The organism is Nocardioides abyssi, from assembly GCF_030412915.1.
GTDB lineage: Bacteria > Actinomycetota > Actinomycetes > Propionibacteriales > Nocardioidaceae > Nocardioides > Nocardioides abyssi.
Map to the genome: position 1 here is coordinate 57,067 of NZ_JAUHJR010000005.1, position 57,671 is coordinate 114,737.

Sequence of the window (57,671 nt, forward strand, 5' to 3'; positions counted from 1 at the left end):
CCGAGCGTGTAGAAGAACAGCTGGAGACCGGTGATGGACCGCTTGAGGCCACCGCCCTCGCCTGCCACGTCGTCATCGACGGTCGAAGAGCTGTGGGCCACGACGGAGCCTCGAATCGAGAAGGGTGTGGTGTCCAGACCTCACTCCCTCGCGCCCGGGTTGTCAACGGCCCGTGCCCTGCGCGGGCTCGTCAACGGCTGTGGACGAGCGGTTGACGGACGCACCGAACCGGCGTTGTCTTGTTCATGCAGACGCAAACGGACGCAAACGCATGGTTCGACAGGACGGATCTCGGGATGGACGACCCCACGCGCGGCTCGCTCGGCCGCTGCCTCCTCGTCGAGGCGGCGGCGACCGCGGCCCTCGGCGGCCTGGCCGCGACGGCGCTGCCGGTCGCCGGCGACGTCGTCGCCGGCGGGCGCGCGGGCTTCGACCAGCTCCTGGTCTCCGCCTGCGGTGCCGTCGTCCTCGTCGCAGCCGTCTGGCTCTGGCTCGTGACGACCGTGGTGGTCGCCGAGGCGCTGAGCCGCCCCGGCCACACCCGCGCCCGTGCCGGTGCCGTCGAGAACGTCGGCCGGGGCGTGCCGCGGGTGCTGCGCACCGTGGTGCTCGCCGCCTGCGGCGTCGCGCTCGTCGCGCCCGTCGGCGCCGCCTCGGCCGGCGAGCCGCCGCACACCGTCCAGGCCCGGCACGGGCTGCCGGTGCCGGACCGGGCGACCTCCACCGCGGCGTGGGTCGCCGAGGCGGTGCGGTCGGCCACCGCGTCCGCTCCCAACCACGGCGCCGCCCCGGCGCGCGCGACCCGCACCCACGTCGTACGCACCGGCGACACCCTGTGGTCCCTTGCCGCGGCCGACCTCTCCCCCACCGCGGGCGCCGCCGACGTCACCCGTCGCTGGCACCGCCTCCACCAGCTCAACCGGGCCGTCATCGGGGACGACCCGGACCTCATCCACCCCGGCCAGCGGCTGCACCTGCCGCCGGTCGCGCACCGAGGAGACCCGTCATGACCCCATCGCCGACCCACGAGCGCCGCGAGAACGTCCTCACCTTCCCGCGCCCCGCCCTGCCCACCTCCGTCCAGGGCACGCTCGCCCTCGACCTCAGCCCGCGGCTCGACCCGCCGGCCGCCCACGGCCCGGAGAGCAGCGGCACGGCCGGCGTGGTCCCCGTCGACCTACGACGGCGCCGCGCGCTCGAGCAGTGGTCGCGGCGCTTCGCCCAGGCGGCGGTCGAGATCGTCGGCGGGGACCGTCCGATCACCCAGCTGCTGCGCTGGACCACGACCGAGGTGTACGCCGACCTCGAGCGCCGCGCCTGCCTCGTCGCCCGCGCCGGCGCCCACCGCCCCGGCCTCGGCCGGGTGCAGCCGGTCCGCCCGAAGGTGCTCAGCGTGCACAGCTGCTTCGTCAGCGCCGACGCCGTCGAGACCAGCATCCACGTGCGGTACGGCGCGCGGTCCCGCGCCGTCGCCGCCCGCTTCGAGGAGCGCCCCGCGAAGGACGGCCCGCTCCGCTGGGTCTGCACCGCCCTCGACTTTGCCTGAGCAGGACCGAGCGAGGAACGAGCTCGGTCCGTCGCGAAGGCAGGCCGAGCAAGGCCGCGACCGAGGAACGAGGTCGCGACGGCCGGGTCGAGACCCGGTGAGGGGCGCAGGGCCGCGACCACGGTCACCGGGTTTCGACGACGCTCGCCAGGGCTCCCTGCTCAACAAGCGGGTGGCGGGGGCGGGTCGGGAACGACGAACGCCGGCCCGGTCCCGAGGGACCGAGCCGGCGTGCGGGGCTGACTGAGGTCAGCCGTTGACGCGGGCGGCGTGGCCGGTGGGGCCACCCGGAGCGCCGTGGCACTGCTTGAACTTCTTGCCCGAGCCGCAGGGGCAGCGGTCGTTGCGACCGGTGCCGGAGAACTCGTCCTCCTCCTGCTCGACGCGGGTGGCCACCTCGGCCTCGCCGTCGACGGTGGGGGCGGAGTAGGCCAACTGCTGCGGCCGCGCGGGGGCGTCGAGGCCCTTCGCGCGGATGTGCGGCGCGTGCTCGGCGGGAGCGCCCTCGGCGACCTGGCCGACCGGGGACTGCAGTCCTTCGGCGACCGACAGCGTGGGCGCCGGCTCCTCCTCGACCTGGACCTCGAGGTTGAACAGGAAGCCGACGGCCTCCTCCTTGATGCCGTCCATCATCGCGGCGAACATGTCGAAGCCCTCGCGCTGGTACTCCACGAGCGGGTCGCGCTGGGAGTAGGCCCGCAGGTAGATGCCCTCGCGCAGGTAGTCCATCTCGTAGAGGTGCTCGCGCCACTTGCGGTCGAGGACCGAGAGGAGCACGCGCCGCTCGAGCTCGCGCATGACCTCCTCGCCGTTCTCCTGCTCGCGCCGGTCGTACGCCGCGTGGGCGTCCTCGCGGAGCAGCTTGACCAGGTCGTCGCGGTCGAGGGCGGCGGTCCCGCCCGCGTCGGCGACGAGCTTCTCGTGGTCGACCGAGACCGGCCACAGCTGGCCGAGGTCGGTCCACAGCTGCTCGAGGTCCCACTCCTCGGCGAAGTCGGCGAGCGACCCGGCGACGTACCCCTCGACGACGTCGTCGATGAAGGTGCGGATCTGGTCCTTCAGGTCCGCGCCCTCGAGGACCGCGCGGCGCTCGGTGTAGACCACCTTGCGCTGGCGGTCCATGACGTCGTCGTACTTCAGGACGTTCTTGCGGGACTCGAAGTTCTGCGACTCGACCTGGCCCTGGGCGTTGGCGATCGCGCTCGTGACCCGCTTGTTCTCGATCGGGACGTCGTCCGGGATCTTGAGGACCTGGAGCACCCGGTCGACCCAGTCGGACTTGAACAGCCGCATGAGCTCGTCCTGCAGCGACAGGTAGAAGCGGGACTCGCCCGGGTCGCCCTGACGCCCGGAACGACCCCGCAGCTGGTTGTCGATGCGGCGCGACTCGTGGCGCTCCGTGCCGATGACGTAGAGGCCGCCGATCTCCTTGACCTCGTCGTGCTCGGTGCCGACCTGGCGCTTGATGCGCTCGACGGTCTCGGGCCAGGCGGCGTCGTACTCCTCGGCCGTGTCGCCGGCGGGCTCGAGGCCGCGCTTGCGCAGCTCGGCGTCGGCGAGGAACTCCACCGAGCCACCGAGCATGATGTCGGTGCCTCGACCGGCCATGTTGGTGGCGACGGTGACCGAGCCCTTGTGACCGGCCATCGCGACGATCTTCGCCTCGTCGGCGTGCACCTTGGCGTTCAGCACGGTGTGCGGGATGCCGCGGCGCTTGAGCTTGGCGGACAGGTGCTCGGACTTCTCGACCGAGACGGTGCCGACGAGGATCGGCTGGCCCTTGCCGTGCCGGTCGGCGATGTCCTCCACGACCGCGTCGTACTTAGCCTCCTCGGTGCGGTAGACGAGGTCGGGCTGGTCGATGCGGGCCATCGGCTTGTTGGTCGGGATCGGGACCACGCCGAGCTTGTAGATCTTGTCGAACTCGCTGGCCTCGGTCATCGCCGTGCCGGTCATGCCGGAGAGCTTCTCGTAGAGGCGGAAGTAGTTCTGCAGCGTGACGGTCGCGAGCGTCTGGTACTCCTCGCGGACCTCGACGCCCTCCTTGGCCTCGATCGCCTGGTGCAGGCCGTCGTTGTAGCGGCGACCCGCGAGCATGCGGCCGGTGTGCTCGTCGACGATGAGCACCTCGCCGTCCTGCACGACGTACTCCTTGTCGCGGCGGAACAGCTCCTTGGCCTTCACGCAGTTGTTCATGAAGGAGATGAGCGGGGTGTTGACCGACTCGTAGAGGTTGTCGATCCCCAGGTGGTCCTCCACCTTGGTGATGCCCGGCTCGAGCACCGAGATGGTCCGCTTCTTCTCGTCGACCTCGTAGTCGAAGTCCTTCTCCAGCTTGCGCGCGATCTTGGCGAACTCGCCGTACCACTTGACCTCGTCCTGGGTCGGACCGCTGATGATCAGCGGGGTCCGCGCCTCGTCGATGAGGATCGAGTCGACCTCGTCGACGACGGCGAAGTTGTGGCCGCGCTGGACGCAGTCCTCCAGGGCGGAGGACATGTTGTCGCGCAGGTAGTCGAAGCCGAGCTCGTTGTTGGTGCCGTAGGTGATGTCGCAGCCGTAGGCCTCGCGCCGCTCCGCCGGGCGCATCTCCGGCAGGATCACGCCGGTCGTCAGCCCGAGGAAGGCGTGGATCCGGCCCATCATCTCGGCCTGGTACTTGGCCAGGTAGTCGTTGACGGTGACGACGTGGACGCCCTTGCCGGACAGCGCGTTGAGGTACGACGGGAGGGTCGCGACCAGCGTCTTGCCCTCACCGGTCTTCATCTCGGCGATGTTGCCCAGGTGCAGCGCCGCGCCACCCATGACCTGGACGTCGTAGTGACGCTGGCCGATCACGCGCTTGGCCGCCTCGCGGACGGTGGCGAACGCCTCCGGCATGAGGTCGTCGAGCGACTCACCGTTCTCGTGGCGCTGCTTCAGCTCGCCGGTCATCGCCTGCAGCTGCTCGTCGGTCATCGCGACAAAGTCGTCCTCGATGGCGTTGACGGCCTTGGCGATGGTCTCCAGCTGGCGCAGGATCTTGCCCTCGCCGATGCGGAGGAGCTTGTCGAGGATCACGGGCACGGGGGTACAACTCCTAAGCGGTGGGAAGCCGAGCGGTCGGCGCCGCAACTCTACCCACGGGGTCGAGCCGTCCCTAACCGGAACGCAGCAACCGGGCGAGCACCTCGGCGAGGTCGCCCCGCGGCTCCACGACGACGGGGTCGTCGGCGTCCAGGCCCAGCCAGCCGGCCAGCCGGCGGAGCTCGACCACCAGCTCCGGCGCCGTCTCCGGCGGCGCGTCGGGCTCGGCGTACGCGCCCTTGACGAGGAGCCGGCCGGTGGCCCGGTCGGCCTTGAGGTCGACCCGCCCCACCAGCCGGTCCCCCAGCAGGAACGGCAGCACGTAGTAGCCGTGCACCCGCTTGTGGGCCGGCACGTAGATCTCGATGCGGTAGCGGAACCCGAAGATCCGCTCGGTGCGCTCGCGCTCCCACACGACCGGGTCGAAGGGGCTCAGCAGCGCCCGGGCGTCGACGCGGCGGGGGCGGCGAGCGTCGCGGTGGAGGTACGCCGGGCGGTCCCACCCCTCGACCCGGGCCCGCAGCAGCTCGCCGGCCTCCACCAGCTCCGCGACGGCGCGCCGGGTCTCCTCGACGCCCATCCGGTAGTAGTCGCGCAGGCACGGCGCCGTCGCCACCCCGTGGGACCGGGCCGCCCGCCGCACCAGCTCGCGCGCGGCCTCGTCCGGCGTGGGCGTCGGCGCGGCGAGCACCTCGGCCGGCAGCACCCGCTCGGGCAGGTCGTAGACCGGCTCGAACGACGGCGTCCGCGCCGCGATCGCCAGCTCCCCGGTCATGAACAGCTGGTCGAGCGCCTTGCGGGCGGCCGACCAGTTCCATCCCCAGTGCTCCTTGCTGCGCGGGGCGTCGTCGCCGAGCACCGGCTCGAGCGCCCGCGCGGTGCTGGCACCCCGGGCCCGCACCTCCGCGAGCACCTGGGCCACCAGGTCCTCGGGCACGTCGCGCCACCACTTGCCCCGCAGCGCGCGGTACTCCTCCATCCGGTGCTGCATGTGCGGCCACAGCTCGACGGGCATGAAGGCCTGCACGTGCGCCCAGTACTCCACCACCCGCCGCGGACGCCGCTCGGCCGCCCGCTGCAACAGCCCCACGTCGTAGGGCCCCATCCGCGAGTACAACGGCATCCGGTGCGCCCGCTCCAGCACGTTGACCGAGTCGACCTGCAGCACCCCGGTCCGCTCCAGCGTCCGGCTGAACGTCCGCATCGTCGGGACCGTGTGGCGCGGGTCGAGGAACCCCTGGGCCGCCAGCGCCACGCGGCGCGCCTGCGCGCGGGACAGCTGCTCGGTCACCTGCCCGAGGCTAGAGGGGCGCACCGACGGACGGGAGACGGCGCGTCCTCGACTCCCCCGGCCGCCGCCGCGCCGGAGGCCGGCCGCGGACCCGGTACGCCGCGCGGGTCGGGGCCGGAGGCGGACGACGGGCGGGCAGGCCCGGTCGTGGATGGGTCTGGCGGGGCCGGAGCGAGGAACGAGCGGAGGCCCTGGTTGACCGGGCCTGCCCGTCCGGCGGGAGCCGCAGGCCCCGACCCCCACACCCGGCGTACCCCATCGCGGATCGGCCGCACCAGGCGCGGGGCCGACCGGGGCGGCCCTCGGCGCTGGAGGCAGAGCCGGGGGTGGGGGCCCGGTCGTGGTTGGGTCTGGCGGGCCGGAGCGAGGCACGAGCGCAGGCCTGGTAGACCGGGCCCCCGCCCCCGGCGGGAGCCGGAAGCGCCCCCGGCCGCCCCGGGCGGCACCGCGCACCCGCGCAGCCAGACCGCAGAGCGACGCGGGAGCCAACACCTTGCCCGCCGCAGGCGGAACCGCGTCCCCGAGGCCGCAGTCGACTCACGGGGTATCGTCGACGCTCGGTTTCGAGACAGGCGCTGCGCGCCTTCCTCAACCCACCGGCTGGCGCTCGCTGCTCGACCAGCGGTGGCGGCGCTCGCTGCTCGACCAGCGGTGGCGGGGTCTCGAGACGGTTCCTGGCGGAACCTCCTCAACCAACCGGAGGGACCGGCCGGGCGGGGGTGGGGCTAGGGCAGGTCGAGGAGCTTCTCGCGGACGGCGTACATGACCGCCTCCATGCGGGAGTGGAGCTGGAGCTTCTCGAGGATGTTGCGCACGTGGTTCTTGACGGTGTTCTCGGAGATGAACAGCTGCTTGGCGATCTCGCGGTTGTTCATGCCCTTGGCCACGAGCCGCAGCACCTCCAGCTCGCGCTCGGTGAGCCGCAGGCCGGGGACGTGCTCACGCTCGGGACGCGACATCTGCTTGAACTCGTCGATCAGCTTGACCGCCATCGAGGGGCTGATCAGCGACTGGCCGTCGGCGACGACGCGGACGGCCTGGGCGACCTCCTCGATGGAGGAGTCCTTGAGCAGGTAGCCGGAGGCGCCGGACTTGACCGCCTCGTAGAGGTCGGCCTCCTCGTCGGAGACCGTCAGCATGATGATCTTCGCCGACGGGACGGCCTCCTTGATGGCGCGGCAGGCCTCGATACCGGTGCGCTTGGGCATCCGGATGTCGAGGAGGACCACGTCGGGGGCGGTGGTCGCGGCGAAGGTGGTGCCCTCGACGCCGTCGCCCGCCTCGCCGACGACCTCGATGCCCTCCTCGACGGTGAGCAGCATCGTCAGCCCCCGTCGGAAGAGCTCCTGGTCGTCGACCACCAGCACCCGGATCGGCTCGGCAGCCCCGGGAGCTGCGGCCGTGCTCTGTTCCGCCACCGGGGCATCATGGCACGCGCGGGCGGGGCTGCGGCCCCGTTCGGGGGGTGCGGTCCTGGCCCGGACGGACCCGGACACGCCGACGGGGTGACCCGTTCGGGCCACCCCGTCGTACGCCGTGCGGGTGCGGCCGGTGGGCCGCTGCCGCGGTGCTCGTGCGGTGCTACTCCTGCGGTTCTACTCCTGCGGTGCTACTCCTGCGGTGCTACTCCTGCGGGCCGAGGTCCAGGGAGAGCACGCCGTAGTCGTAGCCGCGACGCCGGTAGACCACCGAGGGCCGCTCGCTCTCCTTGTCGACGAACAGGTAGAAGTCGTGCCCGACCAGCTCCATCTCGTAGAGGGCCTGGTCGAGCGTCATGGGGCTGGCGGGGTGGGTCTTCTCCCGCACGACCAGCGGTCCGTCGCCCATGACGGCGATCGGGCCGACCTGGCGCTCGAGGGTCTCGTCGGCCTCGGGGACCTCGGGGGTGGTGGTGATCGCCTCGATGTCGGCGAGCGCCTGCCCGACCGAGACGGGCGTCTTCTGGCCGCGGTGCACCCGCCGGCGGTCGGCCGCCCGACGCATCTGGGCGGCCATCTTGTCCAGCGCCAGGTCGAGGGCACCCATCTTGTCGTCCGCTGCCGCCTCGGCGCGGACGACGGGGCCCTTGGAGAAGGCGGTCAGCTCGACGCGGACGGCCTTGTCCTGCTGGCGGCGGTTGGGCTCGCAGTCCACCTCCACGTGCACCCGCATGATGCGGTGATCGTGCTTCTCGAGTCGGGACAGCTTCTCCGCAGCATGCTCGCGGAACCGCTCGGACAGCTCGCAGTGGCGACCTGTGACGACAACTTCCATGTCTACCTCCTGGTGACAGTTGGTTGCTTCAGCCCTCTCGCGCGGCCTCCTGTGGGCAGCGCGACATGCACGCCTGGTGCGCCGGGGGCGCACCGTGCGTGGCACGAGTGGGAGGAGTCCGTCCGGCCGACCTGGTCTTCGACCCCACAACCGCCTGCTGGGGCTTCCGCAGCTTCTCCGCCACTACCGGCCCTCTCCCGCCGTCGGCCACATCTGGTGGCCGGGGCGAGGCAGGTCTTACTACTAAGCCGCACCGTGATCGACGGACCCGGGCGGACCCGGGTCGCGTCTTACGTGGACCGTTTCGCCTGCGACTGGCATCGGCTAGCCGACCGGTCCGGGCCCTCGTCGGGACCCGCACCGAGACGGTGCAACCACGGACCCGGACGGACTCCATACAGAGACGTTAGTCGGTGACCCACGACACCGGTAGTGGGGCCACCACCCATCTCCTCAGCCGCCCGCCGACACGCCCGCGTGGGCCACCGGGAACCGGCGGCGCGTCGCTGCGACGGCGGCCACCGCGGCCACGTGCAGGCCGACCGCCTGCAGCGCCCGCTGCGCCTCGCGGGCCGTCGCGCCGGTGGTGAGCACGTCGTCGCAGACCACGACCGAGGCGTGCGTGCGGCGCCGGCGCAGCCGCCGCAGACCGGCGTCCGGGCAGGTCATCGAGCCGGCGAGGTTGGCGGCCCGGGCGGTCGCGCCGAGGCCCGCCTGGTCGACCACCCCGGGCCGGGTCCGCAGCAGCCGCACGGCCACGGCGTCGACCCCGGTGGCGCGCAGGCGGGCGGCGGCGCCCGCGGTCACGGCGTACGTCGGGTCGTGGCCGCGGGCGCGGACGGTCGAGGGTCGCGACGGGACCGGCACGAGCACGACGGGGCCGGACGGCACCTGCGCCTCGGCCGCGGCGCCGGCGGCCGCCGCGAGCAGCCCGGCGAGCGGGCGGGCCAGCCCGAGCAGCCGCCGCTCCTTCAGGCCGAGAACCAGGCTGCGCACCACGCCGTCGTACGCCGCCGCCGCCCACGGCGCGACGAGGCCGGCCGGCACCGGGGTCGGCCACGCGGGCCGCGCGTCGGTGGGCAGGCCGGCGCGGCACTCCTCGCACAGCACCCGGCCGGGCCGCTCGCACCCGGCGCACCGGCCGCCGAGCAGCAGGTCGGCCGCGGCGTCGAGCACCACCCGAGCCTGACCGGCCCCGCGGCGCCGGGCAACCGGGCCGGCCGGGCCCTGTGGAGGAGCCGTCAGCCGACGTACCGGACCGGGCCCTCCCCCTCGGACAGCTCGACGACCTCGCGGGTGGAGGAGGTGTCGACCAGACCGGTGCGGGTGACCGCCCAGAGCGTGTCGCCGACGACCGGGGTGCCGGTGAGCGCGACGTACCGCCCGCGCAGCGTGCTCGCCGAGACCTGCGCCCCGGCGGGCGCGCCGTCGACCGAGAGCGTGCGGACCTCGAAGAGCTCGTCGGCGACCCGGTGCAGCACGGCGACCGACGTCGGGGTGCGCCAGGCGAGGTCGCGGATGCGGACCTCCTCGCCGCCCTCCCAGGTGAGCCGCTGCGAGGCGGAGGCCGAGAGCAGCCGGTTCTGCGCGTAGCGGACCCGGCTGACGCGCACCTGGTCGCCGGTCGAGGTGCGCACGACCGCGACGACGCGGGAGCCGTCGCGGGAGACGAGGAACGAGCGCACGTCCGAGCCGCTGATGCCGGGCACGCGGAGCTCCACCGGGTCCTCGTCGCCGACCTGGGTCGAGACGCGGGCGCCGGTGGCTGTGCGGTCGACGAGCCACAGCCGTCCGCTGGCGTCCCAGGCCGGCGGCAGCAGGTCGGTCGCGCCGCTGACCACGGGGGTGGTGGTGGCCTGCTCGCCGCCGCGGACCGGCGCGCGCAGGACCGTCGTGCCGCTCTCGGTCACCGCGGCGACGGTGGTGGAGGCGACGTCGACGGCGAAGGAACGGATGCCGAGGTCCTCGGCGCCGAAGGGCCCGTCGGTGGCCTGCAGCGAGTCGGGGGCGCCCGCGACGAGCACCCCGTCGCGCAGCGCGTAGAGCCAGCCCGACGCCTGGTAGCCGGCCGGGTCGTAGCGCGCGCCCTCGGCGACGCCGAACTCGGTGATGCCCCCCGGCAGCTGCAGGGGCCGGCCGTCGATGGACACCCGGAACTGCTCGATCGTCGGCACCTGCCGCAGCGTCCACGCCAGCTGGGCGACGACGAGCCGCACCGCCTCGTCGGTCGGCGCGGGCGCGGAGCCGGAGGCGTCGATGGCGATGTCGACGACGTCGCCGACCGGCACCGAGAGCTCCACGGTCGACCCCGCAGGCAGGAACGTCGTCGCCACCCTCGACAGCTGGGGCCCGGGCCCGCCGAGCAGCGCGGAGACCAGGTTGCTGACCAGCTGGTCCCCGCGCGGCACGAAGGCCGGCTCGGGCACCAGCACCCGCGCGTTGGGGTCGAAGTAGTAGAGCGTCACCCGCTGGTAGCGCTGCTCGAACCACGACTGCGGCACGACGAGCGCGTCGGGGGCGGACGCGATCCGGTTCTGCCCGTCGACCAGCTCGACGGGGAACGTCAGGGTCTCGTCGTACGCCGGCAGCGGCCCGCGCCAGCGCCCGGTGCCGTCGAGCCGCTCGGCGCCGACGAGGGTGACCGTGACCCGCGAGCTGCCGCGCGGGGCGAGGAAGTCGTCGTAGGTGATGATCCCGTCCTTGGGGCTCCACGACTCGCGGAACTCCGGCGTGAGGTACTGCCGGGCCACCGACGTGGTGATCGGGAAGGCCGTCATCGCGTCGAGGAACCGGTCGACGACCTCGGCCGACGAGGCGCCGTCCGGCGGGGGCGGCGGGTCGAAGTAGTACTGCCCCGCCGCCTCGCCGGAGCCGACGCCGCTGCCGGTCTCCACGACCGGCCCGTCGTCGGGCAGCGAGACGCAGCCGGTCAGGCCGGCCAGCACCAGGAGGGCGAGCAGCGCCGCCGCGCGCCGCCTCACGGGGTCGCCTCCGCCAGGCGCTCGCGGGCGTCGGTCGGCACCAGCGGCAGCGGGCTGTGGCGCAAGGGCGACCCGGCGCGGCGCGGCAGGGTCACGCGGAACTGCGCCCCCTCGTCGACGCGGCCCCACGCCTGGAGCCAGCCGCCGTGCAGGTGGGTGTCCTCCAGCGAGATCGACAGGCCCAGGCCGGTGCCGCCGCTGGTGCGGGCCCGGGCCGGGTCGGCGCGCCAGAACCGGTTGAACACCAGCGCCGACTCCCCCGGCGCCAGCCCGATGCCGTAGTCGCGCACGGCCACGGCGGCGGAGTGGTCGTCGCCCGCGACGTGGACGACGACACGGGACCGGCCGCGCTCCGGCGGTCCGGCGTGGTCGATCGCGTTGGTGACGAGGTTGCGCACGATGCGCTCCACGCGGCGTACGTCGGCCTCCGCGAGGCACGGGTGCGGCGGGGCGCTGACGGTGAGGGTCACCCCGCGTTGCTCGGCGAGCGCCCGGTTGCGGTCGACGACCCTGTGGGCCACGTCGACGAGGTTGACGTCGTCGAGGTCGAGGACGGCAGCACCGGCGTCGAAGCGGCTGATCTCGAGCAGGTCCACGAGCAGCGTCTCGAACCGGTCCAGCTCGGTCTGCAGCAGCTCGGCGGCGCGGGCGGTGACCGGGTCGAAGTCGCCGCGCGCGTCGTGGAGCACGTCGCCGGCCATCCGCACGGTGGTCAGCGGGGTGCGCAGCTCGTGGGAGACGTCGGAGACGAAGCGGCGCTGCACGCGGCTCAGCTCCTCGAGCTGGCGGATCTGGCGCTGGAGGTTGCTGGCCATCTGGTTGAACGACAGCGCCAGGCGCGCCAGGTCGTCCTCGCCGGAGACACGCATCCGCTCCTGGAGGCGGCCGGCGGCGAGCCGCTCCGCCACGCGACGGGCCATCCGGATCGGGGTGACGACCTGGCGGGTGACCAGCCAGGTCAGCCCCGCGACCAGCACGAGCAGGAGGCCGCCGGCGGTGAGCAGCGCGCGGGTGACCAGCGCGAGCGTGTCCTGCTCCTCCTCCAGCGGGAAGAGGAAGTACATCGTCCAGGCCCGCCCGTCCGAGGGCAGCCGCACCTGCGAGCCCACGACGATGCCCGGGGCCGAGGAGGTGACCTGCCCGCGCTCGTCGACGGTGCGGATCGCGGAGTAGGTCCAGGCGGTGTCGGCGCTGGTCGCGAAGTGGTCGAGCAGCGACTGCGGCACGCTCGAGGTGTCCAGGCCCGGGGTGTAGATGCTCCCGGCGCCCGCCAGCCCGTCCTCGTTGCTGCCCGGCCCGCCCAGCACCACGTCGAAGCCGCGGGTCTCGCCGCGCGCGATGATCGGGGTGGCCAGCTCGGAGGCCTGGGTGCTGGCGTCGGTCTCGGTGCCCGGCACCGCGACCAGCCGCTCGACGGCCTCTGCGGACTCGTTGTCGGCCTCGGCGACGACCGCGTCAACGCGGTTCTCCAGCAGGCCGTCTCGGGTCTGCTGGAGCAGGAACCAGCCGACGCCGCTGACGACGACCGCGGAGAGCACCAGCGTCGAGGCCACGACGCGGGCCTGGATCGAGCGGCGCCAGAACGTCAGGCCGCGCCGGACGGTGGCAGCGAGGCTGCGCCGGGCCGACGGGCCGCGCTCAGGCGTTGCCGGCCTTGTACCCGACGCCACGGACGGTCACCACGATCTCGGGGTTCTCGGGGTCGTGCTCGACCTTGGAGCGCAGCCGCTGGACGTGCACGTTGACCAGCCGGGTGTCGGCCGCGTGGCGGTAGCCCCAGACCTGCTCGAGCAGCACCTCGCGGCTGAAGACCTGCCAGGGCTTGCGCGCGAGCGCGACCAGCAGGTCGAACTCGAGCGGCGTGAGGCTGATCGGCCGGCCGGCCCGGCTCACGGAGTGGCCGGCCACGTCGATGGACAGGTCGCCGATGGTGAGCGTCTCGGCCTGCGAGGTGGAGTCCAGGCGGCGTACCCGGGCGCGGATGCGGGCGATGAGCTCCTTGGGCTTGAACGGCTTGACCACGTAGTCGTCGGCGCCGGACTCCAGGCCGACGACGACGTCGACCGTGTCGCCCTTCGCGGTCAGCATCACGATCGGCACGCCGGACTCGCCGCGGATCTCCTTGCACACGTCGATGCCGTCCTTGCCCGGCAGCATCAGGTCGAGCAGGACGAGGTCGGGGCGGTAGTCGCGGAACGCCGCCAGCGCCTGGTCGCCGCGGGTGACCATCCGGCTGTCGAAGCCCTCCTGGCGCAGGACGATCGTGAGCATCTCCGCGAGGGAGGCGTCGTCGTCGACGACGAGGATCCGCCCCTTCGCGTCGAGCGGGTTCACGGTGCCGGCCTGGCTCATGGGGTCAATCCTGCCAGCCGGACGCAGCAGCCCCCGACTCCTCGGAGCCGGGGGCTGCTGCGGTGTGGCGCGCGGAACGCGCCGACGAGGTCGATCAGTAGCGGTACTGGTCGGACTTGTAGGGCCCCGCGACGTCGACGCCGAGGTACGACGCCTGCGAGTCCGAGAGGGTCGTCAGCCTCACGCCGAGCGCGTCGAGGTGGAGGCGGGCGACCTCCTCGTCGAGGTGCTTGGGCAGCACGTAGACGCCGACCGGGTACTCCTCGGGCTTGGTGAACAGCTCGATCTGGGCCAGCACCTGGTTGGTGAAGGAGTTCGACATGACGAACGACGGGTGGCCGGTCGCGTTGCCGAGGTTCATCAGGCGGCCCTCGGAGAGCACGATGATCGCGTTGCCCTCGCCCTCGGGGAAGGTCCAGACGTCGACCTGCGGCTTGACGTTCTTGCGGACGACGCCGGGGAAGGTCTCCAGGCCGGCCATGTCGATCTCGTTGTCGAAGTGGCCGATGTTGCCGAGGATCGCGTTCTGCTTCATCCGGCGCATCTGGTCGACGGTGACGACGTCCTTGTTGCCGGTCGCGGTGATGATGATGTCGGCGGTCTCGACGACGTCGTCCAGGGTCGAGACCTGGTAGCCGTCCATGGCCGCCTGCAGCGCGCAGATCGGATCGATCTCGGTGACGATGACGCGGGCGCCCTGGCCGCGCAGCGACTCCGCGCAGCCCTTGCCGACGTCGCCGTAGCCGCAGACGACCGCGACCTTGCCGCCCATGAGGACGTCGGTGGCGCGGTTGATGCCGTCGATGAGCGAGTGACGGCAGCCGTACTTGTTGTCGAACTTCGACTTGGTGACCGAGTCGTTGACGTTGATCGCCGGGAAGAGCAGCGAGCCCTCGCGCATCATGTCGTAGAGGCGGAGCACACCGGTGGTGGTCTCCTCGGTGACGCCCTTGAGCTCGGCGGCGATCGAGGTCCAGCGGTCCTGGCTCTCGGCGAGGGACTTGTTGAGGACCTCGAAGATGATCCGCTGCTCGGTGCTGGTGGCGGTGGCCGGGTCGGGCGCCTCGCCCTTCTTCTCCGCCTCGACACCGAGGTGGACCAGCAGGGTCGCGTCGCCGCCGTCGTCGAGGATCATGTTGGCGAAGCGCTTCTCGCCGTCCACGTCGGGCCACTGCAGGATCTGCTGGGTGCACCACCAGTACTCCTCCAGCGACTCGCCCTTCCAGGCGAAGACCGGGACGCCCTGGGGGTCCTCCGGCGTGCCGTTGGGGCCGACCGCGATCGCGGCGGCGGCGTGGTCCTGGGTGGAGAAGATGTTGCAGGAGGCCCAACGGACCTCGGCGCCGAGCGCGACGAGCGTCTCGATGAGGACGGCCGTCTGGATCGTCATGTGCAGCGAGCCCGCGATCCGAGCACCCGCGAGCGGCTGCTCGGCGGCGTACCGCTCACGCATGGCCATCAGGCCGGGCATCTCGTGCTCGGCGAGCTCGATCTCGGTGCGGCCGAAATCGGCCAGGCTCAGGTCGGCGACCTTGTGGTCCATGGGTGCTCCTGGGAGTGCGGCGGACATCTCCTCGAGCGTAGGACGCGCGCCCGAACGAGCAGGAATCCTCGACGCGCCTTCACCATTCTTGGTCATCCTCCGCCGGCCCGTTGGTCGAGCAGCGAGCCCTGGTGAGCGTCGACGAGACCCCTGCACCCGACCTTCGGCCTGCGGGCCGTGGGTGGTCGCGGTGGGAGCAGCTATGAGGACGGGTACGCCGTGGCTCGCGGCTGCTTCCCGACTCACGGCAGCCTCGTCTCGGCTGGTTGAGGAGGGCCGCCAGGCCCGTCTCGAAACCCGCCGAGAACTCGTTCTCGGCTGGTTGAGGAGGGCCGCCAGGCCCGTCTCGAAACCCGCCGAGAACTCGTTGAAGTTGTTGTCCGCATAGTGGCTTGACCTGGGGAAACAGCCCTGTCACTGTCGGTGGTCGCTGCTTGAGTAGACCCATGGCCAAGGACTCCCGACCCACCGCGCACCCGGTGTGCCGCGCGGTCGCGAAGTCCCGGAGGAAGGCCCGCTCGGCCTGCAGCTCCCAGCTCTGGCAGATGTCCGACACCGAGGTCTCGACCGCGCTGCTGGAGGCCACGCGGCTGCGCACCCAGGCCGAGGCGCTGGAGCTCAAGCTCGCCGCCGAGGCCGACCGCCGCGCGGTCGGCGACAAGGTCGGTGCCACCGACACCGCGTCCTGGTGGTCCCACGAGACCCGGCAGGACCGGCCGGCCGCCAAGCGGCGGATGCGGCTCGCGGAGTCGCTCGACCGCCACGCCCCCACCGCAGCTGCGCTCGCGGAGGGTGCGATCAGTGTCGACCACGCGAGGGTCATCACCGACTGCGTCGACAAGCTGTCCGACGACCTCGAGGACCCGACCATCCCGGAGCGGGCCGAGAAGCACCTGCTCAACGAGGCCCTCGACGTCACTCCGAAGACGCTCGCGATCCTCGCGAAGCACGTCCTCACGGTCGTCGCCCCCGAGATCGGCGAGGAACGCGACGCCCGCGCCCTCCAGCGCGAAGAGCGTGAAGCCCGCGCCAACGCCTGGCTCACCATGTGCCCCGACGGCAAGGGATCGGTGCGCGGGAAGTTCTCCATCCCGACCCTGCACGGCGAGATGCTCAAGAAGATGCTGCTCGCCTTCGCCGCACCCAAGCACCAAGCCGCGACCAGGGGCGATGAGACGGCAGAAGCAGGGGATCGCCGTCCTTCGCCGGAGCGGATGGGCGACGCGTTCTGCGAGCTCCTCGAACGCCTGCCCGCCGACAAGCTCCTCCAGCTCGGCGGTCTCAACGCCTCCGTCGTCGTGATCATCGACTACACCGCACTCACGAGCGACATCGGCCGCGCCACCCTCGAGTCCGGCGAACCCATCTCCGCATCCCAAGCCCGGCGCATGGCCTGCGAAGCCGGACTCCTCCCCGCCGTCCTCGGCAGGAAGTCAGAGCTCCTCGACCTCGGCCGCACCGCCCGCCTCTTCTCCGGCGCCCAGCGCCGCGGGCTCGCGATCACCCAGCAGACCTGCACCGCCACCGGCTGTGACTGGCCGGCCCACCTCTGCCACGCCCACCACGACGACAGCTGGCTCCACGGCGGGAAGACCGACATCAGAAACGCGAGACTGCTGTGCCCCCGGCATCACGCCCGCGTCCACGACCCACGCTTCGCGACCACCCACCATCCCGACGGCGCCGTATCGTTCCACATGCGGACATAGCCGCTGGTTGAGCAGCGAAGGCGTGCTGCGCCTGAGCGTCGACGAAACCCCCGCACCCGCTCAGGGCAGCGACCACCCCCATCGGGACGACCGCCCCGAGGTCCTGCGCACCTCACCGGGTCTCGTCGACGCTCGCCAGGGCTCGCTGCTCGACCAACGGCGGTTCCCGGCGCGCGCCTCCGCTGGTTGAGCAGCGAAGGCCCGCTGAGGGCCTGAGCGTCGACGAAACCCCCGCACCTGCGCAGGGCGGCGACCACCACAGGCCCTGCCCACCTCACCGGGACTCGACGACGCTCGCCAGGGCTCGCTGCTCGACCAACGGAGGACCGCCCGCGCTCGCTGCTCGACCAGCGGAGGGCTCGACCGGCCGGAGTGTCAGTGGGCGGCGGCGGGCTCGTCCTTCTTGCCGAACGGCAGGACGTGCATGACCGCGACGACGATCGCGCCGAGGACCAGGCCGAAGACGGCGGAGCAGGCGGTGTTGACGATCCATCCGAGGACGCCGCCGAGGGAGCCGGTGGCGTCGTGGGCGGCCTCCTCCAGGTGGTGGACGAGCTCGTACGGCGCGTGCCAGCCCAGCTCGTCGAGGCCGACCAGCTCGATGTGGCCGCCGACCCACAGCATGGCGACGGTGCCGACGACGGAGATGACCGTGAGCAGCTTCGGCATGCCGGCGACGAGGCCGCGGCCGACCTTCTGGGCGAACGTCGAGGAGCGGCGGGCCAGGTGGAGGCCGAAGTCGTCCATCTTCACGATGAGCGCGACGACGCCGTACACGGCGACCGTGATGGCGATCGCCACGACGACGAGGATGGCGGCGCGGGCCCAGAAGCCCTCGTCGGCGACCTCGTTCAGCGAGATCACCATGATCTCGGCCGAGAGGATCAGGTCGGTGCGGATCGCACCGGAGACCATCGTCTTCTCCGCCTCCGGCCCCGACTCCGCGACGGGGGCGGCGTGGCTGTCGTGGCCGCTCAGCTTGCCCCAGATCTTCTCCGCGCCCTCGAAGCACAGGTAGGCGCCGCCGAGCATCAGGATCGGGGTCAGCAGGAACTCGGCGAACTGGCTGAGCAGCAGCGCCACCGGCAGGATGATCAGCAGCTTGTTGCGGATGGAGCCGATCGCGATCCGCTTGATCATCGGCAGCTCGCGGTCGGCGGCGACGCCGTGGACGTACTGCGGGGTGACCGCGGTGTCGTCGACGACCACGCCGGCCGCCTTGGTCGTCGCCCGCCCCGCGGCGGCACCCACGTCGTCGATGGAGGCCGCGGCCAGGCGCGCGAGGGCCGCGACGTCGTCGAGCAGTCCGAACAGTCCAGCGCTCACGCGATGTTCCCTCCTGAGGGTGTCGGACGTCCCGACGTGGGCGGAACCCTAGCGGCCCGGCACGACCCGGTCGCCGTCCCGGGCGGCCCGGTCCTCGGCGGCCCGGTCCTCGGCGGCTTCCTGCACGGCGTCGGCGAGCACGTCGGCCTCGACGGTGGCGTCGCGCAGCTCGTGGGCGTGCTCGACGCGCCGCTCGGCGAAGCCGACCGGGTCGACGAGGTGCTGGAGCCGCGAGGCGACCGGCCGCCAGGCCAGGAACAGGCTGAGCCCGACGGCCGCGAGGGTGGTCAGCACGATCGAGAGGGCGTAGTGGCCCTCCGCCCACGACGGGAACCCGGCGTACTCAGCGCCCTTCACGAAGAAGCCGTGGAAGAGGTAGACGACCAGCGTCGCCGCACCCATCCGGGTGAACCAGCCACCGATCCGCGGCACCAGCGCGAGGAACGCCCACGCGCCGACCGTGCCCATGACCAGCAGGCACGCGCGGGTGACGAAGGCCTGGGTGTCACTGACGTCGAGCTCGTCGTAGCGGGCGCGGTAGTAGAGCCACTCGGTCGCCGCCCACTCGTCGGTGCGGGAGGTCAGCAGCCAGATGCCGACGAACACCCCGACCGCGACGACCTGCACCCGCGGGGCGCGCAGCCGCTCGAGCCGCTCGGGGGTGGCCTTGAGGCCCATGACGAAGAACGGCAGCAGGCCCAGCACCCGGGCCATGTCGAGCGTGTCGCCGGCGTAGAGACCGGCCAGCACGCTGATGACCACCGCGACCCCGAGCCCGCCCCAGAGGTTCTTGAAGACCGGGGTCAGGAGCCGCCAGAAGAACAGCGCGGCGAGGTACCACATCGGCCAGTGCGGGTCCTGCCAGAGGTCCTCGAGCTCCTCCCCGCCGACGAGGATGCGGAAGGCGGCGATGGCGGCCTCGAAGACGACGTACGGCACCGCGACGGTGCGCACCAGCTGCCACATCCGCGCCTTGGAGTAGGTGAAGGAGCGCGAGAGGTAGCCGGTGACGAAGACGAACGCCGGCACGTGCCAGGCGTAGAGGAAGTCGTATCCGTGGCCGACGAAGGCGGTGTCGGGCAGCAGCACCCACGCGTGACCGAGCACGACGAGGGTGACCAGCGCCATCTTGGCGTTGTCGAACCACGGATCCCGCTTCACCCGGGTCTGGTGCCCGGCCCCGGAGCGGGCTACACCTGAGCTGGCGCCCCGACCGGGCTGCACCTGGGGCGTCAGTCGTCGACGAGGCCGAGGCGGAGGTACTCCGCGGCCCAGGTGCCCTGCAGCAGCAGCGAGGCGTAGCGGGCGACCTCGCTGGGCGCCTCGGTCGTCAGCGTCTCAACGCGTACGCCGCGTGCGGCGGCCGTGTCCTCGAGCCGACGGCGGTGGTCGCCGAGCACGGGGTCCTCGTTGCCGTCGTCGAGCACGAGCAGCGTCGGGCGGAGCTCGCCGCCGCCGTCGGCGAAGGGGTCGTCGAAGACGTCACGCGGACGGGTCGCCTCGATGACCGGCAGCACCTGATCGACGTCCCCGGCGATCGCGGTGCGGCCGCTGGCGCGACGGATCGACTCCGCCACGCGGCGAGCGGCGCGGGCGGCGAGCACCGAGCCGCCCCAGACGAGCGGGTTGGCGTCGGCCAGCGCGATGGCGAGCATCTTGGCGGGGTTGATCGACAGGTCGCGGTAGGGCGAGCAGCCGATCGCGACGTCGTCGAGCGCGGAGGCGACGCCCTCGGGGTCGGCGCTCGGGCCGAGCCGGACCAGGTCGAGGAACGACAGCACGACCACTGCGGTGGCCAGGGGGTCCTGCGTGGCGACCGGGAAGATCGTGCTCCAGCGGCCGGCGGCGTGGTCGGCGACCATCGAGCCCGGCGGGCAGGCGACGACCACCTGGCAGCCGCGGCGGACCGCCTCGGCGACCGCGGACGCGGTGCCGCTGTCGGCGCCGTCGGGCGCGAGGACCACGACGAGGTCGAGCGAGCCGGCCCAACCGGGCAGCACCGGTCCGGGCCAGGCGACGAACGGCACCGGGCACCACGGCTCGAGCACCGCGCGGAGCAGGCGCGAGTCGGGGCCGGCGGCGATGATCGCGCGCGGGCGGGCCTGGTCCTGGAGCCGGCCGACGGCCTCGTGGATCGCCTCCGACGCGTCGCTGCACTCGCGGCGCACCCGCGAGCCGGACTCGGCCAGGGTGCGGAACCGCAGGTCGGCCGCGCCGATCGCGGTCTCGTCGTCGAGGCGGGACTCGTCGAACCAGGTCACGGGATCAGGGCTTCCGGGCCTCGTCGACGAGCAGGACGGGGATGTCGTCGCGCACGGGGTAGGCGTAGGCGCACTCCCCGCGGCACACGAGCTCCCCGCCCTCGGGCGACGGTGCGGGGACGAGGTCCCCGTGGCAGTTCGGGCAGACGATGATGTCCAGCAGCCCCTGGTCGATGTTCACGAGCCCTCCTGGCGGATGGTGGCGAGGACCTCGTCGCGGATCGCGGCCATGGTGGCCTCGTCCCGGCCCTCGGCGTTGAGGCGGAGCAGCGGCTCGGTGTTCGAGGGCCGCACGTTGAAGGTCCAGTCGGCGTGGCTGACCGTCAGCCCGTCGAGCCCGTCGGTGGTGACGCCGTCGCGGGCGGCGTACTGCTGCTCGATGCGGGCGATCGCCGCCTGCTGGTCCGCGACCGTGGAGTTGATCTCGCCGCTGACCGGGTAGCGCTCGTACTCGGCGAGCAGCTGCGAGAGCGTCGTGTCGGTCTCGGCGAGCGCGGCGAGGGCGTGCAGCGCGGCGAGCATGCCGGAGTCGGCGCGCCAGAAGTCGCGGAAGTAGAAGTGCCCGCTGTGCTCGCCGCCGAAGATCGCGTCGGTCTCGGCCATCGTGGCCTTGATGTAGGAGTGGCCGACGCGGGTGCGCACCGGCGTGCCGCCGAGCTCGGTGACCAGCTCGGGGACCGCGCGGCTGGTGATCAGGTTGTGGATGATCGTCGCTCCCGGCTCCTTGGCCAGCTCACGGGCGGCGATGAGCGCGGTCAGCGTCGAGGGCGAGACGTTGCGGCCGGTCTCGTCGACGAGGAAGCAGCGGTCGGCGTCGCCGTCGAAGGCCAGGCCGACGTCCGCGCCGGTCTCGAGCACCCTGGCCTGCAGGTCGCGGAGGTTCTCGGCCTCGATCGGGTTGGCCTCGTGGTTGGGGAAGGTGCCGTCGAGCTCGAAGTACATCGGCACCAGCTCGACCCGGTCCCCCAGGCGGTCGAAGACGGCCGGCGCGGTGTGGCCGGCCATGCCGTTGCCGGCGTCGACGACGACCTTCAGCCGCCGGCCCTCGACGGGCGCGAGCGAGAGCAGGTGGTCGGCGTACGCCGCCAGCACGTCCTGCTCGGTCACCGACCCGGTCCGCTCGGCGTCCTGCGTCGACCCGCTCACGACCAGGTCGCGGATCTCGGCCAGCCCGGTCTCCATGCCGATCGGCTGGGCGTGGGAGCGGCACATCTTGATGCCGTTGTACTGCGCCGGGTTGTGGCTCGCGGTGAACATCGCGCCCGGCATCTCGAGGTGGCCAGAGGCGAAGTAGAGCTGGTCGGTCGAGGCCAGCCCGATCATCACCACGTCGGCGCCGGCCGCGGTCGCTCCCTCGGCGAACGCCCGCGCCATCCCGGGGCTGCTGGGCCGCATGTCGTGGCCCACCACGACGCTGGTCGCGCCGACGACCTGCACGTAGGCACGGCCGGTCGCGCGCGCCAGCTCGTCGTCGAGCTGGTCGGGCACGGTGCCGCGGACGTCGTACGCCTTGAAGATCGCGGCGATGTTCGCGGGGTCGAGGGTGTCGGCCATGGCCAGACCCTAACGAGGTGGGCCGAGGGGGTCAGTCGGTGGTCAGCACGCGCAGGTGACCGCGGCGGCCGCGCTCGCGCGCGTTCTCCTCCGCAGGGGGCAGCCGCACCACGTGCTGCACCGGGCGGGCGGCCTCGCGGACCGCGTCGGCGAGGGCCAGCAGGTCGTCGGTGGACGGCCCCGCGGCGGACGGGTCCGGCGCCAGGCGGAGCACCTCCCAGCCGCGCGGGGCGGAGAGCCGCTCGCTGTGGGCCTCGCAGAGGTCGTAGGCGTGCGGCTCGGCGTAGGTGGCCAGCGGACCGAGGACGGCGGTCTGGTCGGCGTAGACGTAGGTGAGCGTGCTGGTCGCAGGACGGCCGCACGCGGTGCGCGAACAGCGACGGGCGGGACTCACGAGCAGACCGTACCCCTCGGCACCGACCACCCGGCTTAGGCTCGCGGCGTGACCGACCGCGCCCCCGACCGCGCCCCCGACGGCTCCCGCGGCCCCCGCAGGCGCGACCGGCGCGGCCGCGGGATGCGCGGGCCCGGCGTGCTCCCCCGCACCCCCGGCCGCCCGGAGACCCGGACGCGGCGCGAGCGCTTCGACGACCTCGTGCTCGCGGTCGTCGAGGAGGTCGACGCACGGTGGGCCGACCGCCTCGGCACGGTGGAGTACGCCGTCGAGGACACCCCGCACCTGCCCGACGACTGGGACCCCACCACCGTGCCGCTCGGCTCGGCGGTGCGCGGCAGCGACGGCGAGCCGTCCCGCGTCGTGCTCTTCCGCCGCCCGATCGAGCACCGCGCCGAGACCCGTTCCGAGCTCGACGCGCTCGTGCTGACCGTCGTCGTCGAGCAGGTCGCCGACCTGCTCAACGTCGACCCGTCCGTCATCGACCCGCGCTACGACACCGACGACGACTGACGGCTCCTGCTAGGGCAGGCCGGGGCGGACGTGGGGGACGAGCGAGGAGCGCACCAGCTCCCGGAGCCGCACGACGCCGGAGCCGCCGGTCGCGGCGACGACCGAGGCGACCACGGGCGTGCGCTGCGGGGTGACCGTGAGGTGCACGGCCCGGGCGGGCAGGCCGACCGCGACGCCGCGGTCGGGCGAGACCTCGACCCGCTTGGTGGCCAGCTCGGTGCCGGAGGCGTCGCGTGCGACGACCTCGACGACGCCCGTGGAGGTGGCACCGGCGACCACGAGCCGCTTGCGGCCGGGCGGGACGACCGCGACCGTGGCGTCCTCGAAGCCGGCGGTCGGCACGGCGTGGGCGAGGTCCCCGCCCACGAAGGAGCGCAGGGTCGCGGTGACCGGGCCGGTGGCGTCGACGACGACGCCGAGCGCACCGTCGGCGACGAGCGGGCCGAGCGTGGCGCCGAGCTCGACGCGGGCGACCGACTGCGGCGGGACCCGGACGTCCTCGAGGCCCTCGGGGGCGAAGACCGACCGCTCGTCGAGCACGCGAACGCCCGCCCGCACCTCGGAGTCGCCGTCGTTGGCGATCACCAGCGTGCGGCGGCCGGGCCCGGTGGGCAGGCCGAGCAGGGTCGCGGAGGTGGCGGGGGCGGCCTGCGGAGGCAGGTGGTCCTCCGCGGCGTCGCCGGCGCCGAGCTCGTCGACCCGGTCGAGCACGTCGGAGAAGACCCGGCCCCGCTGGGTGGTGACGTGCAGCGAGAGCTCGTCGCGGCGCGGCACGAGCTCGGCGAGGTCGAGCCGGACGCGGCTGCGCCCGGGGACGGCCACCCCGCGCAGGGCGGGGGCCTCGACGACCCCGGCGCGCCCGGTGACGACGACGTCGGCGACCGCCGCGCCGTTGTCCGGGTTGACCAGCTCCAGGACCGAGGAGTGGCCCGCGCCGGCACCGACGCCGGTGAACCACTGCTCGGGCGCGGGTGCGGCGCACTCGGCGACGCGCAGCGGGCGGTCGGCGTACCGCCCGGCGACCAGGCCGGGCGCCAGCTCGTCCTGGGCGCCGACGACGACGGGGCGGCCGCGCAGGCCGGCCACCTCGGCCACCCGGTCGGGGGCGACCTCGACCTCGGACTCCTCGTTGCCGAGCCCGGCGACGACCGTGCCCGACCCACCGGAGGCCGGGGTGACGCGGGCGGGCGCCTCGGCCGCGGGGCACACGACCGACGCGGCCCCGAGGGTGGTCTCCACGGGTGAGCGGTCCGGGACGCCGGGGGTCTCGGTGCGCGTGAGCAGCACCGCCCCGCCGGTGAGCAGCGGCAGCAGCACCGCCAGCACGACGGTGACGTCGAGGGCGCGGGAGGGCCGGGCGCGGGCGGCCCGGCGGGAGGTGGTGCTCATCGACGCCTCCGCTCGAGGGCGCGCTGGGTGGTGGGCGCGCACAGCACGAGCACCCAGACGAGCCCGATGCCCTGGACGAGGAGGAGCACGACCCGCAGCCACGAGCGCGGACCGTCGAGCGCGTCGTCGGCGACCGGCCGGTCGACCTGCCAGGCGCGCGTGGCGGGGTCGGCGGCGCTGGCCTGGACGAGCCCGCCGGTGGCGTCGAGCATCGCGGCGACCGCGCCGTCGGCGGGGGCGGGGAGCACGACGTACTCGATCCCCCGGTCGCCGAGCTCGGTCACCAGCGCCGGTGTCGGCCGCGAGGCGAGCTGCTGCACGTCGCGGGTGAGCGCGTCGTCCTCGGGGGCGAGCGCGAGCACCTCGTCCTCCCCCAGGGTCACGCCGTCGCCGCGACGGACCACCCAGGTCAGGCCGTCCTCGACCGAGCCGCGGACGACGAGGATGCCGTGGTCGTCGCCGCGGGTGGCGGCCTGGACCATGTACGCCGGGATGCCGGACCGCGGGTCCTCGTCCAGCGAGGCGTCGGCGCCCGCGAGCGACCAGGCCAGCCCGCCGAGCGGCACCACGGCCGCGACGACGGTGACGGCCGCGGCCACCCGGCGGGGCGCACCCTGGCCGCCGAGGACCGCCGCGACGACGAACGCGCCCTGGAGCACCACCACGAGGAACCCGAGCGCCGGCCCGGTCTCGACGGTGGCCAGCGAGAGGGTGACCGTGCCGAGGAGCGCGGCCACGACGGCAGCGACGAGGGCGACGATCCAGGCCACGAGCACCGGGACCCGGGTGGCGCGCGGCACCAGCGCCAGGACGGCCAGCGCGGCCACGACCACCCCCAGCCACCAGGGCGCGCCGAGGTCGCCCAGCCGGCCGGCGACCAGGTCGAGCGGGGCGACGGTCGGCACCGGCAGGCGGCCCGGCTCGAGCAGCAGCCCCTCGGCGGCCCGCTCCAGCAGGCTCGGCAGCCACCAGGGCGCCAGGAGCAGCAGCGGCACGGCCAGCGCCACCAGCGGCGGCGCCCAGACCGAGCGGTCGCGCAGGCCGGAGCGGACGACGGCGTACGACGCGGCGAGCACGACCAGCCCGAGCAGGGCGGCGAACGGCCAGGCGACGGGGGCGAAGGCGGTGGTCAGCGCGAGCAGGACGCCGGTGCGCCAGGCGGCGCGCCAGCGGCGGTCCGGCTCGGGGTCGGCGAAGCCGAGGGCGGCGTGCGCGAGCCACGGGAGGACGGCGACGGTGACGACCGGGCCGAGGCGGCCGTCGCCCCAGGCGCCGCTGGTGAGCGCCACGAGCGACCAGGTCGTCGAGCCCCACAGCAGCAGCCAGCGCGGGGCGCCCTGCGGCGAGACGAACCGGCCGACCACGCGCAGCAGCCGCCACGAGCCCCACAGCGCGACCGGGGCCGCGAGCACGAGCAGGGCGCTGACCGCGCCGGTGGTGCCGAGGACGGTGCCGACCAGCGCCAGCGGGAGCAGGTGCGGCGGCGCGGGAACGCCCGTGCCCTGGCCGAGCGGGTGCCAGTGCTCGACGTGCAGCCGCCACCAGTCGCCGACCCCGGCGGGCACCGGCGAGAGGCCGCCGCCCGCGACGGCGCCGTACGCCTCACGGGCCGCGACGAGCAGTGCGACGAGGACCACCGCGAGGGCGACCGCGACGGGGTTGGTGAGGAAGCGCGCGACGACGCCGGTGTCGGCGTACTCCTCGTCGTCGTCGAGCTCGCGCCGGCGCGCGGCCATCGACGACGGGTCGTGCTCGGCCTTGGCCGCCCGGCGGCGCTCGGCGACGTCGGCGGCCTGGTGGGTGGCCGCCGCGGCGAGGTCGCTGACGAAGTCCAGCCCGTGGCGGTAGGGCAGCCACGGCGGCGCGAGCAGCCGGCGCACGTCGGCGGGCTCGCGGACCTGCCGCTCCTGGCGCTCGCGGCGGGCGGCGTGGACCTCGCGGGGGCTGGAGTAGACCGAGACCAGAGCGGCGAGCTCGTCGAGTGCCTCGCCGACCGAGCGGACCAGCAGGAAGCCGATGACGCGCAGCACGGTCCCGAGCGCGAGCCGGACCAGCTGGAAGGGCAGCGACCGGGCGCGGGAGTTGGCGAGCAGCGTGTAGAGCGCGGCGCGGCGCTCCTGGTAGTGGGTGTGCCGGCCGGTCAGCGGCGTGCGACGTGCGCCGCGGTGGGCCGCCTCGGCGTGGAAGACGATGGCCTGCGGCACCACGATCGTGCGGTGTCCGGCCGCGGCGGCGCGCCAGCCGAAGTCGACGTCGTTGCCGAAGATCGGCAGCTGCCGGTCGAACCCGTCGAGCTCCTCGAGCACGTGGCGGCGCACGAGCATGCCGGCGGTGTTGACCGCGAGCACGGTGCGGACGGCGTCGTGCTGGCCCTGGTCGTACTCACCGCGCTCCAGGCCGGTCTCGCGCCGGCCGGTGCCGGAGATCGTGACGCCGAGCTCGAGCAGGCGGCGCAGCGAGGGCCACTCGCGCAGCTTGGGGCCGAGCACGGCCGCGTCCGGCTGCTCCGCGGCCGCGGCGAGCAGCTCCTCGAGCGCGCGGGGGTCGGGGTTGCTGTCGTCGTGGAGGAGCCAGGCCCAGTCGCCGTCCCGGTCCACGTGGGAGTCGGGGTGGACGTCGAGGTGGGCGTCGGGGTGGGCGGCTGCGGCCTTCTCCAGGCCGAGCGCGACGGCGGCGGGGTACGACGTGGCGCCGGTGACCCGCTCGACGCCACCGACCAGCAGGTCGCCGAGCGCGGACTCCACCAGGTCGGCGCTGCCGTCCTTGCTGCCGGTGTCGACGGCGACGACCGCGTCGACGGGGCGGGTCTGGGCACGCAGCCCGTCCAGGACCGCGGGGAGCCAGCGGGCGCCGTCGTGGCTGACGAGCAGCGCGACGACACGACCCGGGGCGGACACGTCGGAAGACCCTACGGGGCCTGCCGGGGACGCTCCGAAATGAGAAGGACCCCGGCCGCTGACGACCGAGGTTCCCCTCTCCTGCTGCCCCTGCTCAGACTGCGCGCTTCTTCAGCTTGCGGCGCTCCCTCTCGGAGAGACCACCCCAGATGCCGAACCGCTCGTCGTTCATGAGTGCGGACTCCAGACACTCGGTCCGCACCTCGCAGGTGAGGCAGACCTTCTTGGCCTCCCTCGTCGATCCACCCTTCTCGGGGAAGAACGCCTCGGGGTCGGTCTGGGCGCACAACGCACGCTCCTGCCAACCCGCTTCCTCGGCGTCCCCGTCGAGGAGAAAAAGTTCTCTCACGGCACTCGCCCTTTCGACCCGGTGATGCTGACGTGCCCGACACGTACGACACTATGGGAATTACATGCCTGTCGTACCCACTTGGTCAAGCCCGCATCTGATATGGGTCCTGCGGACCCGTCGCCGGGAGCCGTGGGCCCGCAGGCGATGATGGCCGCATGATCAGGGACATCACCGTCCTGGCCGGTGGCACCGGCGGGGCCCGCTTCCTCCAGGGGCTGCTGCACGGCATCTCCGCCGGCACCCTTCCCGGGGTGGCCCAGGACGCCGTCGTCACCGTCGTGGCCAACACCGCCGACGACATCTGGGTTCACGGCCTCAAGGTCTGCCCCGACCTCGACACCGTGATGTACACCCTCGGCGACGGCATCGACCCGGTCCGCCGGTGGGGCCGGCGCGACGAGACGTGGAGCGTGCGGACCGAGCTGGCGGAGTACGGCGTGGAGCCGACCTGGTTCGGCCTCGGCGACCGCGACGTGGCCACCCACCTGGTCCGCACGCAGATGCTCGAGGCGGGCTACCCGCTCTCGGCGGTCACCACCGCGCTGTGCCGCCGCTGGCTCGAGCCGACGTACGGCGACCGCGTCCGGCTGCTGCCGATGACCGACGACCGGGTCGAGACCCACGTCGCGGTCACCGACGAGGAGAGCCCCAGCGGCCGCCGCGTCGTGCACTTCCAGGAGTACTGGGTGCGGCTGCGCGCGTCGGTCCCTGCCGAGACGGTCGTGTTCGTCGGACTGGACCAGGCCACCCCCGGCCCGGGCGTGCTCGACGCGATCACGGGCGCCGACCTGGTCCTGCTCCCGCCCTCGAACCCGGTCGTCTCCGTCGGCACCATCCTCGGCGTCCCGGACGTCCGCGACGTGCTGCGCGTGACCAAGGCGCCGGTGGTCGGGGTCTCCCCCATCGTCGGCGGCAGCCACGTCCACGGCATGGCCGAGCAGATGCTCACCTCGATCGGCGTCGAGGTCGGCGCGGCCGCGGTCGGGCTGCACTACGGCGCCCGCTCGGCCGGAGGGGTCCTCGACGGCTGGCTGGTCGACGAGGGCGACGCCGACCAGGTGGCCCGGGTCCGCGACGGCGGGATCGCCTGCCGCGCCGTGCCGCTGATGATGACCGACCACGACGCCACCGCGGCGATGGCCGCGGCCGCGATCGAGCTGGTCACCGGCCCGGCGGCGGTCTGAGCGCGTGATCAGCGTCTGGGCGCCCGACGGCGTCGGTGAGGTGCGCGCGGGCGACGACCTGGCGGCGCTGGTGCTGCCGCTGGTCGAGCTCGCCGACGGCGACGTCCTCGTCGTCACCAGCAAGGTGGTGAGCAAGGCCGAGGGCCGGGTCGTGAGCGGCACGACGCGCGAGGAGGCGCTCGCGGGCGAGACCGCCCGGGTGGTCGCCAGACGCGGGCCCACGACGATCGTGCGGACCCACCACGGGCTGACGATGGCTGCGGCCGGCATCGACAACAGCAACGTCGAGCTGGGTTCGGTCGTGCTGCTGCCGGTCGACCCGGACGCCTCCGCCCGCCGGCTGCGCGCCACCGTGCTCGAGCGCACCGGTCGCAACGTCGGCGTCGTCGTCACCGACACCGCCGGCCGCGCCTGGCGCGAGGGCCAGACCGACATCGCGATCGGCGCCGCCGGACTCGTCGTGGCCGAGACGTTTGCCGGTCGCGTCGACGCCCACGGCAACCCGCTGGTCGTCACCGCCCCGGCCGTCGCCGACGAGGTCGCCGGCGTCGCCGAGCTGGCGTCCGGCAAGCTCGGCGCCCGCCCGTTCGCGATCGTCCGCGGCCGCGCCGACCTGGTCCTCGCCCCCGGCGACGACGGCCCCGGTGCGCGGGCGCTGGTGCGGCCCGAGGGCGGCGACCTGTTCGGGTACGGCGCGCGCGAGGCCGTCGTCCGCGCCGTGCTCGGCGACCCGGCCGACCAGGCACCGTTCGGCACGCCGGTCCCGCCCGAGGACCTGGCCGACGTGCTGCGGCTGCTCCCGGGCGTCGAGGTGGCCGCCCGGGTGGACGGTCTCGTCGTGCGGGGCGGTCGCCCCGACGCGGTCGCCACGCTGGCGTTCGCCCACGGCTGGCGGGTCGCCGACGCGGCCGGCGCGGCGGCGTACGAACAGACGGGTGGGGCGGGTTCGGCCGTCGAGGCACGGCTGCGCCCGGCCACGACCTAGACTCGGCCGCGCATCCCTGACCGTCGTACCCACCGCGAGGAAATCCGAACCGTGGCCAAGCCCGCCAAGAACGACCGCCAGGCGGTCATCGACTCGATCCGCAAGAAGCAGAAGGGCGCCGACAAGCGCCGGGGCTTCGCGATCGTCGGTGTCTGCTCGCTGGTGGCCCTGCTCCTCATCGGCGCGGCTGCCTACCAGCCGATCAAGGACTGGTGGGACCTCCGCAAGTTCAACGACATCGACATCGCCTCGATCGGTGCGCCGGCATCGGCGTGCCAGAAGATCACCACGCGCGAGGCCACCGGCAACCAGGAGCACGTCCCGACCGGCACCACGGTCGACTACGAGGACTCGCCGCCGGCCTTCGGCGCCCACTGGAACGAGGCCAACGTCGCCCCCGACCCGATGGAGCGCAAGCTCTACTCGGTCGAGGACCGGCCCGCCGTCGAGGCGCTCGTGCACAACCTCGAGCACGGCTACACCGTCCTCTGGTACGACGAGACCGCGGCCAAGGACGACGACATGATGGACGACATCCGCGGCATCGCCACGAAGTTCAAGGGCACCTCGAACCTGCGCCTGAAGTTCAAGGCCGTCCCGTGGACCGAGGAGGACGGCGAGCCGTTCCCCGACGGCCAGCACATCGCCTACACCCACTGGTCGATCGGCGGAGCCGGCAACGACGTCTCCGACACCTCCACCCAGGTGGGCGTCTGGCAGTACTGCGCCGAGCCCTCCGGCGAGGCGCTCGAGGACTTCATGATCGAGTACCCCTACATGGACTCCCCCGAGCCGAACGCCATGTGACCTGCTGGTCACCCTCGTTCACACCGAACGGGCCGGTCCCTCCCTCGTGGGGGGCCGGCCCGTTTTCGCGTCTTCGGGGGTGGTGGGAACGTCCCAGGTCACTTGGGATCCTCCGCGCCCCGTGCGCCTCTCCAGTCACAGCAGTCACAGGCGTCGGCGTACCACCTATAGGTGGTACGCCGGACGTTCTGGGCCGATGCGGACGTCCAAGAGGTCAGGCGTACCACCAATTGGTGGTACGCCTGGAACCTCATCAGTCACACCAGCCCCAGCGACCCCAGGCAGCAGGTGGGACGCGAGGTGGCGCGGATGCTCAGGTCAGAGCTTGGACATCTTCGCGAAGGGCGAGGGGACGCGGACGCTGCGGTCGCCGAAGTCGACGGTGACGCAGACCCGGTCGACGTGGGTGACGCGGCCGAGGCCGTGGGAGTCGTGCGAGACGCGGTCGTCGACGACGTACTCCTCGATCACCTGCTCGGGCTCCGGCTTGAAGGGACTGCTGGCGAGATGGCGTGGCCGCGCCCGGTGCGAGGATGACATTGCTCCCAGTATGCGCCTGCGGTGGCCGTCGCGCCGCTTCCCTGCCGATTCGGCCGGCAGGGCCAGGCACGCGCACGACGCGCGAGGGGCGCCTCAGGTGAGGTCGGTGCGGCCGTCGTCGGTGAGCCCGGTGACGACCGCCTTGACGTCCTGCGCACGCGAGCGGGTGGTGACCAGGAGAGCGTCGGGGGTGTCGACGACGACGACGTCCTCGAGCCCGACGACGGCGACGACGCGCTCCGAGCGCGGCACGACCAGGCCGGTGGCGTCGACGGCGCGCACGAGCGACTCGTCGCCGAGCACCGTCAGCGAACCGGCCCCGCCGCGCAGCTCGTCGAGCAGCGTGGCGAGCGAGTCGAAGTCGCCGATGTCGTCCCAGCCGAAGGTCGACGGCACGGTGACGACCCGGCCGGCGTCGGCGGCGGGCTCGGCCACGGCGTGGTCCAGGGCGATCTTCGGCAGGTCCGGCCACAGCTCGTCGAGCCGCTCCGGCTCGGCCGCGATCGCGCGCAGCGCGGCGGCGAAGTCCGGGTGCCACGTGGCGAGCAGGTCGAGCAGGACGCCGGGCCGTACGACGAACATGCCGGCATTCCAGCGGTAGCGGCCGGTCGCGAGGTACGCCGTCGCCACATCCGTCGACGGCTTCTCTACGAACTCGCGGACCGACGCGACCCCCGGGTGGCCCGGCAGCTCGTCCCCCAGGTGCACGTACCCGAAGGCGGACGACGCGAAGGTCGGCTCGATCCCGAGGGTCACCAGCCACCCCTCCCGGGCGACGCGGACCGCGGTGCGCACGCAGTCGCGGAACGCCTCGGGGTCGGCGATGACGTGGTCGGCGGCGAAGGATCCCATGACCGCGTCGGGGTCGCGCCGCTCGAGGATCGCCGCGGCCAGGCCGATCGCGGCCATCGAGTCGCGCGCCGACGGCTCGGCGAGGATCGCGTCCTCCCCCAGCGCCGCCAGCTGGTCGGCGACCGCGTCGCGGTGCGGCCGGCCGGTGACGACGAGGAAGCGGTCCTCGGCCAGCGGCGCGAGCCGCTCGTGGGTCTCCTGGAGCAGCGAGCGGCCGCTGCCGGTGAGGTCGCGCAGGAACTTCGGCGAGGTCCGCCGCGACAGCGGCCACAGCCGCGTGCCGGCCCCGCCGGCGGGAATGACGGCCCAGAAGCCCTCCAGCGCGGACGTGGTCGCGGAGGTGTTCGCGGAGGTGGTCGCGGACGGGTCGGCAGCAGCGGAGCTCATGGGCCCGAAGCCTAGGGCCGGGCCCGTGTCTAGGGTGACGAGCGTGACGACCTTCCCCACCGTCCTGGCCGACCTGCTGCACCGCGAGCCCGGGCGCCCGCTGGTGACGTTCTACGACGACGCGACCGGCGAGCGCGTGGAGCTGTCGGTGACGACGTACGCCAACTGGGTCGCCAAGGCCTCCTCGCTGCTCGTCGAGGAGCACGACCTCGAGCGCGGCGACACGGTCCGCGTCGACCTGCCGGCCCACTGGCTCGGCCCGGTCTTCCTCGGCGCGGCCTGGAACGCCGGCCTGACGGTCACGCTCGACGATGACACCAGCACCGAGCCGGACGCGATCGTCTGCGGCCCGGACGGGCTCGACCGCTGGGCGGGCCACGCCGACGACGTACCGGTCCTGGCCTGCTCGCTGCTCCCCCTCGGCGTCCGCTTCGCCGACCCGTTGCCGGCCGGCGTCCACGACGTCGGCGTCGAGGTCTGGTCGCAGCCGGACTCGTTCATCCCGTGGGACCCGCCGCAGGAGGACGACGTCGCCGTCCGCGTCGGCGGCAGCGCCACCACCCAGGCCGCGCTGTGGAGCGCGGCCGCCGCCGGGAGTCTCCTCACCGACGGCGGCCGGCTCCTCTCGGAGGCGAACCCGGCTTCCCCACCAGGCCTCGCCACCTTCACCGAGCCGCTCGCACGGAGCGGCTCGCTGGTCCTGGTCGTCCGCGCCGGACGGGAGCGGCTCGAGGCGACGTACGCCGCCGAGCGCGCCACCGCCCGCTTCCCCGCGTGACGACCGGGGCCATGTCTCACCCGACCAGGTCGTAGACCCCCGCTCCCTCGCCGATCAGGCGCCGCGCGCCGAGGCCAGAGGTCGTGCCGGGCAGCAGCCACAGCTTCCCGTCGGCCTTGCTGCGGGCGATGACGTCGGCGTGACCGGTGAGCTGGACGTCGCTGACGCCGACCAGCCAGTCGTACGCCGACACGTCGGTGCCGAGCGCGCGGGGGGTCGTCAGCCCGCCCGGGCCGTTGCCCGGGTAGAGCGACAGCCGGTCGCCCACGCGGAACAGCGTGTCGGGCGCGCCGTCGGCGTCCCAGCGGCCCACCGGCACCTGCTGGGTGGCGGCCACCCGCGAGCGGATGACGTACGACGCCGCGAGGCCGTCCAGCCCACGACCGGGGTAGACGCGCAGCGCGCCGCCGACGGGCTGGCCGACCAGGTCGGGCCAGCCGTCGCCGGTGAGGTCGCCGGCGGCCGCCAGCAGCTGCACGTCGCGGAAGCCCTTGGCCAGCTGCGTGGCCTTGCCGAACCGGCCGGTGCCGTCGCCGCGGCGCAGCGACAGGGCGCCGGTCGACCGGTTGCGGGTGACCATGTCGCCCGCACCGTCGCGGTCCCAGTCGCCGACGCTGAGCAGCACGTCGGCGTTGCGCAGGTTGACACCGGTCGGGACGGGGGCGGTGGTGTCGAAGGTGCCGACGTTCTCCACCACGACGAGCGCGTCGCCGCGCCGCGCGACCAGGTCGGGCGTGGCGTCGCCGACGAGGTCGCCGCCGGAGGTGACGGCCGTCAGCGCGCCGGTGCGCTTGACCGGGCCGATGGCCGAGCCGAACGTGCCATCGCCGCGGCCGGGCCGCACGAAGCCGTTGCCGTTGTCGGCGCGCTGGACGAAGAGGTCCGCGCGGCCGTCGCGGTCGTAGTCGCCACCGCCGGTGATCGAGCCGAACTGCTTCCAGCTACCGGCGATCGCCTGCCGGGTCGCCGGGTCGAGGCCGGCCGAGCCGCGGTGCAGCCAGAGCTTGCCGGCGGTGTCGCGCGCCAGCAGGTCGGCGCGGCCGTCGCCGTCGAGGTCACCGGGGCCGACGAGCACGTCATAGCCCTCCCAGCCCGCGGTGCCGGCCTGGCGCGTGAAGCCACCGGCCCCGTTGCCGCGGTAGACGTCGAGCCGACCGGTCGCGGCCCGCGCCACCAGGTCGTTGCGGCCGTCGCCGTCGAGGTCGCCCACGGCGGTGAGCAGGTCGTGGTCGGCGGTGGCTGCGGTCGCCGGGCCGGTCGCCGCGAAGCCGCCCGAGCCGTCCGCCGCACGGACCTGCGCGGAGCCGTCCGCGCGGCGTACGACGAGGTCGGGGCGGCCGTCACCGGTCAGGTCGGGCGAGACGACGGCGGTCCCGGACGCGTCGGCGGCGCCCCAGCCGGCGGCGACCGGCCGGGCGGCGCGGAAGGCGGTCAGGCCGCCCGTCGGGACGATGTAGCCCTTGCCGTCGGTGGCGTTGCGGACCAGCAGGTCCGGGTGCGGCGTCCCGACGAGGTCCGACTCGCGCTCGCGGCCCGACCAGCCCTCCTGGGCGCCGGCGGCGAGGTCGCGGATCTGCGGCACCTTCGCGTAGAGGTGGCGGCCCGGGCACGCCGTCGAGCCAGCGTCGCGGTGCCCGTTGATGGCGCGGAAGGACTTCTTGCCCACGACCTGCGACGGCGAGGAGGCGTCGACGCCGTGCAGCGAGAGCTTCCACGCGAAGAGCGCGCCGTAGGCCTGCACCATCGCGCTGCTGGGCTGGGCGACGTCGAAGTTGCCGATCGCCGACATCGCGAAGGAGTTCTCGTTGTAGCCGAGCGTGTGCGCGCCGACCACCGGCCGGTCGATCCCGCCGGCGCGGCCCTCCCAGATCCGGCCGAACCGGTCGACGAGGAAGTTGTAGCCCACGTCGGACCAGCCGCGGGACTGCGTGTGGTAGGCGTAGATGCTGCGCAGGATGCCCGGCACCTGCGCCCGCGTGTAGTCGTTGGCGTTGACCGTGTGGTGCACGAAGCCGGCGTGGACCTCGTAGTAGGACGGCGCGCTCTTGCCGCGCAGCTTCTCGTTGGCGCCCCACTGCGCGCGGGAGTAGATCACCGGACGCGGCGTGTACGTCGCCGCCCGCAGCGCCAGCCCGTCCGTGCCCGACTCGGCGTCCCCGGCCCCGCTGGTCAGCTCGTCCGCCGGCTCGTCGGTGGCGCCCCCACCGGTCGCGTGCAGCGCCGGCTTCTCCCGCGCCACCACGCCCGCGTGCCCCGGGTCGACCACGGCGAGCCGCAGGTCGTCGGGCACGCCGGCCTTGGAGCGGACCCGCACCTGCACCCGGTCGACCTCGCCGACGAGCAGCTCGTCGGTGCCGGGCCGCGCCCGCCGCGCCTCGGCGCTGTCGGGGTCGGGGCCGTGCTCGTCGTGGTAGGCCAGCTCGGCCCACCCGGTCCACGCGCCGTCGGTCTCGGTGCGGACCTCGAAAGAGATCGCGTCGTCGTCGATCGCCTCGCCGTGCTGCCAGGTGACCCCGACGGCGCCGTAGCCGGTCACCGGCTGCGGCTCGGCGACGACCTCCGCGGCGCCCCCGGCCACCCGCGTCCGGGCCTGCAGCGCCCGCTTGGCGACGCGGCCGTCGGCGGGCGCCGTCAGCGCGTACTCGGTCACCACCGGGTCGACGACCTCCGCCGGCACGACCGAGGTGTTGACCGTCTCCGCGGCGTACGCCGACAGCCGGCCGGTGACGGACACGCCGTTGCTCTGGCCCAGCCCGAGGCCGTACGCCGGCGCGCCGCCGGGCGCCTCGTGCACCACGTCGAGGGTGAGCACCCGGGCCGCCGGCGTGAGCACGGCGAGCACCGCTCCGAGCGCCAGCACCTGCTGGCACCCGGTGACGAAACGGTCCTTCGACCTGGACATGGCGACCTGTTCTTCGTGCGGGGGAAGTTCACACAGGGCGCAACTTTCACACGCGTCACAGGCCGGTCGGAAGAGTTCGTGAGTAACTACAACGCTGTAATTTCCACTCGACACGCCGACGTTCTTCAGATTTGTCAAGTCAGAGGATGCTCTGCTCCGGCGCTCCAGAGACCCCCGACACGCCGGCTCGAGCACGTCTTTCCGACTCCCCCGGCCGCCGCCGCGCCGGAGGGCGAGCCACGGAGCCGGGTACGCCGGCGCGGTCGGGGCCGGAGGCGGACGACGGGCGGGCAGGCCCGGTCGTGGTTGGGTCTGGCGGGCCGGAGCGAGGCGCGAGCGCAGGCCTGGTGGACCGGGCCTGCCCGTCCGGCGGGAGCCGCAGGCACCGACCCCACCACGGCGTACCTGCACCCAGCGGTCATGGCCGCAGAGCGACGCGAGAGCCAACAACCAGCCCGCCGCAGGCGGAACCGTGAGCCGACAGGCAGCCTCTCGGCTCACGGGGTCTCATCGACGCTCGGTTTCGAGACAGGCGCTGCGCGCCTTCCTCAACCCACCGGCCAGGGCTCGCTGCTCGACCAACGGGGCGGCGGGTTTCGAGACAGGCGCTGCGCGCCTTCCTCAACCAGCCGGCGGGTGGGGCGCCGGGTTGCGAGGCAGGCGCCAGCGCCTTCCTCAACCAGCCGGGAGTGGGTCAGACGTCCGAGCCGAGCTCGTCGTCCTCCTGGTCCTCGGGCTTGATGTTGTCCTCGTCGTACTTCACGTAGCGGATGCCCTCGTCGACGGGGCCGTCGAAGCCGACCCGGCCCTTCTCGAGCACGATCACCCGGTCGCACATCTTGCGCACCGACCCGGCGGCGTGGCTGACGTAGACGAGCGTCCGGCCGGAGTCGCGGATCTCCTGCATCTTCTCCATGCACTTGCGCTTGAAGGGCCGGTCCCCCACCGCGAGCACCTCGTCGGCGAGGAAGATGTCGGAGTCGACGTGGATCGCCACCGCGAAGCCGAGGCGGGCGAACATGCCGGAGGAGTAGTTGCCGACCGGCGTCTCGAGGAAGCGCCCGATGTCGGCGAACTCCACGATCGAGTCGAACTTCCGCTGGGTCTCCGCCTCGGTCATGCCGAGGATGGCGGCGTTGAGGTAGACGTTCTCCCGGCCGGTCAGCTGCGGGTGGAACCCGGCGCCGGTGGCGATGAGCCCGGCGATCCGGCCGCGGGTGAGCACGGTGCCGGTGTCGGGCTTCATCACGCCGTTGATGAGCTTCAGCAGGGTCGACTTGCCGGAGCCGTTGAGCCCCATCAGCCCGATCGACTCTCCCTGCTCGACGGTGAAGGTGACGTCGTCGAGGGCGGAGAAGGTGTCACTGATGTCGCGCCCCTTCACCATCGCGACCGCCATCTGCTTGGCGGTGCGGTGGTAGCGCAGCGTGAAGTCCTTGCTGACGTGGTCGACCACGATCGAGGTGTCGGCGCCGTACGCCGCGGGGTCGGTCACGACAGCCGCTCCGGGATCTTGTTCTCCAGCCGCGTGAAGACCAGCTGGGCGACACCGAGCAGTACGATCGAGCCGAGCAGCGCGCCGACGCCGTAGACCAGCAGGTCGTCGGGGATCTGCTCGGCGATCGTCGCGTCGGGGTCGTCGGTCGAGCCGACCCAGAAGGCGCGCTGGACGAGCAGCACGGCGTCGGCGATCGGGTTGAACAGGTAGAGCTCGGCGAAGCGACCGAAGCGCTGGTCGACCAGCGTGTAGGGGTAGATCATCGGCACGCCGAAGCGCACGAAGTTGGTGAGGATCGTGACCGCGCTGGCGAAGTCCCGGAAGAAGACGTTGGCCGCGCTGAACATCAGCGCCAGCGCCGTGCCGAGGACGGCGATGATCGCGAGCGCCAGCGCGAAGGCGAGCATCCCGAGCGGGTCGGGCACCCACCCGCAGAAGAGGCAGACCACGGTGAGGATCACCAGCTGCGGGCCCACGTGGTAGAGCGAGACCAGCATCGAGGCGACCGGGAACATCTCCTTGGGCATCGCCATCTTCCGCACCAGCGCCTTGTTCCGCACGATCGAGCGGGTGCCGGCGTTGAAGGTCTCGGTGAAGAAGTGGACGACGATCAGCCCGCAGAAGACGTGCACGGCGTACTTGTCGACGGTGCCGCGGCCGATGATGTAGCCGAAGACGAACCAGAAGATGAACAGCTGGCTCAGCGGGTTGATGTAGGACCAGATGAACCCGAGGAACGAGCCCTGGTAGCGCGCGCTGATCTCGCGGCGCACCAGCAGCTTGAGCAGGTACCGGCGCCCCAGGACGTCGAGCAGGCCCGCGGCCGGCGCGGGCGGCGCGAGGGGCGCGTCGACCAGCCGGTGCCGGCCGGCCTCAGTCATCGGTCCCCGACTGCTCGGCCGACCGCTGCCCCGACTGCTGGCCCGGCTGGCCCGGCTGGTCCGGCTGGTCGAGCCACGGCTCGAACGTCCGCTCCCACGCCTCGGGCGAGGTGATCTCGTCGAGGGCGGCGCGGTAGTCGGCGGCCAGGCGCGGCCACTCGCGGCGGTAGCGCTCGTGGATCTCGATGGTCCGCTTGACCAGGTCGCGGAACTTCTCGGGGTCGCGGCGGTAGAAGGCGGCCGACGTGCCGTCGTTCATCGAGACGATCGCGGAGTCCAGGGTGCCGAGGCGGTACCACTTGGCGTCCATGGCGCGGATCTCGGCCTCGGGGTGCTCCTGGGCGAGGGGCCGCGGCTTCTTCAGCTGCCGCAGCGGCTGCAGCCCGGCGCTCACCAGGGTCGAGATGCGGCTGGGGATCTCGGAGGTGTCGCGACCCTTCTTCGGCGGCTTGCTGCGCCGCACCGAGGGGAAGGCGTCGGGATCGACCTGGAGCTGGGCGTCGGTGAACTGCTTGCGCAGCGCGTTCACCTCCGGCAGCCGGGTCGGCAGCATGTCGTGCAGCCCGCGGGGGCCGGCGAGCACGTCCTCCATCGCGAGCAGGCGCAGCTCGGCGGTGGAGTACTGCATGGAGACCAGGTGGGCGATCTGGTGGTTGAGGCTCTCCCGGATCATCCGGCCGCCCTTGGGGTAGGCCGAGTGCAGCAGCGCCGCGACGAGGCGGTTGCGGTGGTGGAAGTAGGCCTGCCAGTCCAGCGCGTCGTTCTTGTCGGTCCACGGCACGTGCCAGACCGCGGCACCCGGGAAGGTGACGGTCGGGAAGCCGGCGCGCTTGGCGCGCAGGCCGAACTCCGAGTCGTCCCACTTGATGAACAGCGGCAGCGACAGCCCGACCTGCTCGAGGACCACCCGCGGGACCAGGCACATGAACCAGCCGTTGAAGTCCACGTCGATCCGCTTGTGCAGCCACCGGCTCGAGCGCAGGTTGCGGCCGGCGAAGTCCCAGTCGGTGTGGGTGTCGGGCGCCGACTGCCACCAGAAGCGCCACGGCTGCACGATCTCGCCGAAGCTGTGCAGGCGCGACCGGGAGTAGAGGTTGAACATGTGGCCGCCGACGATCGTGGGCCGCCGGGCCAGGTCGCCGAAGGTGACCGCGCGGACGATGCCCTCGGGCTCGCAGACGACGTCGTCGTCCATCATGAGCGTGTACGTCGCCGTGCCCTTGCGCACGCTCTCCAGCTGTCCGCGGGCGTAGCCGCCGGAGCCGCCGAGGTTGCCCTGCTCGAGGACGCGCAGCACCGGGCCGAGGGCCTCCTGGGCGCGGGCGAAGACCGGCGAGTCGGTGACCTTGTCGGTGCCCTGCTCCATCACCAGCACGGTGTCGAGGTAGGGGCGCAGCACCTGGTCCTCGCCGATCTGGGCGAGCAGCTCGGCGCAGAAGTCGGGGCGGTTCATCGTGGTGATCGCGACGTCGACGGTGCCGTGCTGCGCGCGGTCGGCCGGGACCTCGGCGGTCCACTCGGCGGACTCGACGACGACGTCCTCGTCGCCGGAGACGACGTCGTACCAGTACCACCCGCCGTCGACGAACGGCTTGAGCGTGAGGTCGAAGTCGAAGGTGGTGCTGCCGCCGTCCGTGGTCTCCGCGGAGTCGACCCGCTGGGCGTTGCCTCGCGCCATCGACTTGTAGACGATGACGCTCGCGCCGCTGCCGCGCACGGTGATGCTGAGGCGGACCTCGGTGACGACCGTCCAGCGGCGCCAGTAGCTGGCGGGGAAGGCGTTGAAGTAGGTGCCGAACGACAGGCGCTCGCCGGACTTCACCCGCAGCGCGGTGCGCGACTCGATCTGGTCGGGGTGCAGCGAGCGGCCGGTGGAGGTCGACTGGCGGATCGCGGCGTTGTTGAGCGCCTTGGCCGAGCTGTTGCCGCCGACCTCGTACTTGTCCGCGTCGAGCCGGGCCTCCTCGGGGTCGACGTAGAGGGCCAGCACATCGGAGTCGCGGTCCAGCGGCAGGATCTGGCGCTGGAGCAGGCGGGTGGTGGTGCCGGTCATGCGTCGACTCCTCCGCTGGTCAGCGCTGCGCCGTCGGCGAAGTGCGGACGCAGCTTGTTCTCGAACATCGACAGCGCCGAGCCGATGGCCATGTGCATGTCGAGGTACTTGTAGGTGCCGAGCCGGCCGCCGAAGAGCACCATCGGCTCGGCCTTGGCCAGCTCGCGGTACCGCAGCAGCTTCTCGCGGTCGGCGGCGGTGTTGACCGGGTAGTACGGCTCGTCGCCCTCCTCGGCGAAGCGGCTGTACTCGTGGACCACGATCGACTTGCCGGGCAGGTAGGTCCGCTCGGGGTGGAGGTGCTTGAACTCCAGCACCCGCGTCCACGGGACGTCCTCGTCGTTGGCGTTGACCACGCCGGTGCCCTGGTAGTCGTCGACGTCGACGGTCTCGCGCTCGAGGTCGATGGTGCGCCACGAGAGCCGGCCCTCGGAGTGGCCGAAGTACTCGTCGACGGGGCCGGTGTAGACGACCGGCACCTTGCCCTTGTACTCCTCGACGCTGTGCTCGTGGCCGGGGGCGAGGAAGTCGGTCTCGAGCCGGACCTCGATGTTGGGGTGGTCGGCCATCCGGTTCAGCCAGGCGGTGTAGCCGTCGACCGGAAGGCCCTCGTAGGTGTCGTTGAAGTAGCGGTTGTCAAAGGTGTAGCGGACCGGCAGGCGCGTGATGATGTCCGCGCTCAGCTCCGTGGGGTCGGTCTGCCACTGCTTGGCGGTGTAGCCCTTGACGAACGCCTCGTACAGCGGGCGGCCGATGAGCGAGATCGCCTTCTCCTCGAGGTTGGTGGCGTCCTCGGTGCGGATCTCGCTGGCCTGCTCGGCGATCAGCGCGCGGGCCTCGTCGGGGGTGTGGGACTTCCCGAAGAACTGGTTGATCAGCCCCAGGTTCATCGGGAACGAGTAGACCTGCCCCTGGTACTTCGCGAAGACCCGGTGCTGGTAGCTGGTGAAGTCGGTGAACCGGTTGACGTACTCCCACACCTTGGTGTTGGAGGTGTGGAAGAGGTGGGTGCCGTAGACGTGCACCTCGATGCCGGTCTCCGGGTCGATCTCGGAGTAGGCGTTGCCCCCGATGTGGTGGCGCCGCTCGAGGACGAGGACCTTCAGCCCCAGTTCCTCCGCGCAGCGCTCGGCGACGGTCAGGCCGAAGAAGCCCGAGCCGACGACGACGAGGTCGGGCGTGGACGCGGGAGCCGGATCGGGGCCAGTCGAGTCAGGGGAGGACACGGTCGGTCAGTCTACGGAGAGCGGCGGGAGGGTCCGCATCGCACGCGCCGCGCCGATGGCCCGGATCACGTTGCGCGCCTCGGCCCGCCCGCCCCGCAGCGGGCTGAGCAGCACGACCACCAGCGCGACCAGCCACGGCTTGGCCCGGACGAGCGCGTTCTCGCCGTACCGGAAGTGGACGGCGAAGAGGTTGCGGTACATGTAGTAGCCCTTCCACCCCGCCAGGTCGTGCTGCTGGTCGAAGGAGAGCTGGCGCACCAGCACCGCGTCGCGCACCGCCCAGATGCGGAAGCCGGCCCGGCGGGCACGGACGGCGAAGTCCACGTCGTCGTAGAAGATGAAGTACGACGGGTCGGGCAGCCCGATCCGCTGCACCACGCGTCGGCGGCACATGAAGCCCTCGAAGGCGACGTTCTCCAGCTCGACCCGCTCGGGCATCGCCGCCCGGGTGCGCCAGTCGGTCTCCACCATCGCGGTCTTCGGCTTGATCGCCAGCGGGTTGGTGAGGTCGAAGCGGGTCGCGGCCTTCTCGCACAGCCGGCCCTCGAGGTCCTCGCGGACCGCCATCAGGCAGTCCTCGTCCTGGGCGAGCAGCACGTCGAGGCAGTCCGGCGCGGGCACCACGTCGTCGTCCATCAGCCAGATGCGGTCCCAGCCGCCGTCGTGGGCCTGCCGCACCCCCAGCGAGAAACCGCCCGCTCCCCCGAGGTTCTCCTCGGTGCGGGTGACCCGCAGCCACGGCTCGGTGCGCGCGGCCAGCACCTGCGGGGTGTGGTCGGTGCTGGCGTTGTCGACGACCAGCACCACGTCGGGCTGGGTGGTCAGCGCCGCCAGCCCGTCGAGCATCCGGTCGAGCAGGTCGGCGCGGTTGTAGGTGACGACGACGACGGCGACGCTCTCGCGCGGCGTACCGCCGCTCACCGCAGGAACCGCCGGTGGCCGGTGAAGTCCCCGCGCAGCGCCGCGACCCACGCCCGCGCGCTCAGCGCGAGGCGGCGCGGCTGCGGCCGGGTGACGCTGTAGAACCACAGCGTCTTGGCGACGAACGCCAGCGCGTGCGGCCACCCGCGGTAGTCGCGCAGGTTGAGCAAGTTGTTGCGGGCCATGCAGTAGTGCTTGAGGTCGCTGGGGCTGTGGTTGTACGTCGTGCGGCCGCCCATCATCGGGGTGCCGAGCTCGCCGACGCTCGGGTGGAGCACCCGCGCGCCCACCACCGTCGCGACCCGGCCACCGGCGCGCTCGGCCCGGAGCCGGTACTCGTGGTCGTCGCCCCAGATGAAGAACTCCTCGCGCGGCAGCCCGATCCGCTCGACGAGGTCGCGCGTCACCAGCACGCCGTTGAACGGGATGACCACCTCGCGGATCAGCCCGTCGCCGTCCGCGGCCGCCGCCACGTCGGCCATCCGGTGGACCACGCGGGTGCCGCCGGGCAGCCGGATCGGGAAGACCAACCGCCCCGGGTCACCCTCGTCGACGACGACCGGCCCCCAGAAGTCCAGCTCCCCGCGGTGCTCCAGCATCGTGTCCAGGCAGTCGACGTCGGGCAGCCCGTCGTCGTCCATCAGCCACACCAGGTCGGCGCCCCGCTCGACCGCCCACGCCAGCCCGGCGTGGAACCCGCCGGCGCCGCCGACGTTGTCCGCCAGCGTGCGACCCAGCACCGGCGTGCTCGCGTGCTCGTCCGGCATCTCCCGGTCGGTCAGCCCCGCCAGCCACTCCCCCGTGCCGTCGCTGCTCGCGTTGTCGACGACCAGCACCTCGACCAGCGGGCTGCCCGGCCGGGCCCCCACCTCGTCGAGCCGCTCGATCAGCCGCTGCAGCAGCCCGATCCGGTCGTACGTCACCACCACCGCCACCACCCGGGGCTGCAGCACGCTGGGCTCGGTCACGGGCGCCACCCTACGAGCCACGCCCCACCCGCTGGTCGAGCAGGGAGGCGCGCCAGCGCCGACCGTCGACGAGACCCCCGTGGGAGACGCTAGGCAGCAACCACCCTCACCAGCCCTCGACGACGTCCCCGGGCCGCCGCCGCGCCGGAGGCCGAGCCACAGGACGGGTACGCCGCGCGGGTCGGGGCCGGAGGCGGACGCCGGGCGGGCAGGCCCGGTCGTGGTTGGGTCTGGCGGGCCGGAGCGAGGCACGAGCGCAGGCCTGGTAGACCGGGCCTGCCCGTCCGGCGGGAGCCGCAGGCCCCGACCCCCCACACCCGGCGTACCCGCACCCCGCGGACCGGCCGCAGAGCGACGCGGGAGCCAACAACCAGCCCGCCGCAGGCGGAACCGCGTCCCCGAGGCCGCAGTCGGCTCACGGGGTCTCGTCGACGCGCGCTGGCGCTCGCTGCTCGACCAGCGGTGCTGGGTTTCGAGACGGTTCCTAGCGGAACCTCCTCAACCAGCCGGGGTCGACCTGCGGTGGGGCTGGGTTTCGAGACGGTTCCTAGCGGAACCTCCTCAACCAGCGGGGTCGGCCAGCGGCGGAGCGGGACGGTCAGCAGGCGGCGCCGAGGTCGTCGGCCTGGTTGGCGGCGTACCCCTCCGACAGCGAGCCGAGCGAGCCACCGGTGACGGCGTCGGGAGCCGGCTTCGGCTTCGAGCCGGCCTTGGTGGTGGCCTTGCCCTCGGCCCGCTCGATGGCCTGCTCGACCTTCGACCGCACGAGGTCGATGTCGGGGTCGGCGGTCTGGATCATCGGTGGGACGAGCGAGAGCGTCGAGATCTTCTGGCCGCGGGCCTTGAGCGCGAGGTCCATGAAGGTGTCGAGCTCGGAGGCCGGGAGGTTGGTGGAGATCATCGCGGCCGAGGCCTGGGCGATCTTCTCGAAGTTGCGGACGGCCGACTGGGGGCTGACCTGCTGGAGCATGGCGTTCATGACGCACTTCTGGCGGGCCATGCGGGAGTAGTCGTCGGAGCCCTCGCGGGCCCGGGCGTACCAGAGGGTGTCGTGGCCGTTGAGCTTGCGCACCCCGGCGTCGATGTAGTGGAAGGTCTTCTCGTGCGGCAGCCCGACCGGGATCGGCTGGCGGACGTTGAGGGTCACGCCGCCCACCGCGTCGACGAGGTCCTTGAAGCCCTGGAGGTTGACCATCGCCCAGTAGTTGATGTCCAGGTCGGTGATGCCCTCGACGGCCGAGACGGTCGCGTCGATGCCGGGGTTCTCGGAGTCGCCGAAGAGCTCGGTGTGGTCCTGGGCCCAGGTGCTGACGCCGTTGAGGTAGCAGTCGTCGCAGTCGAAGCCCTCGGGGAACTCCTTCGCCATCGGCGAGCCCTCGCGGAACGGGAACGACGACATGTTGCGCGGCAGGCCGACCAGCACGGTGCGGCCGGTCTCGGCGTCGATCGAGGCCACGGTGAGCGAGTCGGGGCGCAGGCCCCAGCGGCCCTCGCCGGAGTCGCCGCCGAGGAGCAGCACGTTGAAGCGGCCGTCGTGGGCGCCGACGACCTTGTCGGAGCCGAACATCGTGAGGATGAAGTCGCGCTGCACCGCGACCAGGTGCGCCCCGAAGAGCATCGTGCCGATGACCGAGAGGCACAGCACGCCGTTGACGCCGACGACCGCGCGGCGGTGCGCGAGGCCGAGCGAGAGCGGCTGTCCGATGCGCCAGGCGTCGAGGAACAGGGCGGCCCAGCCGATCGCGCCGGCCATCAGGGCCAGGCGGATCACCAGCAGCAGGCCGGTGTCGGAGAAGAGGGTGAACAGCGTCTGGTGGTGCACCAGCCCGACCAGCAGGAGCAGGGCGCCGGAGGCCAGCACGCCGAGCCAGACCCGCAGCGCGATGATGCCGATGCGGCGGTTGCCGGCGACCAGCTGCGCGGAGCCGGGGACGACGAGGGTCATCACCATGAGCGCGATGGCGCGGCGGAAGCGGACGCGCGCCGCGCGTTCCTCGGCGGGGGTGCGCGGCACGCGGCCCGTGCCATCGAGCAACCCGGGGGAAGAGACGGGTGGCATCGAGGTGCCTCTTTCTGCTGGGTACTGCCGTGAGTACTGAAGGGGAAGGTCAGTGCTGCCCCGCCAGTATCACCAGTCACAGCCGTCACAGCCGTGCGCGACGCGCCGGGTCTTCGGACCGCTGACGTGACGGTCGCGACCCCCGACGACCGCGGAGACCGCTCAGCCCCGCGCGGCCTCGATCTCCTCGCGGCGGGCGAGGCGGTGCGCACGCCGGATCTCGGCCTCGCGCTGGCGGCGTACCTCGTCCGGGGTCTCCGGCCGCAGCGGCGGGATCGGGCGGGAGCGTCCCTCGGGGGTGATGGCGACGAAGACGAAGTACGCCGAGGCGACGTGCAGCGAGGTCACCGTCGGGTCGTCCCAGGGCTGGGCCTCGATGCGGACGCCGACCTCCATCGACGACCGACCCGCCCAGTTGACCTGGGCGTAGGTGCGGACGATGTCGCCGACGTGCACCGGCTCGAGGAAGGTCACCTCGTCGAGCGCGGCGGTCACGGCCGGGCCGCCGCTGTGGCGCTGGGCGACGACACCGGCGGCGGAGTCGGCGAGCTTGACGATCTCGCCGCCGTGGATGTTGCCCAGCAGGTTGGCCTCGCGGCTGGTCACGACCTGGCCGAGCGAGACCCGCGTGTACGACGGGGGCAGGGGCCGCAGCGGCTCCTCGGACGGCTTCGGCTGCACGCTCTCCGGCATGGCCGCACGGTAGCGTCCCGCCCATGGCAGATCGTCCGCGGAACGGCGGTCCCGAGGACGGGTCCCGGGAGTACGGCTGGCTCTACGGCAAGAAGCAGGGCCGTGAGCCGGGCCCCGAGGAGACCCGCGTGATGCCGGTCCAGCCGCGCGACGGCGGCCGCTCGCGCGCCGTGCCCGGTCGGCCCGCGCAGCCGGTGCCGCCCCGCGGCCAGCAGTCCCCGCCGGGCCAGCGCGGGCAGGAGCCCCGCCGGCCCGCACCGGCACCGGTCGAGCCGCCGCCCGCGCAGCACGGGGGCCGGCGCGGGTTCCGGTTCCCCCGGCCGCGACCGCGCTGGATCCTCCTGCTGGTGCTCGCCTGGGTCGCCTACCTGGTCCTCGTGCCGGTGCTGGCGTGGAATGACGTCGACAAGGTCGACTTCGAGCCCGACGGCGACCGTCCGGGCGACCAGCCGGGCACGACGTACCTGCTCGTCGGCAGCGACTCGCGCGGCGACCTGTCCAGGGAGGAGCGCAAGCGGCTCGGCACCGGCGGCGCGCAGGGCCAGCGCACCGACACGATCATGCTGCTGCACACCGGCTCCGGGCCGAACCTGCTGATGTCGCTCCCCCGCGACTCCATCGTGGAGGTCCCGGGCCACGGCACGACCAAGATCAACGCGGCGTACGCCTTCGGCGGCCCGAAGCTGCTGGTGCGCACGATCGAGGACGAGACCGGCATCCGCATCGACGACTACGTCGAGATCGGCATGGGCGGCCTCGCCGGCGTCGTCGACGCGGTCGGCGGCGTCGAGATCTGTCCCGAGAACGCGATGAAGGACCCCCAGGCCAAGCTCGACATCAAGGCCGGCTGCCAGGAGGCCGACGGCCCGACCGCGCTCGGCTACGCCCGGTCGCGCAAGACCTACGCCCGCTTCGGCGACATCCAGCGCGCGCAGGCGCAGCGCGAGGTCGTCTCGGCGGTCGGCAGGAAGGTCGTCTCGCCCTGGACCGTGCTCAACCCGTTCCGCTACTGGGACCTCAACCAGTCGGTGCCCGGCTTCTTCGCCTTCGGCGAGGGCACCGGCCCGGTCCGCGCCGGCCTGTGGGCGATGGCCATGACCCGCGTCACCGGCGAGTCCGGGCTGACCTGCGGCGTGCCCATCAGCGACCTCCAGGTCAACTGGGACCCCGAGCGCTCCCAGCAGATGTTCGACGCCATCATCGACGACGACACCGACTCGATCCCGCGGAAGCTGTGCACCCCGACGGGCCTGCCGAAGGAAGTGACCGGATGAGCTCCTACGAGACCTTGCTGTGGGAGGTCGACGACCACGGCGTCGCGACCCTCACGCTCCACCGCCCCGACCAGCTCAACGCCTTCAGCGTGACGATGGCGCGCGAGCTCGAGCAGGTCTTCCGGACCGACGCGCTCGCCGACGACGTGCGCGCGGTGGTCGTCACCGGCTCCGGCCGGGCGTTCTGCGCGGGCATGGACCTCTCCGCCGACGGCAACGTCTTCGGCCTCGACGAGACGCTGCGCCCGGACCCGGCGGAGTTCCGCGCGGCGTACGACCAGGCGCCGTACGACGAGGGTGTCCGCGACACCGGCGGCAAGGTGACGCTGGCGATCCACGCGCTGCCCAAGCCGGTCATCGCAGCGATCAACGGCCCCGCGGTCGGCATCGGCGCGACGATGACGCTCGCGATGGACCTGCGGATCGCCTCGGCGCGGGCCCGCATCGGCTTCGTCTTCGGCAAGCTCGGGATCGTGCCGGAGGCGGCGTCGTCGTACTTCCTGCCGCGCATCGTCGGCATCCAGCAGGCCCTCGAGTGGGTCTACTCCGCCGAGATCCTGACCGCCGACCAGGCCCTCGCCGGGCGGCTGCTGCGCTCGGTGCACGAGCCCGAGGAGCTGCTGCCCGCCGCGCAGGGGCTGGCGCGGTCGTTCGTCGACGGCCGCTCCCCCGTCGCCCTCGCGCTGGCCAAGCAGCTGCTGCACCGCGGCGCCGCGGCCGCCGACCCGCTCGAGGCGCACCTCAACGACTCGCTGGCGATGTACTGGACCTCGCTCGGCGACGGCAAGGAGGGCGTGGCCGCCTTCCGCGAGAAGCGCGCGCCGCAGTTCACCGGCCGGGCCTCGGACCTGCCGCCGGTCTTCTGATGGCCGCCCCCGGCGCGGCGCCGGGCGGTCCCCCGGCCCGCCGGTTCGGCGGCCGCGAGAAGTGGGGTGCGGTCGCAGCCAACCTGGTCCTCGCCCTGCTCGCGGCGGCCGCGGTCGTCGGCGTGCTGGCCGCGGTGCCGCACGACGTCACGGCCGTCATGCTGCTGGTCGGCTACACGGCGTACGCCGGGTTGCTGACGCTCGGGCTCGCGGTCGCCACGGCGCTGGCCGACCGGCTCCCGGTCGTCGGCGCCGGCACCGTCGAGGGCCAGCCCGCCGTGGGGGTCCGGGCCCGCGCGGCGGAGTGGTGGTACGCCGTCGCGCTCGACGTGGGCCTGCTGATGCTGGGCTGCGCGCTCCTCGGGGTCGGCCTGGCCGCCGGCGGGGAGTGGGCGCTGTGGTCGGTGCCGATCGCGCTGGCCGGCGCCTGGTTCGGTGTCCGTGCGCTGCTGGCGGTCGCTGGCCGGCGGCGGGTCGAGGCGCTGTGGCTGACGGCGGACCACGTCGTGCACGACGCCTCCTGGGGCCGCGAGCGCGTCGGCCGGGACCAGGTCAGCGAGGTGCGACCGATCAAGGGCACGAGCTACGTCCTGCTGCGGGTCGACGGGCCGGTCGAGCGGACGCTGTGCCCGCGCTGGTGGCGCGGTGCGGACCGCCGGGCGCGGCCGGGCGACCGTACCGTCGCCGGGACGGGCGCCGGGACGGGGAGCGGGCGCATCGAGCTCCGCTGCGCGGACCTCGGGCACGACCCCGCTGACCTCGCCGCGTGGGTGCGCGACGAGCTCGGCCTCGCGCCGGGGCGGCGGCGCACCTCGCGCTGAGGCGTGCGGCACTCGTCGGCGTCCCGGGGTTTTCGCAACCCCGCTGCCGGTCAGACTGCGGGGCATGACCACCACACCCGCCGACGAGCAGCCGTCACGTCCGACGCTGCCTCCGGTCGTCTACGTGCCGACGACCGACGACCCCGAGCCCACCGCCCGCCGGGTCGTGCTCCACCAGGTGGCCGACGGGCGCACCGCCCTCTACGCCTACTCCGCGCTCGACCGGCTGCACGACCACTACCTGCCCGACAGCTCGTGGGTGCTCTGCGACGGGGCGGCGCTTCAGCACATCCACGACGCCACGCCCTACGACCTGCTCTTCGTCGACGTGGACCCAGGGCTGCGCGAGGACGCCGGGGCCACGGCGGACGAGACGGTCGGCGCGGCTGGTCCGGCGGAGACTGCCGGGACTCATCGGGACAACGGGAGCGGGGCGCCGGCATGAGCCGCGTCTACGTCGACCTCGCCGTGCTGGGCACGATCGCGACCGCCCTGGACAACGGGGCGTCGGGCCTGGAGGACCTGGCCGACAGCGTTCCGAGCGGCATCGACGCCGGCCCGATGACCGCCGTGATCGCGGCCATGATCGCCCAGGTCACCGACAGCGCCGGCGAGGTCTCGACCGCGCTGACCTCGGGCGCCGAGCTGGTCCGCCAGTGCCGCACCTACTACCGCACCGTCGACGAGGACTCCGCCCTCGGGCTTGCCGAGATCCGCGAGGTGATGACGCCGTGAGCGTCGACACCGAGATCCAGGGCTCGCCGGCGTCGATCGAGACCGCCGAGACCTGGCTGCGCGACCAGCTCGCGCCGGCGCTGTCCGACGCCTCCGACCGCCTCAACGAGGCCCGCCGCGACGCCGAGTCGTCGTGGGACAGCGAGGCCGGCGACCAGTTCGCGGCGGCCGTGCGCACCGGGCGTGACACCACCGACGACCTCGAGACCGCCACCAAGAAGATGGCCGACGACCTCGGGGACTTCGCCGAGAAGCTGCGGACCTGCCAGTCCGACATGGCCACCATCCGCGCCGACGCGCGGGCGGCCGGCCTGTCGGTCAGCGGGTTCGTCATCGCCGACCCGGGCCCCGGGCCCGCCCGCCCGCCGGACGGCTTCACCGGCACCGAGGCCGAGGTCGCCGCGCACAACCGGGACGTGGCGGCGTACGACGCGCACCAGGACCTCATCCGCGCCTACAACCACGCCGCGAGCGAGGCGGCCCGGATCGACCGCAAGTACGCCACGGCGTGCCGGGCGCTCCAGGACGAGTACACCGTCGGCCAGCACGCGTCGTGGATCGTCACCATGGGCGACGTCCTCGGCGACCTCGCCGCCGGCGTGATCGGCGTCAGCATCGCGCGCAACCAGTCGGCCCTGCACGGCCGTGCCCGCGACCTCCTGGGCGAGGCCGAGCGCGCCATCCGCGACCTCCAGGCCAACCCGGACCGCTACGTGAAGCGCAAGTGGTTCTTCTTCCGCACCCTCGACGAGGCCCGGCTCGAGGCGGACCGGCTCGCGATCCAGGGCAAGCTGGACGAGGCCGAGGACCTGCTCCGGCGCGCCGACGACCTCGACGGAGGACGCCTGCCGCGCTACCTCGGACGGGCCGGCAAGATCCTCGGTCCGCTCGGCCTGGGCCTCGGCATCTACAACGACTACCAGGAGGGCGAGAGCGCCACGCAGATCGCGGTCTCGCAGGGCGGCTCCCTCCTCGCGGGCGTCGGCGCGGGCGCCGCGGTGGGTGCTGCGGTCGGGTCGGTCGTGCCCGTGGCCGGCACCGCCGTCGGCGCGGCGGTGGGTGCCGTCGTCGGCGCCGGCGTGTCGATCTTCGCCGACGGCGCGATCGACTCGCTGTTCGAGAACGGCCCCGACGTCGGCGCCGCCTTCGAGGAGGGCCTCGGCGCGCTCGCCGACACCGGTGACGCGATCGCCGACGGGGTCGGCGGCGCCCTCGACACCGTGGGCGGCTGGCTGAGCTGACCCCGCCGCCGATGGCGCGCGGTGTCGTCCTGGGGCAGGTCCCGTCAGGCGGCGAGGCTGCGGCGCAGCCGGGCGAGGATCTGGGTGATCAGCCGGGAGACCTGCTCCTGGGTGACGCCGACCTCGTCGCCGATCTGGGTCTGCGTGCGGTTCTCGAAGAACCGCAGCTCGATGATCCGCCGTTCCCGCTCGGTCAGCTCCTCCATGAGGGGACGCAGCGCGAGCCGGGCCTCGGCCGAGGCGAAGGCCGGGTCGAGGTCGCCCATCGACCGGGTCGGGTCGTCGCCGCCGTCGGCCCACGGCGCGTCGAGCGAGACCGGCGTGAAGCAGCCGGTGGCGTTCAGCGAGTCCAGCACCAGCGGGAGGGGTACGTCGAGGTGCTCGGCCACCTCCGCCGGGCGCGGCGCGCGGCCGAGCCGCTGGGTCAGCTCGCCCTCGGCGGTCGTGACCCGGGCCTGGACCTCCTGCACCGAGCGGGGCGGGCGGACCGTCCAGCCGGCGTCGCGGAAGTAGCGGCGGATCTCGCCGCGCAGCGTCGGCACCGCGAAGCTGAGGAAGTCGTCACCGAGCGTCGGGTCGAAGCCGCGCACCGCCTTGACCAGCCCGAGGTAGGCGACCTGGTCGACGTCTTCGTCGGGGATGCCGCGCCCGTGGTAGCGCCGCGCGACGTCGGAGGCGACGCCCATGTTGAGGGCGATCACGTCGTCCTCGTAGCGCGTGCGGAGCTCGCCCTGGCTGGCCCGGGCGCGCGAGAGCAGCCGGGCGGTCTCCATCCGGCGCCGGCTGTCGGTGAGGCCCGCGGCCTGCGGCGGCGGGCGGAGCGACCTCGCCGGGGCGGTCGGGCGCACGGGGGTCCCGAGCGACGCGCCCTCGTCGTCCGTCCAGGTGCCTGCGGTCACCGCGACCTCTTCCTCATCGGCTGACCCCCCAGCCAATCGAGCCGATCGTCCCACGGCCCGTGGAGCCCTGCCACCCGTTCGGGTGGATCGGTCCAGACGTGCGACGACCGGGGCGCGGACCTCGCGGTCCATGCCCCGGTCGGGTGCGGTGCTTCGTGCTGCGGTGCTCGTGCTGCGGCGCCGGGCTCAGCCGGCGGCGCTCGCCGCCTCGGTCTCGGAGGTCGCGCCGGCGGTGCTCAGGTTGCCGCTCTTGTCCTCGAGGTGGGCCCGGACGAACCAGTGGAACAGCTCGATCTGGTTGGTCTGGGCGATGAACATGTCCTCGGTGATCGGGTCGAGCTCGCCGAGCTCCTCGATGCCCTTGCGGTAGTCCTCGATCACGCCGGCGTAGACGAGGTCGAGCGCGCCGAGGTGCTCCTGGGTCGTGGCGCGGCCGATGCTGTACTCCTCCCAGTGGCGGTGCTCCACCAGGCGGCCGGGCGTGCCGCACGGGGACCCGCCGAGGGTCGCGATCCGCTCGGCGAGCTCGTCGGCGAAGCCGCGGACGGCGTCGACCTGGGGGTCGAGCATCTCGTGGACGGCGATGAAGTGCGGACCCACGACGTTCCAGTGGATGTGCTTCAGCGTCAGGTGCAGGTCGTTGGTGGCGTCGAGCCGGCCCTGGAGCAACTCCACGACGCGCTCGGCGTCGGACTCGCTCATGCCGGGGACGGTGTAGCGGAGCTTGTTGGTCATGGCGCGCAGGTACCCATCACCCCCGCGGGCGAATCGCCGCGCGGCCCGCGTCACAGGGCGATCGAGGCGGCCAGGCCCAGGCCCGTGACGACCAGGACGACGCTCGTGGCGCGGCGCAGGCCGGCGGCCGGGACCCGCCGCGCGAGCGCCAGCCCGAGGACCGCGCCGGCGCCGGCGAGCAGGCCGAGGACGGTGCCGAGCCGTACGTCGACGTACCCCTGCGGCCAGGAGCCGGCGACGGCCGAGGCGACGACCGGCAGCTGCACCAGCTGGCCCAGCGCGATGGTCTCGAGCAGGTCGACGCCGAGCGCGAGCAGCACCGGGACGAGCAGGACCGGGCCGCCGGTGCCGGTCAGGGCCGAGCCGACGCCGACCGCGGCACCCAGGGCGACCAGGGTCGGTGCGCGCAGGACGCGGTCGCGGGGTGCCGGCCGCGGGCCGAGGAGGTCGTGCAGGCCGGAGCCGAGGGTCACGACGGCGAGCAGCAGCACGAGGACCGAGCCCGGGACCGCCCCGCCGAGGAGCGCGCCGGCCACCGCGCCTGGCGCCGCACCGAGCGCCAGGGGTCCGGCCGAGCGCCACCGCACGCGGCGGGTGCGGGCCAGGACGACCGCGGCGACCAGGCCGGTGAACAGGAACGCCCACGAGCTGGTCGCCGCCGCCTCGTGCGGGTCGAGGCCGCCCGGGCCGGCGAGGGCGACGGGCAGCAGGAGGCCACCGACGCCGACCGCGCCGACCAGCACCCCGGCGACGACGCCGACCGGCAGCGCGAGGAGGAGCGGGACGGCGAGCACCCCCGAAGCCTACCGAGTCGATTGACTTAAGACGACGACGAACGCCCGGCCGGCCGAGGAGCTCGGCCGACCGGGCGCTGCTGTGCCGGCCCGTCAGGGTGCCGGCGTAGGCGTCACTTCTTGACGGTGACCTTGACGGTCTTCTTGACCGACTGGGTCGAGCCGTTGCCGAGGTACTTGACGACGATCTTCTTCGCGCCCTTGCCGAGCTTCTTGACCGCGAGGGTCGCGCGGCCGTTCTGCAGCTGCTTGCTGGCGACCTGCTTGCCACCGACGAGCGCGACGACGCGACCGGTGGCGGCCTGGCCGTCCTGGCGGGCGACGGCGGTCATGACCTTGGCCGGCTTGCCCTTCTTGATGACGGCCTTCTTCGCCTGGGCGTTCATCGCCGCGCGCTGCTTGGTGACCTTGACGGTGCCGACGGTCGGGTTCTCGCCGTCCTTGATCGTGCAGGGGAAGGCCGGGATCAGGCCGCTCAGCGGGGCCGGCAGCAGCGCCTCGAGCTGGAAGGAGCTGGGCAGCTTGACGTCGTAGACGCCCGCCTTCGCCGGCGCCCGCAGGTCTCCGCCGGTCAGCGAGCCGGCGATGCCGGTGATCTCGCTGATCGGGCCGAGCGCCGAGCCGAGGCCCGAGATCGGCAGCTCGAGGGCGCCGAGCAGGAGGTCGAACCCGGGCAGGTTGGCGCCGAGCTGCCCGATCGGCAGCGGCAGGTTGCCGAGCAGGCCGAGGAGGCCGCCGACCTCGAGGGACCCGAGCAGCGGCAGGCCGCCGAGCGGGATGGGCAGCGGGGCGTCGGCGAGCAGGCTGGTGGGCAGGGCCAGGCCGTCGAGGCTCAGCGGCACGTCGACGGGCAGGTTGAGCACCGGCAGCATGCAGCTGAACGTGGCGCCGCCACCGCCCAGGGCCTTCGCCTGCTCAGGCGCGGCGCTGGCCGAGGCCGCGGACGCACCGACCAGCGCGCTGGTCGTGAGGACGGTCGCGAGGCCGGTGGCGGCCAGGCGCTTGGTGACAGCAGAAGTCGTCATGTGTAGAGCTCCCTCCCAGAAGCAGACGGCGCTGCCTCCCTGCAGCGGCCATCGAGAAACGTAGGCCGCCTGTGACCTGGCTCGCAGCGGATTCGGGCAACCGTTCGGTCATGCCGCGGTGGTTCACTGGGGCCATGACCAGCTGGCAGGATCCCGAGGCCGTCCGGTTCATGCTCGACGACTGCGAGACGTGGGCGGTGGTCGGCCTGTCGGGCGACCCCAGCCGCACCGCGTACCAGATCGCGGAGCTGCTCCAGCAGCGCGGCAAGCGGATCGTCCCGGTCCACCCGTCGGCCGAGACCGTGCTCGGCGAGCAGGGGTACGCCACCCTCGCCGACATCCCCTTCCCGGTCGACGTCGTCGACGTCTTCCGCCGCTCCGAGGCCGCAGGAGAGTTCGCCGACCAAGCCGTCGCCGTCGGCGCCAAGGCCGTGTGGTTCCAGCTCGGCGTCGTCGACGAGGCCGCCTTCGAGCGCACCACCGCCGCCGGCGTCCCCATGGTCATGGACACCTGCCCCGCCATCGAGTGGCGTCGCCGCTGACCCACCACCCCTCTGGTCGGGCTGGTCTAGGTCCGCATGTGGAACGTGACGCCGCCACCCGGATGGTGGGTGGTCTCGAAGCGCGAGTCGTGGATCCGGGCGTGGTGGCGAGGGCAGAGGAGCCGGCCGTTGGCGAGGTCGGTGCTGCCGCCTCGCAGCCAGCTGTCGTCGTGGTGGGCGTGGCAGAGATGTGCCGGCCAGTCGCAGCCGACCGCGGTGCAGGTCTTCTGGGTGATGGCCAGTCCGCGGCGTTGGGCGCCTGAGAAGAGGCGGGCGGTGCGGCCGAGGTCGAGGAGCTCTGACGTCCTGCCGAGGACGGCGGGGAGGAGGCCCGCTTCGCACGCCATCCGGCGGGCGAGCGAGGCGGAGATCGGTTCGCCGGACTCCAGGGTGGCGCGGCCGGTGTCGCTCTGGAGGTCGGTGTAGTCGATGAGGACCACGACGGAGGCGTTGAGACCACCGAGCTTCGGTAGGTGGTCGGCGGGCAGGCGCTCGAGGAGCTCGCAGAACGCGTCGCCCATCCGCTCGGGAGACGGCCTCCGCTCCACGACCGCAGACCGGTCCTGGTCGTCTCGCTTGGTGGCGGCCTGGTGCTTCGGCGCTGCGAACGCGAGCAGCATCTTCTTCAGCATCTCGCCGTGCAGAGTGGGGACCGAGAACTTCCCGCGCACCGAGCCCTTGCCGTCGGGGCACATGGTCAACCACGCATTGGCACGCGCTTCACGTTCTTCGCGCTCGAGGGCGCGGGCGTCGCGCTCCTCGCCGATCTCCGGTGCGACGACGGTCAGGACGTGCTTGGCCAGGATCGCCAGCGTCTTCGGCGTGACGTCGAGCGCCTCGTTCAACAGGTGCTTCTCGGCACGCTCCGGGATCGTCAGGTCGGGCAGGTCATCGGGAAGCCGATCGATGCAATCGGTGATGACGCGGGCGTGGTCGACGCTGATTGCGCCCTCCATCAGTGCGGCGGACGTCGGTGCGTGGCGGTCCAGGGACTCCGCGAGCCGTATCCGCCGCTTGGCGGCGGGTCGGTCCTGGTGGGTCTCGTGGCCCCACCACGAAGCGGTGTCGGTGGCGCCGACCTTGTCGCCGACCGCGCGGCGGTCGGCCTCGGCTGCCAGGCGGAGCTCGAGGGCCTCGACCTGCGCACGCAGCCGGGTGGCCTCGAGGAGGGCGGTCGAGACCTCGGTGTCGGACATCTGCCACAGCTGGGAGCCGCACGCCGAGCGCGTCTTCTTGCGGGACTTCGCGACCGCGCGGCACACGGGGTGCGCACTGTGTCGGGAGTCCTTGGCCATGGGTCTACTCAAGCAGCGACCACCGACAGTGGCGGGAGTGTTTCCCCAGGTCAGACCACTATTCGGACAACAACGTCGACCAATTTCTAGGCGGGTTTCGAGACGGGCCTGGCGGCCCTCCTCAACCAGCCGAAGTGAGCCGGCGGCGGCGCGCGACCCACGGCGTACCTCTCCCTCATAGCTGCCCCCACCGCAAGCGCCCACGGCCTCGAGGCCGAAGGTCGGGGTGCAGGGGTCTCGTCGACGCTCGCCAGGGCTCGCTGCTCGACCAGCGAAGGTGCCCGCCGTGAGCCGGGAAGCAGCCGCGAGCCACGGCGTACCTCTCCTCATAGCTGCCCCACCGCGACCACCCACGGCCCGAAGGTCGAGGGCCGGCTGCCCAGGGTTTCGAGACCGGCGCTGCGCGCCTTCCTCAACCAGCCGAGGACGCTCGTCGGGGGTCCCTGCTCGACCAGCCGAAGGAGACGGGTTGGGGGTGGGTACTGCGACGCCATGGATGCGGAGATCACCCTCACCGTGGACGGGGAGCAGCGCACCGTCACGGTCGACACCCGGACGACGCTGCTGGACGCCCTGCGGGAGCGGCTCGGGGTCACGAACCCGAAGAAGGGGTGCGACCACGGGCAGTGCGGGTCGTGCACGGTGCTGCTGGACGGGCGCCGGCACCTGACCTGCCTGTCGCTCGCGGTGGCCAACGACGGGGCGGAGGTGACGACGGCCGGCGGGCTGCGCGGCGCGGACGGCGGGCTGCACCCGGTGCAGCAGGCGTTCCTGGACCAGGACGGCTACCAGTGCGGCTACTGCACGCCGGGCCAGGTGTGCTCGGCGGTCGGCGTGCTGGAGGAGATCGAGCAGGGCCACGCCAGCCACGTCAGCGACGACCTCGAGGCCGACCCGGAGCTCACCGACGACGAGGTCCGGGAGCGGATGAGCGGCAACCTGTGCCGCTGCGGTGCGTACGTGGGCATCCTCGGTGCCGTCAAGCAGGCGGCGGCCGCGAGCAGCGAGGGCGGTGCCGCGTGAAGGAGCTGACCTACCACCGCGCCGACGACGCGGCCTCGGCCGTGGCGCTGGTGAGCGGCGACCCCGACGCCCGCTTCCTCGGCGGCGGCACCAACCTGGTCGATCACCTCAAGCTCGGCGTCACGAGGCCCGGGACGCTGGTCGACGTCAGCCGGCTGCCGCTCGACGAGGTGACCGAGCTGCCGGACGGCGGCCTGCGCATCGGCACGAACGTGCGCAACAGCGACCTGGCCGCGCACCGGGCGGTGCGCCGCGGCTGG

General features: G+C 73.2%; 52 protein-coding genes (2 of these 52 only partly in view). 17 read left to right on the plus strand and 35 right to left on the minus strand.

The features are described 5' to 3' along the window. Window positions 1–101, minus strand: partial view of an APC family permease gene (locus QWY29_RS12870; protein WP_300961420.1) — the 5' end (the start) only. 1,339 nt of this gene lie to the left of the window's left edge; only the first 101 of its 1,440 coding nucleotides appear in the window; it begins with the start codon at window positions 99–101; its stop codon lies off the left edge, out of view. Window positions 102–296: 195 nt separating this feature from the next. Here QWY29_RS12870 and QWY29_RS12875 point away from each other — a divergent pair, with 195 nt between their 5' ends. Continuing rightward, complete coding sequence (locus tag QWY29_RS12875; RefSeq protein WP_300961421.1) at window positions 297–1,010, plus strand: LysM peptidoglycan-binding domain-containing protein; 714 nt, start codon at window positions 297–299, stop codon at window positions 1,008–1,010. Beyond that, window positions 1,007–1,546 (plus strand): Rv3235 family protein, encoded by a 540-nt coding sequence (locus QWY29_RS12880; protein ID WP_300961422.1) that lies wholly within the window; start codon window positions 1,007–1,009, stop codon window positions 1,544–1,546. The genes QWY29_RS12875 and QWY29_RS12880 overlap by 4 nt, the downstream gene beginning before the upstream one ends. Before the next feature lie 249 nt (window positions 1,547–1,795). On the opposite strand, the gene secA is transcribed toward QWY29_RS12880, so the two are convergent. The 9 genes from secA to ahcY form a co-directional block, all read right to left on the minus strand. Continuing rightward, entirely contained in the window at window positions 1,796–4,612 is a 2,817-nt protein-coding gene (secA, locus tag QWY29_RS12885; protein ID WP_300961423.1) for a preprotein translocase subunit SecA, read from the minus strand. Between the two features lie 73 nt (window positions 4,613–4,685). Further along, window positions 4,686–5,903 (minus strand): winged helix-turn-helix domain-containing protein, encoded by a 1,218-nt coding sequence (locus tag QWY29_RS12890; RefSeq protein ID WP_300961424.1) that lies wholly within the window; start codon window positions 5,901–5,903, stop codon window positions 4,686–4,688. A 725-nt stretch (window positions 5,904–6,628) separates the two neighbouring features. Further along, a complete protein-coding gene (locus QWY29_RS12895) occupies window positions 6,629–7,321 on the minus strand; it encodes a response regulator (protein ID WP_300961425.1) in 693 nt (230 codons plus the stop codon). Between the two features lie 205 nt (window positions 7,322–7,526). Beyond that, window positions 7,527–8,156, minus strand: coding sequence for a ribosome hibernation-promoting factor, HPF/YfiA family (gene hpf, locus QWY29_RS12900; RefSeq protein WP_300961426.1), 630 nt, complete (start codon window positions 8,154–8,156; stop codon window positions 7,527–7,529). A gap of 453 nt (window positions 8,157–8,609) precedes the next feature. Further along, the gene (locus QWY29_RS12905) at window positions 8,610–9,332 is read right to left on the minus strand and encodes a ComF family protein (protein ID WP_300961427.1); all 723 of its coding nucleotides are present in this window, start codon (window positions 9,330–9,332) and stop codon (window positions 8,610–8,612) included. A 65-nt stretch (window positions 9,333–9,397) separates the two neighbouring features. Further along, a complete protein-coding gene (locus QWY29_RS12910) occupies window positions 9,398–11,137 on the minus strand; it encodes an LpqB family beta-propeller domain-containing protein (RefSeq protein WP_300961428.1) in 1,740 nt (579 codons plus the stop codon). Then, complete coding sequence (mtrB, locus tag QWY29_RS12915; protein WP_439117428.1) at window positions 11,134–12,807, minus strand: MtrAB system histidine kinase MtrB; 1,674 nt, start codon at window positions 12,805–12,807, stop codon at window positions 11,134–11,136. The genes QWY29_RS12910 and mtrB overlap by 4 nt, the downstream gene beginning before the upstream one ends. Then, window positions 12,776–13,489 (minus strand): MtrAB system response regulator MtrA, encoded by a 714-nt coding sequence (gene mtrA / locus QWY29_RS12920; protein WP_300961430.1) that lies wholly within the window; start codon window positions 13,487–13,489, stop codon window positions 12,776–12,778. Before mtrA ends, mtrB begins: the two co-directional genes overlap by 32 nt. Window positions 13,490–13,583: 94 nt before the next feature. Continuing rightward, window positions 13,584–15,032 carry an adenosylhomocysteinase gene (gene ahcY / locus QWY29_RS12925; RefSeq protein ID WP_439117434.1) on the minus strand — a complete coding sequence of 483 codons (1,449 nt, stop codon included), beginning with the start codon at window positions 15,030–15,032 and terminating at the stop codon, window positions 13,584–13,586. 446 nt (window positions 15,033–15,478) lie between these two features. On the opposite strand from ahcY, the gene QWY29_RS12930 reads away from it, so the two are divergent. After that, the gene (locus tag QWY29_RS12930) at window positions 15,479–16,741 is read left to right on the plus strand and encodes an HNH endonuclease signature motif containing protein (protein ID WP_300961432.1); all 1,263 of its coding nucleotides are present in this window, start codon (window positions 15,479–15,481) and stop codon (window positions 16,739–16,741) included. Between the two features lie 375 nt (window positions 16,742–17,116). Here the strand turns inward: QWY29_RS12930 and QWY29_RS12935 are convergent, their stop codons facing one another. The 6 genes from QWY29_RS12935 to QWY29_RS12960 form a co-directional block, all read right to left on the minus strand. After that, complete coding sequence (locus tag QWY29_RS12935) at window positions 17,117–18,067, minus strand: DUF808 domain-containing protein (RefSeq protein WP_300961433.1); 951 nt, start codon at window positions 18,065–18,067, stop codon at window positions 17,117–17,119. Window positions 18,068–18,115: 48 nt separating this feature from the next. Beyond that, window positions 18,116–19,228 (minus strand): acyltransferase family protein, encoded by a 1,113-nt coding sequence (locus tag QWY29_RS12940; protein ID WP_300961434.1) that lies wholly within the window; start codon window positions 19,226–19,228, stop codon window positions 18,116–18,118. A gap of 71 nt (window positions 19,229–19,299) precedes the next feature. After that, window positions 19,300–20,328, minus strand: a complete 1,029-nt coding sequence (locus tag QWY29_RS12945; protein ID WP_300961435.1) for an SIS domain-containing protein — start codon at window positions 20,326–20,328, stop codon at window positions 19,300–19,302. A 4-nt stretch (window positions 20,329–20,332) separates the two neighbouring features. Then, entirely contained in the window at window positions 20,333–20,509 is a 177-nt protein-coding gene (locus QWY29_RS12950) for a Trm112 family protein (RefSeq protein WP_300961436.1), read from the minus strand. Next, a complete protein-coding gene (locus QWY29_RS12955; protein ID WP_300961437.1) occupies window positions 20,506–21,882 on the minus strand; it encodes a phosphomannomutase/phosphoglucomutase in 1,377 nt (458 codons plus the stop codon). Before QWY29_RS12955 ends, QWY29_RS12950 begins: the two co-directional genes overlap by 4 nt. Window positions 21,883–21,913: 31 nt before the next feature. Continuing rightward, window positions 21,914–22,276, minus strand: a complete 363-nt coding sequence (locus tag QWY29_RS12960; protein ID WP_300961438.1) for a DUF3499 domain-containing protein — start codon at window positions 22,274–22,276, stop codon at window positions 21,914–21,916. Window positions 22,277–22,324: 48 nt separating this feature from the next. On the opposite strand from QWY29_RS12960, the gene QWY29_RS12965 reads away from it, so the two are divergent. Then, complete coding sequence (locus QWY29_RS12965) at window positions 22,325–22,789, plus strand: metallopeptidase family protein (protein ID WP_300961439.1); 465 nt, start codon at window positions 22,325–22,327, stop codon at window positions 22,787–22,789. Between the two features lie 9 nt (window positions 22,790–22,798). On the opposite strand, the gene QWY29_RS12970 is transcribed toward QWY29_RS12965, so the two are convergent. The 3 genes from QWY29_RS12970 to QWY29_RS12980 form a co-directional block, all read right to left on the minus strand. Next, window positions 22,799–24,178: a DUF5719 family protein gene (locus QWY29_RS12970; RefSeq protein WP_300961440.1), complete on the minus strand. Its 1,380-nt coding sequence runs from the start codon at window positions 24,176–24,178 to the stop codon at window positions 22,799–22,801. Next, window positions 24,175–27,075 carry a glycosyltransferase family 2 protein gene (locus QWY29_RS12975; protein ID WP_300961441.1) on the minus strand — a complete coding sequence of 967 codons (2,901 nt, stop codon included), beginning with the start codon at window positions 27,073–27,075 and terminating at the stop codon, window positions 24,175–24,177. The genes QWY29_RS12970 and QWY29_RS12975 overlap by 4 nt, the downstream gene beginning before the upstream one ends. Window positions 27,076–27,169: 94 nt before the next feature. After that, window positions 27,170–27,424: a WhiB family transcriptional regulator gene (locus QWY29_RS12980; protein ID WP_166192530.1), complete on the minus strand. Its 255-nt coding sequence runs from the start codon at window positions 27,422–27,424 to the stop codon at window positions 27,170–27,172. A gap of 158 nt (window positions 27,425–27,582) precedes the next feature. On the opposite strand from QWY29_RS12980, the gene cofD reads away from it, so the two are divergent. The 3 genes from cofD to QWY29_RS12995 are packed head-to-tail and all read left to right on the plus strand — an operon-like array spanning window position 27,583 to window position 30,403. Beyond that, window positions 27,583–28,611, plus strand: coding sequence for a 2-phospho-L-lactate transferase (cofD, locus tag QWY29_RS12985; protein ID WP_300961442.1), 1,029 nt, complete (start codon window positions 27,583–27,585; stop codon window positions 28,609–28,611). Window positions 28,612–28,615: 4 nt separating this feature from the next. Further along, complete coding sequence (cofE, locus tag QWY29_RS12990) at window positions 28,616–29,596, plus strand: coenzyme F420-0:L-glutamate ligase (RefSeq protein WP_300961443.1); 981 nt, start codon at window positions 28,616–28,618, stop codon at window positions 29,594–29,596. A gap of 51 nt (window positions 29,597–29,647) precedes the next feature. After that, window positions 29,648–30,403: a DUF3105 domain-containing protein gene (locus QWY29_RS12995; RefSeq protein ID WP_300961444.1), complete on the plus strand. Its 756-nt coding sequence runs from the start codon at window positions 29,648–29,650 to the stop codon at window positions 30,401–30,403. 318 nt (window positions 30,404–30,721) lie between these two features. Here QWY29_RS12995 and QWY29_RS13000 read toward each other — a convergent pair whose 3' ends face one another. Together QWY29_RS13000 and QWY29_RS13005 are read right to left on the minus strand one after the other, a co-directional pair. After that, entirely contained in the window at window positions 30,722–30,943 is a 222-nt protein-coding gene (locus QWY29_RS13000) for a hypothetical protein (RefSeq protein WP_300961445.1), read from the minus strand. A 93-nt stretch (window positions 30,944–31,036) separates the two neighbouring features. Next, a complete protein-coding gene (locus QWY29_RS13005; RefSeq protein WP_300961446.1) occupies window positions 31,037–32,182 on the minus strand; it encodes a mannose-1-phosphate guanylyltransferase in 1,146 nt (381 codons plus the stop codon). Window positions 32,183–32,225: 43 nt separating this feature from the next. Here QWY29_RS13005 and QWY29_RS13010 point away from each other — a divergent pair, with 43 nt between their 5' ends. Next, entirely contained in the window at window positions 32,226–32,960 is a 735-nt protein-coding gene (locus QWY29_RS13010) for a TIGR03089 family protein (RefSeq protein WP_300961447.1), read from the plus strand. 16 nt (window positions 32,961–32,976) lie between these two features. Here the strand turns inward: QWY29_RS13010 and QWY29_RS13015 are convergent, their stop codons facing one another. The 9 genes from QWY29_RS13015 to QWY29_RS13055 form a co-directional block, all read right to left on the minus strand. Then, entirely contained in the window at window positions 32,977–35,862 is a 2,886-nt protein-coding gene (locus QWY29_RS13015; RefSeq protein ID WP_300961448.1) for an FG-GAP-like repeat-containing protein, read from the minus strand. A 694-nt stretch (window positions 35,863–36,556) separates the two neighbouring features. Then, window positions 36,557–37,357: an ABC transporter ATP-binding protein gene (locus QWY29_RS13020; protein WP_300961449.1), complete on the minus strand. Its 801-nt coding sequence runs from the start codon at window positions 37,355–37,357 to the stop codon at window positions 36,557–36,559. Further along, on the minus strand, window positions 37,354–38,241 hold the full coding sequence (locus QWY29_RS13025; RefSeq protein WP_300961450.1) for an ABC transporter permease: 888 nt from the start codon (window positions 38,239–38,241) through the stop codon (window positions 37,354–37,356). Before QWY29_RS13025 ends, QWY29_RS13020 begins: the two co-directional genes overlap by 4 nt. Beyond that, entirely contained in the window at window positions 38,234–40,294 is a 2,061-nt protein-coding gene (locus tag QWY29_RS13030) for a glycosyltransferase (protein ID WP_300961451.1), read from the minus strand. The genes QWY29_RS13025 and QWY29_RS13030 overlap by 8 nt, the downstream gene beginning before the upstream one ends. Continuing rightward, complete coding sequence (glf, locus tag QWY29_RS13035) at window positions 40,291–41,520, minus strand: UDP-galactopyranose mutase (protein WP_300961452.1); 1,230 nt, start codon at window positions 41,518–41,520, stop codon at window positions 40,291–40,293. Before glf ends, QWY29_RS13030 begins: the two co-directional genes overlap by 4 nt. A gap of 6 nt (window positions 41,521–41,526) precedes the next feature. Then, complete coding sequence (locus QWY29_RS13040; RefSeq protein WP_300961453.1) at window positions 41,527–42,441, minus strand: glycosyltransferase family 2 protein; 915 nt, start codon at window positions 42,439–42,441, stop codon at window positions 41,527–41,529. Continuing rightward, window positions 42,438–43,409 (minus strand): glycosyltransferase family 2 protein, encoded by a 972-nt coding sequence (locus QWY29_RS13045; RefSeq protein ID WP_300961454.1) that lies wholly within the window; start codon window positions 43,407–43,409, stop codon window positions 42,438–42,440. Before QWY29_RS13045 ends, QWY29_RS13040 begins: the two co-directional genes overlap by 4 nt. Before the next feature lie 598 nt (window positions 43,410–44,007). Next, a complete protein-coding gene (locus QWY29_RS13050; protein ID WP_300961455.1) occupies window positions 44,008–45,423 on the minus strand; it encodes an LCP family protein in 1,416 nt (471 codons plus the stop codon). A 207-nt stretch (window positions 45,424–45,630) separates the two neighbouring features. After that, window positions 45,631–46,161 (minus strand): acyl-CoA thioesterase, encoded by a 531-nt coding sequence (locus QWY29_RS13055; protein ID WP_300961456.1) that lies wholly within the window; start codon window positions 46,159–46,161, stop codon window positions 45,631–45,633. Between the two features lie 23 nt (window positions 46,162–46,184). Here QWY29_RS13055 and QWY29_RS13060 point away from each other — a divergent pair, with 23 nt between their 5' ends. The 6 genes from QWY29_RS13060 to QWY29_RS13085 all read left to right on the plus strand — a co-directional run bounded on the left by QWY29_RS13060 (window position 46,185) and on the right by QWY29_RS13085 (window position 51,098). Beyond that, the gene (locus QWY29_RS13060) at window positions 46,185–47,435 is read left to right on the plus strand and encodes an LCP family protein (RefSeq protein WP_300961457.1); all 1,251 of its coding nucleotides are present in this window, start codon (window positions 46,185–46,187) and stop codon (window positions 47,433–47,435) included. Further along, window positions 47,432–48,301 (plus strand): crotonase/enoyl-CoA hydratase family protein, encoded by an 870-nt coding sequence (locus QWY29_RS13065; RefSeq protein ID WP_300961458.1) that lies wholly within the window; start codon window positions 47,432–47,434, stop codon window positions 48,299–48,301. The genes QWY29_RS13060 and QWY29_RS13065 overlap by 4 nt, the downstream gene beginning before the upstream one ends. Beyond that, on the plus strand, window positions 48,301–49,122 hold the full coding sequence (locus QWY29_RS13070; protein WP_300961459.1) for a hypothetical protein: 822 nt from the start codon (window positions 48,301–48,303) through the stop codon (window positions 49,120–49,122). The genes QWY29_RS13065 and QWY29_RS13070 overlap by 1 nt, the downstream gene beginning before the upstream one ends. Window positions 49,123–49,186: 64 nt before the next feature. Further along, window positions 49,187–49,567 carry an SAV_915 family protein gene (locus QWY29_RS13075; RefSeq protein WP_300961460.1) on the plus strand — a complete coding sequence of 127 codons (381 nt, stop codon included), beginning with the start codon at window positions 49,187–49,189 and terminating at the stop codon, window positions 49,565–49,567. Continuing rightward, window positions 49,564–49,857: a hypothetical protein gene (locus QWY29_RS13080; RefSeq protein WP_300961461.1), complete on the plus strand. Its 294-nt coding sequence runs from the start codon at window positions 49,564–49,566 to the stop codon at window positions 49,855–49,857. Before QWY29_RS13075 ends, QWY29_RS13080 begins: the two co-directional genes overlap by 4 nt. Further along, the gene (locus QWY29_RS13085; protein WP_300961462.1) at window positions 49,854–51,098 is read left to right on the plus strand and encodes a WXG100-like domain-containing protein; all 1,245 of its coding nucleotides are present in this window, start codon (window positions 49,854–49,856) and stop codon (window positions 51,096–51,098) included. The genes QWY29_RS13080 and QWY29_RS13085 overlap by 4 nt, the downstream gene beginning before the upstream one ends. Window positions 51,099–51,142: 44 nt before the next feature. On the opposite strand, the gene QWY29_RS13090 is transcribed toward QWY29_RS13085, so the two are convergent. From QWY29_RS13090 to QWY29_RS13105, 4 genes are all read right to left on the minus strand, one after another. Next, window positions 51,143–51,997 (minus strand): sigma-70 family RNA polymerase sigma factor, encoded by an 855-nt coding sequence (locus QWY29_RS13090; protein WP_300961463.1) that lies wholly within the window; start codon window positions 51,995–51,997, stop codon window positions 51,143–51,145. Window positions 51,998–52,183: 186 nt separating this feature from the next. Next, complete coding sequence (gene dps, locus QWY29_RS13095; RefSeq protein ID WP_300961464.1) at window positions 52,184–52,732, minus strand: DNA starvation/stationary phase protection protein Dps; 549 nt, start codon at window positions 52,730–52,732, stop codon at window positions 52,184–52,186. 50 nt (window positions 52,733–52,782) lie between these two features. Continuing rightward, entirely contained in the window at window positions 52,783–53,526 is a 744-nt protein-coding gene (locus QWY29_RS13100; protein ID WP_300961465.1) for a sulfite exporter TauE/SafE family protein, read from the minus strand. A gap of 113 nt (window positions 53,527–53,639) precedes the next feature. Beyond that, a complete protein-coding gene (locus QWY29_RS13105; RefSeq protein ID WP_300961466.1) occupies window positions 53,640–54,551 on the minus strand; it encodes an Ig-like domain repeat protein in 912 nt (303 codons plus the stop codon). Window positions 54,552–54,685: 134 nt separating this feature from the next. Between QWY29_RS13105 and QWY29_RS13110 the strand changes: the two genes are divergently transcribed. Next, a complete protein-coding gene (locus tag QWY29_RS13110) occupies window positions 54,686–55,093 on the plus strand; it encodes a CoA-binding protein (RefSeq protein ID WP_300961467.1) in 408 nt (135 codons plus the stop codon). A gap of 26 nt (window positions 55,094–55,119) precedes the next feature. Here the strand turns inward: QWY29_RS13110 and QWY29_RS13115 are convergent, their stop codons facing one another. Next, a complete protein-coding gene (locus QWY29_RS13115) occupies window positions 55,120–56,388 on the minus strand; it encodes an HNH endonuclease signature motif containing protein (protein WP_300961468.1) in 1,269 nt (422 codons plus the stop codon). A gap of 492 nt (window positions 56,389–56,880) precedes the next feature. Here QWY29_RS13115 and QWY29_RS13120 point away from each other — a divergent pair, with 492 nt between their 5' ends. Both QWY29_RS13120 and QWY29_RS13125 read left to right on the plus strand, forming a co-directional pair. Further along, the gene (locus tag QWY29_RS13120; protein ID WP_300961469.1) at window positions 56,881–57,411 is read left to right on the plus strand and encodes a 2Fe-2S iron-sulfur cluster-binding protein; all 531 of its coding nucleotides are present in this window, start codon (window positions 56,881–56,883) and stop codon (window positions 57,409–57,411) included. Beyond that, on the plus strand, window positions 57,408–57,671 hold the start of the coding sequence (locus QWY29_RS13125) for an FAD binding domain-containing protein (RefSeq protein WP_300961470.1). The gene runs 732 nt beyond the window's last position; only the first 264 of its 996 coding nucleotides appear in the window; its start codon is at window positions 57,408–57,410; the stop codon falls past the right edge of the window. Before QWY29_RS13120 ends, QWY29_RS13125 begins: the two co-directional genes overlap by 4 nt.

Bases quoted from the DNA above. Each gene is read 5' to 3' on its own strand.
- QWY29_RS13110 (WP_300961467.1), top strand. From the start codon at position 54,686: ATGACCAGCTGGCAGGATCCCGAGGCCGTCCGGTTCATGCTCGACGAC.
- QWY29_RS13055 (WP_300961456.1), bottom strand. From the start codon at position 46,161: ATGCCGGAGAGCGTGCAGCCGAAGCCGTCCGAGGAGCCGCTGCGGCCC.
- QWY29_RS13070 (WP_300961459.1), top strand. From the start codon at position 48,301: ATGGCCGCCCCCGGCGCGGCGCCGGGCGGTCCCCCGGCCCGCCGGTTC.
- QWY29_RS13025 (WP_300961450.1), bottom strand. From the start codon at position 38,241: ATGACTGAGGCCGGCCGGCACCGGCTGGTCGACGCGCCCCTCGCGCCG.
- cofD (WP_300961442.1), top strand. From the start codon at position 27,583: ATGATCAGGGACATCACCGTCCTGGCCGGTGGCACCGGCGGGGCCCGC.
- QWY29_RS12880 (WP_300961422.1), top strand. From the start codon at position 1,007: ATGACCCCATCGCCGACCCACGAGCGCCGCGAGAACGTCCTCACCTTC.
- QWY29_RS13105 (WP_300961466.1), bottom strand. From the start codon at position 54,551: ATGACGACTTCTGCTGTCACCAAGCGCCTGGCCGCCACCGGCCTCGCG.
- QWY29_RS13005 (WP_300961446.1), bottom strand. From the start codon at position 32,182: ATGAGCTCCGCTGCTGCCGACCCGTCCGCGACCACCTCCGCGAACACC.
- ahcY (WP_439117434.1), bottom strand. From the start codon at position 15,032: ATGGACCACAAGGTCGCCGACCTGAGCCTGGCCGATTTCGGCCGCACC.
- QWY29_RS13065 (WP_300961458.1), top strand. From the start codon at position 47,432: ATGAGCTCCTACGAGACCTTGCTGTGGGAGGTCGACGACCACGGCGTC.
- QWY29_RS13015 (WP_300961448.1), bottom strand. From the start codon at position 35,862: ATGTCCAGGTCGAAGGACCGTTTCGTCACCGGGTGCCAGCAGGTGCTG.
- QWY29_RS12955 (WP_300961437.1), bottom strand. From the start codon at position 21,882: ATGGCCGACACCCTCGACCCCGCGAACATCGCCGCGATCTTCAAGGCG.
- mtrA (WP_300961430.1), bottom strand. From the start codon at position 13,489: ATGAGCCAGGCCGGCACCGTGAACCCGCTCGACGCGAAGGGGCGGATC.
- QWY29_RS13075 (WP_300961460.1), top strand. From the start codon at position 49,187: ATGACCACCACACCCGCCGACGAGCAGCCGTCACGTCCGACGCTGCCT.
- QWY29_RS13080 (WP_300961461.1), top strand. From the start codon at position 49,564: ATGAGCCGCGTCTACGTCGACCTCGCCGTGCTGGGCACGATCGCGACC.
- QWY29_RS12970 (WP_300961440.1), bottom strand. From the start codon at position 24,178: ATGAGCACCACCTCCCGCCGGGCCGCCCGCGCCCGGCCCTCCCGCGCC.
- dps (WP_300961464.1), bottom strand. From the start codon at position 52,732: ATGACCAACAAGCTCCGCTACACCGTCCCCGGCATGAGCGAGTCCGAC.
- QWY29_RS13000 (WP_300961445.1), bottom strand. From the start codon at position 30,943: ATGTCATCCTCGCACCGGGCGCGGCCACGCCATCTCGCCAGCAGTCCC.
- QWY29_RS12930 (WP_300961432.1), top strand. From the start codon at position 15,479: ATGGCCAAGGACTCCCGACCCACCGCGCACCCGGTGTGCCGCGCGGTC.
- QWY29_RS13030 (WP_300961451.1), bottom strand. From the start codon at position 40,294: ATGACCGGCACCACCACCCGCCTGCTCCAGCGCCAGATCCTGCCGCTG.
- hpf (WP_300961426.1), bottom strand. From the start codon at position 8,156: ATGGAAGTTGTCGTCACAGGTCGCCACTGCGAGCTGTCCGAGCGGTTC.
- QWY29_RS13060 (WP_300961457.1), top strand. From the start codon at position 46,185: ATGGCAGATCGTCCGCGGAACGGCGGTCCCGAGGACGGGTCCCGGGAG.
- QWY29_RS12875 (WP_300961421.1), top strand. From the start codon at position 297: ATGGACGACCCCACGCGCGGCTCGCTCGGCCGCTGCCTCCTCGTCGAG.
- QWY29_RS13120 (WP_300961469.1), top strand. From the start codon at position 56,881: ATGGATGCGGAGATCACCCTCACCGTGGACGGGGAGCAGCGCACCGTC.
- QWY29_RS13115 (WP_300961468.1), bottom strand. From the start codon at position 56,388: ATGGCCAAGGACTCCCGACACAGTGCGCACCCCGTGTGCCGCGCGGTC.